51 protein-coding genes and 1 tRNA gene (2 of these 52 running past the window's edge) are annotated in these 56,511 nt (G+C 59.5%); 36 read left to right on the forward strand and 16 right to left on the reverse strand.

Translation table 11 applies throughout. The features are described from left to right. The 5 genes from FGA82_RS09390 to FGA82_RS09410 form a co-directional block, all read left to right on the forward strand. On the forward strand, window positions 1–420 hold the 3' portion of the coding sequence (locus tag FGA82_RS09390; protein ID WP_141126880.1) for a YbhB/YbcL family Raf kinase inhibitor-like protein. The gene continues 141 nt to the left of window position 1, outside the view; only the last 420 of its 561 coding nucleotides appear in the window; the start codon falls outside the window, past its left edge; it ends in the stop codon at window positions 418–420. Between the two features lie 87 nt (window positions 421–507). Beyond that, complete coding sequence (locus tag FGA82_RS09395; protein ID WP_141126881.1) at window positions 508–2,187, forward strand: vWA domain-containing protein; 1,680 nt, start codon at window positions 508–510, stop codon at window positions 2,185–2,187. 30 nt (window positions 2,188–2,217) lie between these two features. Then, the gene (locus FGA82_RS09400; protein ID WP_171057265.1) at window positions 2,218–2,799 is read left to right on the forward strand and encodes an RNA polymerase sigma factor; all 582 of its coding nucleotides are present in this window, start codon (window positions 2,218–2,220) and stop codon (window positions 2,797–2,799) included. Continuing rightward, window positions 2,796–3,392 (forward strand): hypothetical protein, encoded by a 597-nt coding sequence (locus FGA82_RS09405; RefSeq protein WP_141126883.1) that lies wholly within the window; start codon window positions 2,796–2,798, stop codon window positions 3,390–3,392. The genes FGA82_RS09400 and FGA82_RS09405 overlap by 4 nt, the downstream gene beginning before the upstream one ends. A gap of 20 nt (window positions 3,393–3,412) precedes the next feature. Then, window positions 3,413–3,679: a hypothetical protein gene (locus tag FGA82_RS09410; RefSeq protein ID WP_171057262.1), complete on the forward strand. Its 267-nt coding sequence runs from the start codon at window positions 3,413–3,415 to the stop codon at window positions 3,677–3,679. Window positions 3,680–3,756: 77 nt separating this feature from the next. On the opposite strand, the gene FGA82_RS09415 is transcribed toward FGA82_RS09410, so the two are convergent. Then, window positions 3,757–3,833 (reverse strand) — tRNA-Arg (locus FGA82_RS09415). Window positions 3,834–4,275: 442 nt separating this feature from the next. Here FGA82_RS09415 and gabD point away from each other — a divergent pair. From gabD to FGA82_RS09430, 3 genes are all read left to right on the forward strand, one after another. Next, on the forward strand, window positions 4,276–5,718 hold the full coding sequence (gabD, locus tag FGA82_RS09420) for an NADP-dependent succinate-semialdehyde dehydrogenase (RefSeq protein WP_093440380.1): 1,443 nt from the start codon (window positions 4,276–4,278) through the stop codon (window positions 5,716–5,718). Between the two features lie 185 nt (window positions 5,719–5,903). Then, the gene (gene gabT, locus FGA82_RS09425; protein ID WP_007917687.1) at window positions 5,904–7,181 is read left to right on the forward strand and encodes a 4-aminobutyrate--2-oxoglutarate transaminase; all 1,278 of its coding nucleotides are present in this window, start codon (window positions 5,904–5,906) and stop codon (window positions 7,179–7,181) included. Window positions 7,182–7,318: 137 nt separating this feature from the next. Further along, complete coding sequence (locus FGA82_RS09430; RefSeq protein ID WP_141126884.1) at window positions 7,319–8,530, forward strand: response regulator; 1,212 nt, start codon at window positions 7,319–7,321, stop codon at window positions 8,528–8,530. 138 nt (window positions 8,531–8,668) lie between these two features. Here the strand turns inward: FGA82_RS09430 and FGA82_RS09435 are convergent, their stop codons facing one another. Continuing rightward, window positions 8,669–9,658, reverse strand: coding sequence for a GGDEF domain-containing protein (locus FGA82_RS09435; RefSeq protein WP_141126885.1), 990 nt, complete (start codon window positions 9,656–9,658; stop codon window positions 8,669–8,671). 143 nt (window positions 9,659–9,801) lie between these two features. Continuing rightward, a complete protein-coding gene (gene desA / locus FGA82_RS09440) occupies window positions 9,802–10,986 on the reverse strand; it encodes a delta-9 fatty acid desaturase DesA (protein WP_141126886.1) in 1,185 nt (394 codons plus the stop codon). A gap of 146 nt (window positions 10,987–11,132) precedes the next feature. On the opposite strand from desA, the gene dibA reads away from it, so the two are divergent. From dibA to FGA82_RS09470, 6 genes are all read left to right on the forward strand, one after another. Further along, complete coding sequence (gene dibA / locus FGA82_RS09445) at window positions 11,133–13,052, forward strand: phosphodiesterase DibA (protein ID WP_141126887.1); 1,920 nt, start codon at window positions 11,133–11,135, stop codon at window positions 13,050–13,052. Window positions 13,053–13,289: 237 nt separating this feature from the next. Next, the gene (oscA, locus tag FGA82_RS09450) at window positions 13,290–13,472 is read left to right on the forward strand and encodes a sulfur starvation response protein OscA (RefSeq protein ID WP_007917682.1); all 183 of its coding nucleotides are present in this window, start codon (window positions 13,290–13,292) and stop codon (window positions 13,470–13,472) included. 147 nt (window positions 13,473–13,619) lie between these two features. Further along, window positions 13,620–14,633 carry a sulfate ABC transporter substrate-binding protein gene (locus FGA82_RS09455; RefSeq protein ID WP_007917681.1) on the forward strand — a complete coding sequence of 338 codons (1,014 nt, stop codon included), beginning with the start codon at window positions 13,620–13,622 and terminating at the stop codon, window positions 14,631–14,633. Window positions 14,634–14,806: 173 nt separating this feature from the next. Next, the gene (gene cysT / locus FGA82_RS09460; RefSeq protein ID WP_038367238.1) at window positions 14,807–15,625 is read left to right on the forward strand and encodes a sulfate ABC transporter permease subunit CysT; all 819 of its coding nucleotides are present in this window, start codon (window positions 14,807–14,809) and stop codon (window positions 15,623–15,625) included. A 13-nt stretch (window positions 15,626–15,638) separates the two neighbouring features. After that, window positions 15,639–16,511 carry a sulfate ABC transporter permease subunit CysW gene (gene cysW / locus FGA82_RS09465; protein WP_038367233.1) on the forward strand — a complete coding sequence of 291 codons (873 nt, stop codon included), beginning with the start codon at window positions 15,639–15,641 and terminating at the stop codon, window positions 16,509–16,511. Window positions 16,512–16,514: 3 nt separating this feature from the next. Then, window positions 16,515–17,504 (forward strand): sulfate/molybdate ABC transporter ATP-binding protein, encoded by a 990-nt coding sequence (locus tag FGA82_RS09470; RefSeq protein ID WP_003220514.1) that lies wholly within the window; start codon window positions 16,515–16,517, stop codon window positions 17,502–17,504. A 117-nt stretch (window positions 17,505–17,621) separates the two neighbouring features. Here FGA82_RS09470 and FGA82_RS09475 read toward each other — a convergent pair whose 3' ends face one another. Next, a complete protein-coding gene (locus tag FGA82_RS09475) occupies window positions 17,622–18,146 on the reverse strand; it encodes a DUF962 domain-containing protein (RefSeq protein ID WP_141126888.1) in 525 nt (174 codons plus the stop codon). Window positions 18,147–18,230: 84 nt separating this feature from the next. Here FGA82_RS09475 and FGA82_RS09480 point away from each other — a divergent pair, with 84 nt between their 5' ends. Further along, the gene (locus tag FGA82_RS09480; protein WP_141126889.1) at window positions 18,231–18,908 is read left to right on the forward strand and encodes a Crp/Fnr family transcriptional regulator; all 678 of its coding nucleotides are present in this window, start codon (window positions 18,231–18,233) and stop codon (window positions 18,906–18,908) included. A gap of 123 nt (window positions 18,909–19,031) precedes the next feature. Here FGA82_RS09480 and uraH read toward each other — a convergent pair whose 3' ends face one another. Continuing rightward, window positions 19,032–19,442, reverse strand: coding sequence for a hydroxyisourate hydrolase (gene uraH, locus FGA82_RS09485; protein ID WP_141126890.1), 411 nt, complete (start codon window positions 19,440–19,442; stop codon window positions 19,032–19,034). A gap of 11 nt (window positions 19,443–19,453) precedes the next feature. Continuing rightward, a complete protein-coding gene (locus FGA82_RS09490; protein WP_141126891.1) occupies window positions 19,454–19,939 on the reverse strand; it encodes a GlcG/HbpS family heme-binding protein in 486 nt (161 codons plus the stop codon). A 136-nt stretch (window positions 19,940–20,075) separates the two neighbouring features. Here FGA82_RS09490 and FGA82_RS09495 point away from each other — a divergent pair, with 136 nt between their 5' ends. After that, the gene (locus FGA82_RS09495) at window positions 20,076–20,756 is read left to right on the forward strand and encodes a heavy metal response regulator transcription factor (protein WP_038367211.1); all 681 of its coding nucleotides are present in this window, start codon (window positions 20,076–20,078) and stop codon (window positions 20,754–20,756) included. Further along, window positions 20,746–22,131 (forward strand): heavy metal sensor histidine kinase, encoded by a 1,386-nt coding sequence (locus FGA82_RS09500; protein ID WP_141126892.1) that lies wholly within the window; start codon window positions 20,746–20,748, stop codon window positions 22,129–22,131. Before FGA82_RS09495 ends, FGA82_RS09500 begins: the two co-directional genes overlap by 11 nt. Window positions 22,132–22,239: 108 nt before the next feature. Here FGA82_RS09500 and FGA82_RS09505 read toward each other — a convergent pair whose 3' ends face one another. Beyond that, window positions 22,240–23,244, reverse strand: a complete 1,005-nt coding sequence (locus tag FGA82_RS09505) for an AraC family transcriptional regulator (protein ID WP_141126893.1) — start codon at window positions 23,242–23,244, stop codon at window positions 22,240–22,242. A gap of 100 nt (window positions 23,245–23,344) precedes the next feature. Between FGA82_RS09505 and FGA82_RS09510 the strand changes: the two genes are divergently transcribed. Continuing rightward, on the forward strand, window positions 23,345–24,415 hold the full coding sequence (locus FGA82_RS09510) for a fatty acid desaturase (RefSeq protein WP_141126894.1): 1,071 nt from the start codon (window positions 23,345–23,347) through the stop codon (window positions 24,413–24,415). Window positions 24,416–24,616: 201 nt separating this feature from the next. On the opposite strand, the gene FGA82_RS09515 is transcribed toward FGA82_RS09510, so the two are convergent. Genes FGA82_RS09515 through FGA82_RS09525 form a run of 3 tightly spaced genes read right to left on the reverse strand, consistent with a single transcriptional unit; the run spans window position 24,617 to window position 28,652 of the window. Beyond that, a complete protein-coding gene (locus tag FGA82_RS09515) occupies window positions 24,617–26,227 on the reverse strand; it encodes an arylsulfatase (RefSeq protein ID WP_141126895.1) in 1,611 nt (536 codons plus the stop codon). 14 nt (window positions 26,228–26,241) lie between these two features. Continuing rightward, window positions 26,242–27,057, reverse strand: a complete 816-nt coding sequence (locus FGA82_RS09520) for an ABC transporter ATP-binding protein (protein WP_141126896.1) — start codon at window positions 27,055–27,057, stop codon at window positions 26,242–26,244. After that, window positions 27,054–28,652 (reverse strand): ABC transporter permease, encoded by a 1,599-nt coding sequence (locus tag FGA82_RS09525; RefSeq protein ID WP_141126897.1) that lies wholly within the window; start codon window positions 28,650–28,652, stop codon window positions 27,054–27,056. Before FGA82_RS09525 ends, FGA82_RS09520 begins: the two co-directional genes overlap by 4 nt. A gap of 395 nt (window positions 28,653–29,047) precedes the next feature. Between FGA82_RS09525 and FGA82_RS09530 the strand changes: the two genes are divergently transcribed. Then, the gene (locus tag FGA82_RS09530; RefSeq protein WP_108224235.1) at window positions 29,048–30,061 is read left to right on the forward strand and encodes an ABC transporter substrate-binding protein; all 1,014 of its coding nucleotides are present in this window, start codon (window positions 29,048–29,050) and stop codon (window positions 30,059–30,061) included. A gap of 117 nt (window positions 30,062–30,178) precedes the next feature. Here the strand turns inward: FGA82_RS09530 and FGA82_RS09535 are convergent, their stop codons facing one another. Further along, window positions 30,179–31,099 carry a LysR family transcriptional regulator gene (locus FGA82_RS09535; protein WP_064117472.1) on the reverse strand — a complete coding sequence of 307 codons (921 nt, stop codon included), beginning with the start codon at window positions 31,097–31,099 and terminating at the stop codon, window positions 30,179–30,181. Between the two features lie 181 nt (window positions 31,100–31,280). Here FGA82_RS09535 and FGA82_RS09540 point away from each other — a divergent pair, with 181 nt between their 5' ends. Further along, complete coding sequence (locus FGA82_RS09540) at window positions 31,281–32,189, forward strand: TauD/TfdA dioxygenase family protein (RefSeq protein ID WP_141126898.1); 909 nt, start codon at window positions 31,281–31,283, stop codon at window positions 32,187–32,189. Window positions 32,190–32,381: 192 nt separating this feature from the next. On the opposite strand, the gene FGA82_RS09545 is transcribed toward FGA82_RS09540, so the two are convergent. Continuing rightward, window positions 32,382–34,001 (reverse strand): alkaline phosphatase family protein, encoded by a 1,620-nt coding sequence (locus tag FGA82_RS09545; protein ID WP_141126899.1) that lies wholly within the window; start codon window positions 33,999–34,001, stop codon window positions 32,382–32,384. A 190-nt stretch (window positions 34,002–34,191) separates the two neighbouring features. Then, entirely contained in the window at window positions 34,192–35,136 is a 945-nt protein-coding gene (locus tag FGA82_RS09550; protein WP_141126900.1) for a LysR family transcriptional regulator, read from the reverse strand. A 165-nt stretch (window positions 35,137–35,301) separates the two neighbouring features. On the opposite strand from FGA82_RS09550, the gene FGA82_RS09555 reads away from it, so the two are divergent. The 13 genes from FGA82_RS09555 (at window position 35,302) to FGA82_RS09615 (ending at window position 48,365) form a co-directional block, all read left to right on the forward strand. Next, entirely contained in the window at window positions 35,302–37,662 is a 2,361-nt protein-coding gene (locus tag FGA82_RS09555; protein WP_141126901.1) for a TonB-dependent receptor, read from the forward strand. Window positions 37,663–37,685: 23 nt separating this feature from the next. Further along, window positions 37,686–39,029: an aryl-sulfate sulfotransferase gene (locus FGA82_RS09560; RefSeq protein WP_141126902.1), complete on the forward strand. Its 1,344-nt coding sequence runs from the start codon at window positions 37,686–37,688 to the stop codon at window positions 39,027–39,029. A gap of 189 nt (window positions 39,030–39,218) precedes the next feature. Beyond that, a complete protein-coding gene (locus FGA82_RS09565) occupies window positions 39,219–39,545 on the forward strand; it encodes a hypothetical protein (RefSeq protein WP_034151843.1) in 327 nt (108 codons plus the stop codon). Window positions 39,546–39,921: 376 nt separating this feature from the next. After that, window positions 39,922–40,731, forward strand: coding sequence for an energy transducer TonB (locus FGA82_RS09570; protein ID WP_007919146.1), 810 nt, complete (start codon window positions 39,922–39,924; stop codon window positions 40,729–40,731). 44 nt (window positions 40,732–40,775) lie between these two features. Further along, window positions 40,776–41,501: a MotA/TolQ/ExbB proton channel family protein gene (locus FGA82_RS09575; RefSeq protein WP_141126903.1), complete on the forward strand. Its 726-nt coding sequence runs from the start codon at window positions 40,776–40,778 to the stop codon at window positions 41,499–41,501. 1 nt (window position 41,502) lies between these two features. After that, on the forward strand, window positions 41,503–41,904 hold the full coding sequence (locus FGA82_RS09580; protein ID WP_003220570.1) for an ExbD/TolR family protein: 402 nt from the start codon (window positions 41,503–41,505) through the stop codon (window positions 41,902–41,904). A gap of 381 nt (window positions 41,905–42,285) precedes the next feature. Next, window positions 42,286–42,867 carry an alpha/beta hydrolase gene (locus FGA82_RS09585; protein ID WP_077570156.1) on the forward strand — a complete coding sequence of 194 codons (582 nt, stop codon included), beginning with the start codon at window positions 42,286–42,288 and terminating at the stop codon, window positions 42,865–42,867. Between the two features lie 53 nt (window positions 42,868–42,920). After that, complete coding sequence (locus FGA82_RS09590; RefSeq protein WP_141126904.1) at window positions 42,921–43,853, forward strand: sigma 54-interacting transcriptional regulator; 933 nt, start codon at window positions 42,921–42,923, stop codon at window positions 43,851–43,853. 166 nt (window positions 43,854–44,019) lie between these two features. Then, window positions 44,020–44,817, forward strand: a complete 798-nt coding sequence (locus FGA82_RS09595; RefSeq protein ID WP_016985636.1) for a MetQ/NlpA family ABC transporter substrate-binding protein — start codon at window positions 44,020–44,022, stop codon at window positions 44,815–44,817. Window positions 44,818–45,411: 594 nt separating this feature from the next. Beyond that, window positions 45,412–46,077 (forward strand): amino acid ABC transporter permease, encoded by a 666-nt coding sequence (locus FGA82_RS09600; protein WP_141126905.1) that lies wholly within the window; start codon window positions 45,412–45,414, stop codon window positions 46,075–46,077. Then, entirely contained in the window at window positions 46,058–46,717 is a 660-nt protein-coding gene (locus FGA82_RS09605) for an amino acid ABC transporter permease (RefSeq protein WP_007918714.1), read from the forward strand. Before FGA82_RS09600 ends, FGA82_RS09605 begins: the two co-directional genes overlap by 20 nt. Then, window positions 46,714–47,496, forward strand: coding sequence for an amino acid ABC transporter ATP-binding protein (locus FGA82_RS09610; protein WP_141126906.1), 783 nt, complete (start codon window positions 46,714–46,716; stop codon window positions 47,494–47,496). Before FGA82_RS09605 ends, FGA82_RS09610 begins: the two co-directional genes overlap by 4 nt. After that, on the forward strand, window positions 47,493–48,365 hold the full coding sequence (locus FGA82_RS09615) for a transporter substrate-binding domain-containing protein (protein WP_141126907.1): 873 nt from the start codon (window positions 47,493–47,495) through the stop codon (window positions 48,363–48,365). Before FGA82_RS09610 ends, FGA82_RS09615 begins: the two co-directional genes overlap by 4 nt. Window positions 48,366–48,586: 221 nt before the next feature. Here the strand turns inward: FGA82_RS09615 and FGA82_RS09620 are convergent, their stop codons facing one another. After that, complete coding sequence (locus tag FGA82_RS09620; RefSeq protein ID WP_141126908.1) at window positions 48,587–49,783, reverse strand: AAA family ATPase; 1,197 nt, start codon at window positions 49,781–49,783, stop codon at window positions 48,587–48,589. Window positions 49,784–49,984: 201 nt separating this feature from the next. Here FGA82_RS09620 and FGA82_RS09625 point away from each other — a divergent pair, with 201 nt between their 5' ends. From FGA82_RS09625 to FGA82_RS09635, 3 genes are read left to right on the forward strand one after another with little or no spacing between them, the layout of a single operon-like run. Further along, window positions 49,985–51,088, forward strand: a complete 1,104-nt coding sequence (locus tag FGA82_RS09625; RefSeq protein ID WP_141126909.1) for an efflux RND transporter periplasmic adaptor subunit — start codon at window positions 49,985–49,987, stop codon at window positions 51,086–51,088. Next, the gene (locus FGA82_RS09630) at window positions 51,085–52,149 is read left to right on the forward strand and encodes an efflux RND transporter periplasmic adaptor subunit (protein WP_141126910.1); all 1,065 of its coding nucleotides are present in this window, start codon (window positions 51,085–51,087) and stop codon (window positions 52,147–52,149) included. The genes FGA82_RS09625 and FGA82_RS09630 overlap by 4 nt, the downstream gene beginning before the upstream one ends. After that, window positions 52,146–55,199: an efflux RND transporter permease subunit gene (locus tag FGA82_RS09635; RefSeq protein ID WP_141126911.1), complete on the forward strand. Its 3,054-nt coding sequence runs from the start codon at window positions 52,146–52,148 to the stop codon at window positions 55,197–55,199. The genes FGA82_RS09630 and FGA82_RS09635 overlap by 4 nt, the downstream gene beginning before the upstream one ends. Before the next feature lie 45 nt (window positions 55,200–55,244). Here the strand turns inward: FGA82_RS09635 and FGA82_RS09640 are convergent, their stop codons facing one another. After that, complete coding sequence (locus tag FGA82_RS09640; RefSeq protein ID WP_141126912.1) at window positions 55,245–55,874, reverse strand: class I SAM-dependent methyltransferase; 630 nt, start codon at window positions 55,872–55,874, stop codon at window positions 55,245–55,247. Between the two features lie 172 nt (window positions 55,875–56,046). Further along, a protein-coding gene (locus FGA82_RS09645; protein WP_034151854.1) for a methionine ABC transporter permease crosses the window boundary here: on the reverse strand, window positions 56,047–56,511 show its 3' portion. The gene runs 180 nt beyond the window's last position; 465 of the gene's 645 nt are visible here — the last part of the coding sequence; its start codon lies off the right edge, out of view; its stop codon occupies window positions 56,047–56,049.

Consider the following 56,511-nt stretch of genomic DNA (forward strand, 5'->3'; position numbering starts at 1 on the left):
GCCAGCGATGCAGCCGGCTGCGGCGGCAAGAACCAGTCGCCGGCCCTGAGCTGGAACGCAGGACCTGCCGGCACCCTGAGCTACGCGATCGTCATGCATGACCCGGACGGCCAGAAAGGCCTGGGCGTCGATCACTGGATTCATTACGGCATCAAAGCCACCACGCACCAGATTGCCGCGGGCGTCGGTGCCAAATCCGCATTTGAAGGTGTTGGCGGCACCAACAGCAAGGGCAACACCCATTACATGGGGCCTTGCCCGCCAGTGGGCGACAGTGCGCACCACTACATCATCCAGATCTACGCACTGGATCTGGCCCCGGATGCTTTGCCGGCCGGTTTGACCCGCGCCGAACTGATGGAAAAAATCAAAGGCCATGTCCTGCGTAACAGCAGTGCGGTGCGGCGTTATCACCGCTGAAAATATTTTTAGCGGCGTTTAACCCGAACTGAAAGGGCTGCCCGTCTCAGTGGATGAATCATCAATTTCATCCCGAGGTCAGCCCCCATGTCACTTCCTCTCTTGCGTCCTGTTGCGGTTGCTGTGCTGCTGGTGCTCGCCGGTTGCGGTGCTTCGTCCACACCCGATTCTGCTGCTGTGCCAGCGCCGGCACAGCCTGAGGTGCTGGTTCAGCAGGAAGCCGTGATGGCTGACACCTCAATGGCCAAGCGCGCGCTGTACAAGATGCCCAATGCAGGCAACGCGCCGATGCCGTTGAGTGAAAGTTATCCACAGGGCTATCGCGACGAGCAGCGCGAGCAGTATCAGACGTTGGCCGATAACCCGATCCACAGCGTCGCCGAGACGCCGGTTTCTACCTTCAGTGCCGACGTCGACACGGGCGCTTATGCCAACGTCCGTCGCCTGCTCAATCAAGGCCGATTGCCGCCGGAAGGCGCGGTACGGCTGGAGGAAATGGTCAATTACTTCTCCTATGACTACGCGCTGCCCAGCGACGGCTCGCCGTTTGGCGTGACCACTGAACTGGCCGTATCTCCGTGGAACCCGCACACCCGCTTGCTGCGCATCGGCATCAAGGCGTCCGACCGTGCCGTGACGGAACTGGCCCCGGCCAATCTGGTGTTTTTGGTCGACGTGTCCGGCTCGATGGATCGTCGCGAAGGCCTGCCGATGGTGAAAAGCACGCTGAAATTGCTGGTCGATCAGTTGCGCGATCAGGATCGTGTGTCATTGGTGGTGTATGCCGGTGAATCGAGAGTGGTGCTGGAGCCTACTTCCGGACGGGATAAAGCGAAAATTCGTACAGCCATTGAGCAATTGACTGCGGGCGGTTCGACCGCTGGTGCTTCAGGCATCGAATTGGCCTACCAAAAGGCACAGCAAGCCTTCATCCCCAAAGGCATCAACCGCATTCTCTTGGCCACCGATGGCGACTTCAATGTCGGCGTCAGCGACTTCCACAGCCTCAAACAAATGGCTGTGGATGAACGCCAAAGCGGGATTTCGCTGACGACCCTGGGTTTTGGTGTGGATAACTACAATGAACACTTGATGGAACAACTGGCCGATGCCGGCGATGGCAACTACGCCTATATCGATAATCTGCGCGAGGCGCGCAAAGTGTTGGTGGATCAGTTGAGTTCGACGCTTGCCGTGGTGGCGGAAAACGTCAAATTGCAGGTGGAATTCAACCCGGCGCAGGTCAGCGAATATCGCCTGCTTGGCTATGAAAACCGCGCGTTGAAGCGTGAGGATTTCAGCAATGACAAAGTCGATGCCGGCGAAATCGGCGCAGGACACACGGTGACCGCGCTGTACGAAATTGTTCCGGCGGGCGAGAAGGGCTGGCTGGAGCCGCTGCGTTACGCTGAGTCGGAGTCGGTTGTTTCCGGGAAGAACGGAGAATTGGCAATGCTGCGTGTGCGTTATCAACGTCCTGACGGTGGGAAAAGTCTGCTGATCGAGCGGCCAATCGCCAATCAGGTCGCGCCTGCCAGCGAAGACCTGCGCTTTGCCGCTGCCGTTGCTGCATTCTCCCAGCAACTCAAGGACGGTCGTTATACCGGCGACTTCAGTCTGAAAGATACGGAAACACTGGCACGTGGCGCACGTGGCGATGACCGCTTCGGCCTGCGCAACGAGTTCGTGCAACTGGTTGAATTGGCGCAAAGTCTGCGCACATCGAGCGCTTCTAACGCGCTGGCCACTGAACGACGGATTGAATAAGTGAGTCGTCTGAAAGGCTTTATCAGCCAGCTGTTTGCCTCGGCAGACAGCTTAACCGCCAGCAGCGATGAATCGCTGCTGGCGCGTTATCGCGAGGGCGACGGCACCGCGTTCGAGATTTTGTACGCGCGCCATCGCCAAGGCCTGTACCGGTTTCTGCTCGGATTGAGCGGCAAACCGGAACTGGCCGACGAAGTATTTCAGGAGACCTGGCTGAGCCTGATCCGCAGTAGCAGTCAGCCACAAGGCCGGGCGACTTTTCGTACGTGGCTGTTCCAGATCGCGCGCAATCGCCTGATCGATCACTGGCGCAAACACGGCGCCTGGCAACCGCTGCACGACAGCTACGACGAGCAAAATCACGCTGTCAGCGATGAGGCGAACGATCCCGAACAACTGCTCAGCCTCAGTCGCGACAGCCAGCGCCTGGAAAGCGCCCTGCAAACCCTGCCCGCCGACCAGCGCGAAGTGTTCCTGCTGCGCGCCCACGGCGACCTCGACTTTGCACAAATCGCCAGCCTCACCGAAGCACCGCTGGAAACCGTCAAAAGCCGCTTGCGCTACGCCCAGCAAAAACTGCGTCGGCTGCTGGCCGAGGAGGTACTGACATGACTGACGCCCGCCAGACACCCGAAGATCCGCTGATCAAACATGTGCGCGAACAGCACAACGCCGAACCTCCAGCGTACCTTGATGCGTTCATCCTCAACGCTGCGCAGCGTCAAATCCCTGCGCCGAAACCAAGCCTGTGGCACCGCTGGCTGGACGCTTGCCGCAAACCACGCTGGCAAGTCGCGTTCGCCAGCCTCGTTGGTGTGGCATTGATGTTATCGCTGGTGCAGCGCGCCCCTGAACCGCTGCGTCAGTACGACTACGCCCCAGCCCCCAAGCTTGCTGTACCCATGACCGAAACAGACTCCGCGCAACTGCACCGATTGTCGGCCCCGGCCGGCGCCATGCCGGCACCTGTGCCGATGATGGAAATGGCCGCGCCGATGCAAGATCAAGCCATCAGCGCCGACGAGGCCAAATTCAGCAAGCGCGCCGCTGCCCCGGTCAATGGTCTCGACGCGCAACTGCGCGAAGTCCTGCGCCTGCGCGAATCCGGCCAATCGCAAGCCGCCGACAGCCTGTTCAACAACCTGCACAAACGCTACCCGAACGCCGATCTCGATGCCCGACTTGAGCAGTTGCGGAAAAAATGACCACTTGATCCACCAGCCATTTGGCATTGCCCCGCAAAAACGCGCACTATCGGGGCATTGCCGATGCGCTGGAGGACAACGTGGCAGCAAAAATTGACCGCATCGCCCAACTGCTCAACTGCCCGGAGAAGGGCGAAGAGATGCGGCGCGCGATTACCGAGACCCGTAAGGAGTTTCTGCTGAATCAGCCGGAAGAGGATGTCGTTGATGGGGACGAGGTTTTTGAGGAGGTTGAGGAGGAAGAGGACGACGATGATTACGACGAGTTCGACTGGACGACGGAGTGACGTCGTTCCAGTCCCTTTGCATCGCCCACAAAAAAGCCCCGGACCATCACAGTCCGGGGCTTTCTCGTTTAAATCAATGGCGCACCAGGCGGGATTCGAACCCACGACCCCTGCCTTCGGAGGGCAGTACTCTATCCAGCTGAGCTACTGGTGCAGCGGGCGACATCATACCTAGGTCGGCTCGGGGCGTCCATGCTGGGTTTGAGCGGGTATTGTCAGTGCGCGTGTCGGCGCAAATTGCTGCATTCCTTAAAGCTGTAACGTCCTGCAAAACCCTCGCTTGGCGCTTTGGCGGGGTTGATCTAAGGTTTTCCTGCGATGGGGGCTTTTGGCTCGTTGATCTGAAAAATTCCACAAACACGGCGTTTTTGTTCTTTTTTTCGAACGACCTATTGTCCTTTAACCCCTTTGATCCTACGATCCGTTTGAGATTTCAAACGCTCGTTGACGGGATGTTGAAGCGCAGGTGCTACCAATAGTGCACTGTCGATGCGCCACATCCGGTCACTGATTTCCCTGACGGCAGCCTTGCGAGGCGCCTTTCTACAATCATAATTTGCTCCGCGCAGGCCGCGGTGCTGTTAAGGAAAGCCGACATGCAGCTTAAAGACACCCTGTTGTTCCGCCAGCAAGCCTTCATTGATGGCGCTTGGGTCGATGCGGACAACGGTCAGACGATCAAGGTCAACAATCCGGCCACCGGTGAAATCCTCGGTACTGTGCCGAAAATGGGCGCCGCCGAAACCCGCCGTGCCATCGAAGCCGCTGACAAGGCGCTGCCGGCCTGGCGTGCACTGACCGCCAAAGAGCGTGCCGGCAAGCTGCGTCGCTGGTTCGAATTGATGATCGAGAACCAGGACGACCTCGCGCGCCTGATGACCCTCGAACAGGGCAAGCCGCTGGCCGAAGCCAAGGGCGAAATCGTTTACGCCGCGTCGTTCATCGAGTGGTTCGCAGAAGAAGCCAAGCGCATCTACGGTGACGTTATTCCGGGCCACCAGCCAGACAAGCGCCTGATCGTGATCAAGCAGCCAATCGGCGTGACCGCTGCGATCACTCCATGGAACTTCCCGGCGGCGATGATCACCCGCAAGGCCGGTCCAGCGCTGGCTGCCGGTTGCACCATGGTGCTCAAGCCTGCTTCGCAAACTCCGTTTTCCGCTTTCGCCCTGGCCGAACTGGCTCAGCGCGCGGGCATTCCTGCGGGCGTGTTCAGTGTCGTTTCCGGCAGCGCCGGCGACATCGGCAGCGAGCTGACCAGCAACCCGATCGTGCGCAAGCTGTCCTTCACCGGTTCGACCGAAATCGGCCGTCAACTGATGTCGGAATGCGCCAAGGACATCAAGAAAGTCTCGCTGGAATTGGGCGGCAACGCGCCGTTCATCGTGTTCGACGATGCGGATCTGGATAAGGCCGTCGAAGGCGCGATCATTTCCAAGTACCGCAACAACGGCCAGACCTGCGTCTGCGCCAACCGCCTGTACATTCAGGATTCGGTCTACGACGCGTTCGCCGAGAAGCTGAAAGTGGCTGTGGCCAAACTGAAGATCGGCAACGGTCTGGAAGATGGCACCACCACTGGCCCGCTGATCGACGAAAAAGCCGTGGCCAAGGTGCAAGAGCACATTGCTGACGCTGTAGCCAAAGGCGCGACCGTGCTGGCTGGCGGCAAGCCAATGGAAGGCAACTTCTTCGAGCCGACCATCCTGACCAACGTGCCGAAAAATGCCGCCGTGGCCAAGGAAGAAACTTTCGGTCCGCTGGCGCCGCTGTTCCGCTTCAAAGATGAAGCCGAAGTGATCGCGATGTCCAACGACACCGAGTTCGGTCTGGCTTCCTACTTCTATGCTCGCGACCTCGGTCGTGTGTTCCGTGTCGCTGAAGCGCTGGAATACGGCATGGTCGGCGTCAATACCGGGCTGATCTCCAACGAAGTCGCGCCGTTCGGCGGCATCAAGGCCTCGGGCCTGGGCCGTGAAGGCTCCAAGTACGGCATCGAAGATTACCTGGAAATCAAATACCTCTGCCTGGGCATCTAAGCCGGGAAAGGGATCGCTGCAAACGCAAAGGGCACGAGAGCGCTGTCCCTTTGCGTGGTTTCAAACCGGAAATTTCTCTGCGGCCGGGAACGCTGTGGCAGTCGATCATCGCATGCTGCCACCGTCGATTTCTCCCGCTTAATCCTTGAACCACGCCGCCCGATGAGCGGCGAATGAGGACTGTAATGAGCAAGACTAACGCTGAACTGATGGCCCGTCGTACCGCAGCTGTTCCACGTGGTGTTGGCCAGATTCACCCGATCTTCGCTGAGTCGGCAAAAAACGCTACCGTGACTGACGTTGAAGGTCGTGAGTTCATCGACTTCGCCGGCGGTATCGCTGTACTGAACACCGGCCACGTGCACCCGAAAATCATTGCTGCCGTGACCGAACAGCTGAACAAGCTGACCCACACTTGCTTCCAGGTGCTGGCGTACGAGCCGTACGTTGAGCTGTGCGAAAAAATCAACGCCAAGGTCCCAGGTGATTTCGCCAAGAAAACCCTGCTGGTGACCACCGGTTCCGAAGCCGTGGAAAACGCCGTGAAAATCGCTCGTGCCGCCACTGGCCGCGCTGGCGTGATCGCTTTCACCGGCGCTTACCACGGTCGCACCATGATGACCCTGGGCCTGACCGGTAAAGTCGTGCCTTACTCGGCCGGCATGGGCCTGATGCCAGGCGGCATCTTCCGCGCGCTGTACCCGAACGAACTGCACGGCGTGAGCATCGACGATTCGATCGCTTCCATCGAACGCATCTTCAAGAACGACGCCGAGCCGAAAGACATCGCCGCGATCATCATCGAGCCTGTGCAGGGTGAAGGTGGTTTCTACGTTGCGCCGAAAGAATTCATGAAGCGTCTGCGCGCCCTGTGCGATCAGCACGGCATCCTGCTGATCGCTGACGAAGTACAGACCGGCGCTGGCCGTACCGGTACGTTCTTCGCCATGGAACAGATGGGCGTTGCTGCCGACCTGACCACCTTCGCCAAATCCATCGCTGGCGGCTTCCCGCTGGCCGGCGTGTGCGGCAAGGCCGAATACATGGACGCCATTGCTCCAGGCGGCTTGGGCGGCACTTACGCCGGTAGCCCGATCGCTTGCGCCGCTGCATTGGCCGTAATGGAAGTGTTCGAAGAAGAACAACTGCTGGACCGCTGCAAGGCTGTCGGCGAGCGTCTGGTCACTGGCCTGAAAGCTATCCAGGCCAAGTACCCGGTGATCGGCGAAGTCCGTGCCCTGGGCGCGATGATCGCGGTCGAGCTGTTCGAAAACGGCGACAGCCACAAGCCGAACGCTGCTGCTGTAGCGTCGGTTGTGGCCAAGGCCCGCGACAAGGGTCTGATCCTGCTGTCCTGCGGCACCTACGGCAACGTTCTGCGCGTCCTGGTACCGCTGACCTCGCCGGACGAGCAACTGGACAAAGGTCTGGCGATCATCGAAGAGTGCTTCTCCGAGCTCTGATCACCCCGTGTGACCTGATCGACAAAAAACCCGCCTCGGCGGGTTTTTTTACGCCCTTTGAAACACATCGAGCGCTTTAGCGCTGTATCGAATGGCCAGCATTGGCTAAGGTTCAGGCATTGCAAGGGAGAGCGCGCATGACTGCCGTTGATTTACCCGCCGTACCGCGAGTACTGATTGCCGAGGCCGATCCGTGGTCTCGCGACCTGCTCAAACAAGTGCTGCTGAACGTGCGTTGCGATGCGCGGCTGGACCTGTGTGCCGATGGCCAGCAAGCCATGTCGATGCTCAGCGAAATTCCGTATGACCTGGCTATCGTCGATTGGGAGCTGCCCGGCGTCGATGGTTTGAATGTGCTGCGCAATGTCCGTCAGCGCAAGCGCAATCCGCCGCTGCCGTTCATTCTGATGAGCAGCCGCAACGACAGCGCCAGCGTGCGCGAAGCGATTCCGCTGGCGCCAACGGCGTATTTGACCAAGCCACTGAACATGGAAAGCCTGACTGAGCGTCTACAGGGTTTGCTGCTCAATGCCGGTGAAGAGGTGTTCTGTGAGGTGCCGGCATTGGCGCCGGGCATGACCTTGTCAGTGTTTCTTGAGCGTCGCCGGGAGCAGGCCGACGGTGCGCCACTGATGACCGATGTGCAGGTGGCGGTGAAGCGCAGTCTCAATCCAGGCGGGCTGGATTTGAAGCTGCTGGAAGACGAGATCAAAACCGATCCACAGATCACGGCGGTGTTGATCGCTGCGGCCAACAGCGCGGCGCAGCACCATGGCGCGCCGGTTCAGACATTGGCGCAAGCCCTGCATCGCCTGGGCACCGGACAGAGCATGAACCTGATTCTGGGGCTGGCGCTCAAGCGCAGCGCCAAGCTCAGTGATCCGTGTCTGGCGGATTATGCCGAGCGTTACTGGGGGCTGTCGCTGCACACCGCTGAATACGCGCGCACCCTGGCGCGGCTTCTCGATCTCGATCAGGAGCGCTGTTACTGCGCGGGCATGCTGCATCGCTTGGGTGATTTGGCGTTGCTGCGTTGTCTGCAGGAATGGCAGCAGGCGGGTGGTGAGCTGGATGAGCTGGAGGAAGTCGGCGAGGCGCTGGCTGAGTTTGGCGCCGCTTACGGTTCGGCTCTGCGCACTCGCTGGCGCCTGCCGCTGGAATTGCGGGAGCTTATTGCCTCGGTCTATCAGCTCGGCGGTGGCGTGTATTCCCGTGAGGCGCTGGTTATGAACATGGCGGCGCAGATGGCGCATCTGACCGAGCATGAGGGCGTTGAGGAGTTGGCGAAGAGCCGCACGGCGCGGTTGCTCAAGATCGGCTTGCCGGAATTGATGCGGATGCGCAAATAACCTGCATCAGCACTGACTCTGTGGGAGCGAGCTTGCTCGCGAAAGCGGTGTGTCATTCAGCGCTATGTTGACTGACAAGACGCCTTCGCGAGCAAGCTCGCTCCCACAGTAGTTATGTGTTGGGTTGAGGTGTTGGGCTCAGGCGGAAATGATGCGGTTCTTGCCCTGCCGTTTGGCCTCATACATGGCCGCATCCGCGCGGGCGAACAGGCTGTCGAGGCTTTCGTCTTCTCCGGTAAGGCTGGTCAGCCCCTGGCTGACGGTGATGCCGAACGTCTGCCCGTCATGGCTGAAGCTCAAACGTTGAATCTCCTGCTGCAGGCGTTCGGCCACTTGCATGGCCATGTCCGGTGCGCACCCTGGAAACACCGCCGCAAACTCTTCCCCGCCAATCCGTCCGAACAGGTCTCCTCGACGCAACGAGCCGCGTCCGCACTCGGCAATCCGTTGCAGCACGTTGTCGCCTTCCGGGTGGCCGTAGGTGTCGTTGATCATTTTGAAATCATCGATATCCAGCAGCAGAAAGGCCATTGGCGAACCTTGCACACGCGCCTCCTCAAATTCGCGGTTGGCGCATTCGAAGAAGTGTCGGCGATTGCTGCTTTGCGTCAGCACGTCGGTGGTCGCCAAACGATGCAGTTCGGTTTCCATCTGCTTTTTGTCGGTGATGTCCTCGGCGATGCCGACGATGATCACCGGTTGCCCCGGTTCGTCTTGACGGTTGATAAAGCATTTGTCGCTGAGCCAGCGCACCTGGCCGTCGGCGGCGATGATCCTGTATTCGCGATCTTCTACCGCACCTTTGTGCAGCACTTCGGCGAGGCTGCGTTCGGCGTATTCCAGGTCGTCGGGGTAGATGCTGTCACGCCATTGGTTGTAATCGGCGAGCAGGAGGCCGGCGGAGCGGCCGAAAATCCGTTCGTAGGCGGGGCTGACGTACAGCACCTGACGGGTTTCCCAGTTGAAAGCCCAGAGCACGGCGTTGACGCTGACCAGCAATGAGCTGAACAACTGCTCGCGTTCGCTTAGCCGAGCGACTTCGCCTTGGGCGTGCATCAACGCCATCAGGGTTTGCGCGGCCTCGGGCCACTGCGGGAAGGATGAGTCTTTTTGATTGTTGTTGACCATCGGCACAGATCTCAAAGGACGTGCCGCAATTCGACAACGGCCACAGTACAGCCCGCCGGGATGGCGAAGTGTCTTTGAGATAGGGGATTTTTAGCGAAGTTCCGAAGGGTGCACCCGGGAGCCGGGTGCACCGATCAACGGTCTCAGACCGCCGCAGGACGCAGCGAGTAGGTTTTCAGCTGGTCTGCGAATTCACGCAGGGACTGGATACCGCTGGCCTCAGCCTCGTGAATCCACTCTTTGATGGCGGCGAGCATGTCGTGGCCATTTGCGCTGGTCTTGACCCAGATCTGCTGCAGGGCCAGGCGTTTTTCGTAAATTACCTTCAGCGCCTGGCTGTGCTCGAGCATGGTCTGGATGCGCAAGTGATGACGGTCTTCCAGCAGGCTGGTTTCCCGCGACAGCAGGCGTTTGGCGCGGTGGAACTGGTGGCGTACCGAATGATCGACCTTGGCCAGCTCTTGCTTGACCAGCGGGCCGATGACCAATTTGCGGTACTGGGCCATGATCTGGAAGCGGTTGTTGAGGATGGCCATGGCGGTGTCCATGTCCAGATTGCCCTTGCCTTCAACGCGGTGGGCGATCGGCGCGACACGCTGGACCTTGGCCAGACGCAGGAAACTGAAGACTTTGATCCACGCCCAGCCGAGGTCGAACTCCCACTTCTTCACCGACAGCTTGGCCGAGTTAGGGTAGGTGTGATGGTTGTTGTGCAGTTCTTCGCCGCCGATCAGGATGCCCCACGGCACCAGATTGGTCGCCGCGTCGCGGCATTCGAAGTTGCGGTAGCCAACGGCATGGCCGAGACCGTTGATCACGCCGGCGGCCCACACCGGGATCCACATCATCTGGATCGCCCAGATGGTGATGCCGATGGTGCCGAACAGCAGCAGGTCGATAACGCCCATGATCGCCACGCCCATCAGCGGGTAGCGGCTGTAGACATTGCGTTCGATCCAGTCTTCGGGGCAGTTCTTGCCGTAGATGCGCAGGGTTTCCGGGTTCTGCGCCTCGGCACGGTACAGCTCGGCGCCGGTGCGCAATACGGTGGAAAGGCCTTTGATGACCGGGCTGTGCGGGTCGTCTTCGGTTTCGCACTTGGCGTGATGTTTACGGTGGATGGCGGTCCACTCGCGGGTGTTCTGCGCCGTGGTCAGCCACAGCCAGAAACGGAAAAAGTGCTTCAGGCCAGCATTCAGCTCCAGCGAGCGATGGGCCGAGTAGCGATGCAGATAGACCGTGACGGCGACAATTGTCACGTGGGTCATCAGCAGGGTGACTGCGACCAGAGACCAGGCCGACAAGCCAAGAAAACCTTCGTACCACATAGGCTATAGGGCCCTCGATAAAGATAAAAACAGCCGTTGCATTATCACCAAGCACACAGATAAAACCAGTCGCGCTTTCAGATAAGAGTCGCTGGATGTTTCTTGACCTATAATTCCAACCTTTTTGTAGGGACATGGACAGCCGAATGCCTGCCACTTACCGCGATGCATTGCGTGCAGCGCTGCTCTATCTCGTGCTTGCCGCTGCCTGGCTGCAAGGCACTGATCATTTATTAAACAATTTCTTCGATAACTCCGTCGATCTTGCGCGGTGGCAACTGATCAACGGTTACCTGTTTGCAGCCGTCAGCGCGGGGCTGATTTTCCTGGCGCGAGCGCGTTTGTGCACGTTTCTCGGGATCGGTGCACGGTTGCGCGAGCGCCACGTCGATCGCGAACGCCTGCGTCAGGCCGCGGCGGTATTCGATTGCACCCGCGAGGGCGTGTTGGTGACTAACCATCATGGCCTGATCGTTCACGTCAATCGCGCCTTCATGGAGATCACCGGTTATCAGCGTGAAGAAGTCATTGGGCAGCCGCCGAGCCTGTTCAAATCCGGCCACCATCCGCCAGGGTTCTATCAGGCAATGTTTGCCACGCTTGAGTCGCAAGGCGAATGGAGCGGTGAAATCTGGAACCGGCGAAAAAGCGGCGAGATTTATCCGCAGTGGCAGACCATCCGGGTCATTCACGATGATCTGGGCCGGATCAGCCATTACGTCGCGGTGTTTTCCGACATCAGCGCGATCAAGGATTCCGAACATGAGCTCAAACACCTTGCGCACCATGACCCGCTGACGGATCTGCCCAATCGTCTGCTGTTCAGCGATCGCGCCGAACAGGCGTTGGCCTCGGCGCAAAATCATAAGCGCGGCTGTGCATTGCTGATGCTTGATCTCGATCACTTCAAAATGATCAACGACAGCCTCGGCCATAACATCGGTGATCGCTTGCTCAAGGCTGTGGCGGCGCGTTTGCAGGCGCTGTTCGGCCCCGGCATTACTCTGGCGCGGCTCGGCGGCGATGAGTTCGCGGTTTTGGCGGAGAGTTGTCCACAGCTGGTGCAGGCAGCGGCGCTGGCGCAACGCATTCTCGATGCACTGAAGGAGCCGTTCTGCATCGATGGCCATGAACTGTTCATCAATGCCAGCATCGGCATCAGCCTGTTCCCCAGTGACGCGTTGAGCGCCGAGCAGCTGTTGCGCAATGCCGACGCGGCGCTGTTCAAAGCCAAGAGCAGCGGCCGCAACGGTTACGCCCTGTACACCGAAGAACTCACCGCCCACGCCCAGCAACGGGTCGAAATCGCTTTCGAGCTGCGCCGCGCGCTTGAGCAGCAGGAGCTGCGGGTTTACTACCAACCAGTGCATGACTTGAAAACCAGTCGCTTGATTGGCGTCGAAGCGTTGGTGCGCTGGCAGCATCCGGTGCGTGGTCTGGTGTCGCCGGCGGAGTTCATTCCGATTGCCGAGCGCACTGGGCTGATTGCCGAAATCGACGCGTGGGTGATGCAGCAGGCGTGCCGGCAGATGTGCCAGTGGCAGCAGGCCGGGATCGTGTTGTCATTTGTCGCGGTGAACGTGTCGTCGCGTTTGTTCGCCCGACGTGAGCTTTATCAACAGGTCGCGCAGGTCCTGCATGACACCGGGCTGGATCCGGCGTATCTGGAGCTGGAAGTGACGGAAAGCGCGGTGATGGACGATCCGGAAGTGGCGCTGGAGCAGATGCATCGTCTGCGTGAGCTTGGCATTCGCCTGGCCATCGATGATTTCGGCACCGGCTATTCGTCGTTGCTGCGGCTCAAGCGTTTGCCGGTGCAGAAACTGAAGATTGATCAGGGCTTCGTCGCCGGACTGCCATGGGATGAGGACGACGCGGCGATTGTCCGGGTGATTATCGCGCTGGCCCGAAGTATGGGCATGCAGGTGCATGCCGAGGGCATCGAGCAGGTTGAGCAGGCGGCGTTTTTGCTGGAGCAGGAATGTGATCTGGGGCAGGGGTATTGGTTTGGGCGGCCGAGTCCGGCAAAGGAGATTGACTGGGCAAGGGCGCCGTTGATTGGCTAAGGCAGGGGCAAACTTGTTCCTGCGCTCAGCAAAGGGGCGCTCTGCGTCGGCCCAAAATCGCGGCGCAGAGCGCCGCCGGCTGCATTCCCACGCGGAGCGTGGGAACGATCAGTTTTTCAGTTATATAAACATTCTTAAATAGTCTTTTTAAGAATATCCGCGCCTCTCTTATATTGCTCCTACGCCGAACGCAGTGCCGCCCACTGCCAGGCAAATCCCATTCAAAGGAGCAGCACCATGAGCGCATCCCTTCGCAGCGTTGACGGTCAGGACGAAAGCACCATCTTGCGTGAAATCCAGAGCGCCCTGCGCGATCTGCGTTTCGGCGCGGTGGAGATCACTGTGCATAACGCGCAAGTCGTGCAGATCGAACGCAAAGAGAAATTCCGTTTGCAGCAACCGGGCAAACAACCGGGCTGAGTTGAAGATCAAAAGATCGCAGCCTGCGGCAGCTCCTACAGGGGGCTGTGTGTAGGAGCTGCCGAAGGCTGCGATCTTTCGCCGGCACACCCGATTCCAGATATTCATAAGAAAAAGCCACCACCAAGAATTCCAGGAGCTTTCACCATGTCGTCGATTCGCCGTTACGCTTTGGCCGCCCTGGCCAGCGCTGTGTTTGCCGGTTCCGCGGTTGCCAAGGATTACGAACTGCTCAATGTGTCGTATGACCCGACGCGCGAGCTGTATCAGGACTACAACGCTGAGTTCATCAAGTTCTGGCAGAAAGATCACGCCGGCGACACAGTGAAAATCCAGCAATCCCACGGTGGTTCGGGCAAGCAGGGCCGCGCTGTGATCGACGGTCTGCGTGCCGACGTGGTGACCCTGGCCCTGGCTGGTGACATCGACGAAATCGCCAAACTCGGCAAGACCCTGCCCGCCGACTGGCAGAAGCGTCTGCCGGAAGCGAGCACGCCGTACACCTCGACCATTGTGTTCCTGGTGCGCAAGGGCAACCCGAAAGGCATCAAGGACTGGGGTGATCTGGTCAAGAACGACGTCTCGGTGATCACCCCGAACCCGAAAACCTCCGGCGGCGCCCGCTGGAACTTCCTCGCCGCATGGGCCTATGGCCTGAAAGCCAACGGTGGTGACGAAGCGAAAGCCAAAGAATACGTACAGACCCTGTTCAAGCACGTGCCCGTGCTGGACACCGGTGCACGCGGTTCGACCATTACTTTCGTCAACAACGGGCAGGGTGACGTGTTGCTGGCTTGGGAAAACGAAGCGTTCCTGGCGCTGAAAGAAGATGGCGGCGCTGACAAGTTCGACATCGTTGTGCCTTCGCTGTCGATCCTCGCCGAGCCACCCGTGGCCGTGGTCGACAAGAACGCCGAGAAGAAAGGCAACGAGCAGATCGCCGAAGCCTATCTGAAGCACCTGTACAGCCCGGCCGGTCAGGAAATCGCTGCGAAGAACTTCTACCGTCCGCGTGACAAGGACGTGGCCGCGAAGTACGCCCAGCAGTTCCCGAAACTGGACCTGGTGACCATCGACAAGGACTTCGGCGGCTGGAAAACCGCGCAACCGAAATTCTTCAACGACGGTGGCGTGTTCGACCAGATTTATCAGGCGCAGTAATCTGACTTCAGCCACACATCAAGCCTGAAGCCAGGCGCGAAAAATGTGGGAGCGAGCTTGCTCGCGAAAGCGGAGTGTCAGACGACGTAGAGTTGGCTGATACTCCCTCTTCGCGAGCAAGCGCGCTCCCACATTGGTGCGTTCAGCGGAATGCTTTTTAACCAAGGACTTTTATGTCGCGTCGTATCTCCCCCGTCATACCCGGCTTCGGGCTGACGCTGGGTTACACCTTGGTGTACCTCAGCCTGATTGTGCTTATCCCGCTGGCGGCGATGTTCGTCCACGCCGCCCAACTCACCTGGGATCAGTTCTGGACGATCATTTCCGCGCCACGGGTGTTGGCCGCGTTGAAGCTGAGCTTCGGCACCGCGCTGTGTGCCGCGATCATCAACGGCATCATCGGTACGCTACTGGCCTGGGTGCTGGTGCGCTACACGTTCCCGGGGCGCAAGGTGATCGACGCGATGATCGATCTGCCGTTCGCGCTGCCGACCGCCGTGGCCGGTATTGCGTTGACTGCGCTGTACGCGCCGGCGGGACTGGTCGGTCAGTTCGCCGCCGACCTCGGTTTCAAAATCGCCTACACCCCGCTGGGTATCACCCTGGCGCTGACCTTCGTCACCCTGCCGTTCGTGGTGCGCACGGTGCAACCGGTGCTGGCCGACATTCCCCGTGAAGTCGAAGAAGCTGCCGCGTGCCTCGGTGCGAAACCGTTGCAGGTGTTCCGCCACATCCTCGTACCCGCATTGCTGCCCGCCTGGCTGACCGGTTTTGCCCTGGCGTTCGCCCGTGGCGTTGGCGAGTACGGTTCGGTGATCTTCATCGCCGGCAACATGCCGATGAAAACCGAGATCCTGCCGCTGCTGATCATGGTCAAACTCGACCAATACGATTACACCGGCGCTACCGCCATCGGCGTGCTGATGCTGGTGGTTTCCTTCGTCCTGTTGCTGCTGATCAACTTGCTGCAGCGGCGCATCGAAACCCCATAAGGAGGCGCGAACCATGTCCCAATCGTCTATTGCGGCCGCCTCTTCGGCCAACGCTGCACGCCGTGGCAGTGCCACTTCGCGCAGAATCCTGATCGGCCTTGGCTGGCTGGTTTTTTTCCTGTTTCTGCTGCTGCCGTTGTTCATCGTGGTATCGCAGGGTTTGAAGAATGGCCTCGGTGCATTCTTCACCGCGATCTTTGAACCGGACGCACTGTCGGCACTGAAACTCACCGTGTTTGCCGTGCTGATTTCGGTGCCGCTGAACCTGGTGTTCGGCGTCAGCGCTGCCTGGTGCGTGAGCAAATACTCGTTCCGTGGCAAGAGCATGCTGGTGACCCTGATTGACCTGCCGTTCTCGGTTTCGCCGGTGATCGCCGGTCTGGTCTACGTGCTGATGTTTGGCGCGCAAGGCCTGTTCGGGCCTTGGTTGCAGGATCACGACATCCAGATCGTCTTCGCCCTGCCGGGCATCGTGCTGGCGACGATCTTCGTCACCGTGCCGTTCGTGGCCCGTGAGCTGATCCCGCTGATGCAGGAACAAGGCACACAGGAAGAGGAAGCCGCGCGCCTGCTCGGCGCCAATGGCTGGCAGATGTTCTGGCACGTGACCGTCCCCAACATCAAATGGGGCCTGATCTATGGCGTGGTGCTGTGTACCGCGCGGGCCATGGGTGAGTTCGGTGCGGTGTCGGTGGTCTCCGGGCACATTCGCGGGGTGACCAACACCTTGCCGCTGCACGTCGAGATCCTCTACAACGAATACAACCACGTGGCCGCGTTCGCTGTGGCGAGCCTGTTGCTGATCCTGGCGCTCTTCATCCTGCTGCTCAAGCAGTGGAGCGAAAACCGTATCAACCGCCTGCGCGCCAGCGCCGCGGAGGAATAATTCATGTCGATCGAAGTGCGTAACGTCAGCAAGAATTTCAATGCGTTCAAGGCGCTGGACAACATCAGCCTGGACATCCACAGCGGTGAACTGGTCGCGCTGCTCGGCCCGTCGGGCTGCGGCAAGACCACGCTGCTGCGGATTATCGCCGGTCTGGAAACCCCGGATCAGGGCAACATCGTTTTCCATGGCGAAGACGTTTCCGGCCACGACGTGCGTGATCGCAACGTCGGTTTCGTGTTTCAGCACTACGCCTTGTTCCGTCACATGACCGTGTTCGACAACGTCGCCTTCGGCCTGCGCATGAAACCGAAAAACCAGCGCCCGAGCGAAAGCCAGATCGCGACCAAGGTTCACGAACTGCTGAACATGGTGCAGCTGGATTGGCTGTCGGATCGTTACCCGGAGCAGTTGTCCGGTGGTCAGCGTCAGCGTATCGCTTTGGCCCGTGCCTTGGCGGTCGAGCCGAAGGTGTTGCTGCTGGATGAGCCGTTCGGCGCTCTCGATGCCAAGGTGCGTAAAGAGCTGCGTCGCTGGTTGGCGCGTCTGCACGAAGACATCAATCTGACCTCGGTGTTCGTGACCCACGACCAGGAAGAGGCGATGGAAGTTGCTGACCGCATTGTGGTGATGAACAAGGGCGTGATCGAACAGATCGGCTCACCGGGCGACGTCTACGAAAACCCGGCCAGCGATTTCGTTTACCACTTCCTCGGCGATTCGAACCGCTTGCTGTTGAGCGACGACAACCACGTGCTGTTCCGCCCGCACGAAGTGTCGTTGTCCAAGCATGAGCTGGAAGATCACCATGCGGCTGAGGTGCGTGATATTCGGCCGTTGGGCGCGACCACGCGGGTGACGTTGAAGGTAGAAGGGCAGACTGATCTGATCGAGGCCGAAGTGGTCAAGGATCACGACAGCCTGATCGGTCTGGCCAAGGGTGAAACGCTGTTCTTCAAACCCAAGGTCTGGCAGAAAGTCGCCAGCCTCTAACTGATCGTTCCCACGCTCTGCGTGGGAATGCATCCCGTGACGCTCTGCGTCACAGTGGACGCGAAGCGTCCATGGCGGCGTTCCCACGCAGAGCGTGGGAACGAGCAGGGTTGAAGTCTAGATTGCCGCACGATTCGGATTGACTCGCACCACCCCCGCCCGCGCCTCGATCTGCTCTTTCAACTCATGCCGCATCCCGAGCATGAACGCCAACTCGGCCACCACAAACAACGGCCCGACAATCAGCCCCGACACATCATCGACAAACGCCGGTTTGCGCCCTTCATAGTGATGCCCGACAAACTGGATTACCCAGCCAACGACAAACATCGCCAGCCCGCTGCTCAACCAGACCATCGTGCTCTGCTGCGCCAATACATGCCCGGCCCAGACTGACAGCCCCATCAGCACCGTCATCAACACCCCGAGCTTCACTTCCAGACGCAGATAAAACCACGACGAGGCCAGCGCCAACGCAACGGCTGGAGATATCCACAACCCGCCCAGCGACCATTCCGGGCGCGACAACAGAACTGCGACAGCCACCACAATCAGCGGAATGCCGATAAAGTGGCTGGCGATGTTGCGCGGGTCACGGTGGTAGGCGGCGTATTGACTGAGATGGTCGACGAGGCTTTTCATTGTTGTTCCTCCGGTAGGGTTGATCGCATCATCCCTCGGGATCAGGGTTCGCTCTGTCAGGCAGGCGACAATCCAGGAGTGTTTATGCAAATTCGTTCGCGGCTGATGAGTGGCCAGTGGTTCAGTCATCTGCCGGTGCCCTTTCAGGATAGCTTGCTGGCGGCAGCACGAGAGCGGCGGCTGACGGCGGGGCAGCGCTTGTTCCAGCGTGGTGATGCGCCGTGCGGCTTGTACGCGGTGCTCGATGGCGCCGTGCGCATCGGCGCGGTGAGCGAGCAGGGCAAGGAGGCGTTGTTGAGTCTGGTCGAGGCGCCGCACTGGTTCGGTGAAATCTGCCTGTTCGATGGCCAGCCGCGAACCCATGACGCTTATGCGGTCGGGCCGTGCACGTTGCTGAATATCCCGCAAGCGGTGCTGCTGAAACTGCTCGATGAGCACCCGGTGTACTGGCGGCATCTGGCCTTGCTGATGAGCCACAAACTACGCCTGACCTTTATCAACCTCGAACAACTGAGCCTGCTGCCAGCGCCGGCGCGTCTGGCTCATCGTTTGTTGATGATCGCCGAGGGCTACGGCGAACTCGACTCGCCGCGTCGTGTACTGCAACTGCCGCAGGAGCAGTTGGCATCGATGCTGTCGCTGTCGCGGCAGACCACCAATCAGATCCTCAAGGATTTGCAGGGGCAGGGGATTATCGGGCTCGGGTATGGCGAGATCGAAATCCTCGATGTCGTACGATTGCGCGCCCTCGCCACGATCTAGGATCCAACGCCGAACCATTGTAGGAGTGAGCCTGCTCGCGATAGCAATCTGTCAGTTGATCAATCTGTGACTGACAGATTGCTATCGCGAGCAGGCTCACTCCTACAGGGGATCTTTGTGGACTCAGGAACCGCGATAGGTCGAGAAACCATAAGGGCTGAGCAGCAGCGGGATGTGGTAATGCTGATCCGTCTTCTTCACTTCAAAAATCACCGGAATCTCCGGGAAGAAGGTGTCGTGCTTGACCTTCTTGAAGTACTCGCCGGTTTTGAACACCACGCGGTATTCACCCGCCTCAAAAGGCTGTTTGGCCGGGAACAGTTCGGCGATGCGCCCTTGTTCATTGGTCGTGCCTTGAGCAAGAGGCTGCCAGTTTTCGCCGACGTGTTTTTCCAGGGTCACGTTAATGCCCGGCGACGGCAGGCCGTTTTCCAGGTTAAGCACGTGCACGCTCAACGGATTACCGGCAGCCAGCGCCAGGCTTGAAAAAGCGCTCAGGCCGAGCGCGGCAAGGGTCATGCGCATAGTCGTCATGGATGCATCTCCTATTGGGAACGGGTAGTGGCCAGACCGGTTTTTTCGGCAGCCTTGATCGCACAGTTTTCGTCTTGCTCACCGCCGCCGGAACCGGCCACGCCCATGGCGCCCACCAGTTCGGTGCCGAGGAACAGCGGAATCCCGCCACCGAGCAGCAGCAATTCGTCGAGAGTGTTGAGGTTGGCGGTTTCCGGATTACCGCGGGCGCGTTCGGCAAACAGTCGGGTCGCGGTTTTGGTCGACAACGCGGTGTACGCCTTGCGTTGGCTGGCGGCGGTGTTGTGCGGGCCGACGCCGTCGCCGCGCAGGGTCACCAGCAGATTGCCGCCCCGATCGAGCACCGACGCCGTGCCGGTGCAGTTGGCCATTGCCGTGTCGGCGAGCAGGCGTGCAGTTTTAAGATCGAGGTCGGCGTGACGCGGCAGCTCAGGACTTGCGACAGCAACGCCACTGAGGCCGATCATCAGGCTTGCAACGAAGTATTTGACGGTCATGGACAGCCTCCAAAAGCGAAGGTCGCCACCTTAATCGCCGCTCTTCGTCAGAACCTCGTCAGTCTGATTACAAGTTTGTAATGGGCAACGCCGCCGAAGGCGCCTAGCCTGTGTACCTGATCAATCGAGGTGTGCCATGCGTTTGCTGGTCGTAGAAGATGAAGCCAAAACCGCGAACTTCCTCGCCAAAGGCCTGGGCGAGTCGGGTTTCGCCGTGGACGTGGCGCTCAACGGTCTCGATGGCCGTTACTTTATCGAGCAGCAGGAATATGACCTGATCATCCTCGACGTGATGCTCCCAGGGCTCAATGGCTGGCAATTGCTGCAGTTGATTCGTCAGCGCGGGGCGACACCGGTGCTGTTCCTGACCGCCAAGGACGCCATCGAAGACCGCGTGCGCGGGCTCGAACTGGGCGCCGACGACTACTTGCTCAAACCCTTCGCTTTCGCCGAACTGCTCGCACGGGTGCGCACCTTGCTGCGGCGCGGGCCTATGCGTGAAGCTGAGTCGTACACCATTGCCGATCTGGAAATCGATGTGCTGCGCCGCCGCGTCAGTCGCGGTGGCCAGCGCATTGCCCTGACCAACAAGGAGTTTGCCCTGCTGCAATTGCTCGCCAGTCGCCAGGGCGAAGTGCTGTCGCGCACGCTGATTGCCTCGCAGGTGTGGAACCTGAATTTCGACAGCGACACCAACATGGTCGAGGTTGCAGTGCGTCGTTTGCGCTCCAAAGTCGATGATCCGTACATGCCGAAACTGATCCACACCGTGCGCGGTGTCGGTTATCAACTGGAAGCCCCTGACGATGCGCTCTAGGTCGATCGCCTGGCGCCTGGCGCTGGCGTTCGCATTGGTCTGCGCCTTGGTGTTGAGTGCTATCGGCGTATTTCTCTATCGCTCGCTGGCCTCGGAAATCGCCTACCGCGACGACCTCGCATTGCTTGGACGACTGGAGCAAGTTCGCGCCTTGCTCGCCGACAGCGACAGCCTCGATGCCTTACAGGCACGGCCACGGCTGTATCAGAACATGCTCGGTAACCTCGACAGCCTGTTGCTGGTGCGCCGTGCCGACGGATCGAGTGTAATCGCGATCAATCCCCGTCAACGCGATTTGCCGGCGCTGAACGCCATCCCCCGCGAGCAAACGCCAAAGCGTCCCGATGTACTCACGTGGCAAGCGCCGGACGGTGCTGAACTGGCGCTGTTATCCGGCGAAGCGCGAGGGCCGAACGGCGAGCCGTTGACGGTCATCGCCGGCAAAGTGCTGAGCGAGCGCGAGCAGATGCTCGGCAGTTATCGCATGCGCTTGTACCTGTCGGTTGGACTGGGCGCGTTGCTCGCTTTTGCCTTGGGCTTGCTGTTACTCCGTCGGGGCCTGCAACCGTTGCGGCAGTTGAGCGAAGCAGTGCGCGGCATCGATCTGCGCAGCCTCGATCAGCGCTTGCCCACCAACGGCACGCCTGCCGAGCTGCTCGAACCGGTGCAGGCGCTCAACGGCATGCTGGCGCGGCTGGACGACAGCGTGCAGCGTCTCTCGCAATTCTCCGCTGACCTCGCCCACGAGATCCGTACGCCGCTGCACACCTTGTTGGCGAGCAACGGTCAGGCGCTGAATCATCCGCGCAGCACCGAGGAGTATCAGGACGTGCTGGCGTCGAACATGGAAGAATTCGAGCGGCTCAAGCGCATGGCGGAAAACCTGATGTTCCTCGCCCGTGCCGAACAGGCCGAGCGCGCGCTCAATCTGCAAGCGCTGGATTTGCAGGGTGTCGGCAGTGAGTTGTGTGATTACTTTGAAGCCTTAGCGGATGACCGTGATGTGCGACTCGACAATCAACTGCACGGTGAACTGCTTGCCGATCAGCAACTGTTGCAGCGGGCGCTCGGCAATCTGCTGGCCAATGCCGTGCGTCATGCCGATCAAGGATCGGTGATCAGTCTGCGTCGCCGCGACGAGTCGGGTGAGTGCTGGTTGCAAGTGCACAACCTTGGCCCGGGGGTTGCGCAGGAACATCTGAGCAAACTGTTCGACCGCTTCTACCGCGTCGATCCTTCACGGGCGGAGCCGGGGGATTCGGGTGGGTTGGGGCTAGCGATTGTGCAGTCGATCATGCAGTTGCATGGGGGACAGGTGCGGGTAAGCAGCGATGCTGACGGCACCGTTTTTGAGTTGGGTTTTGCGTTGAATTAAAGGGCCCCTTCGCGAGCAGGCTCGCTCCCACAGGGGAAACGCATTCCAAATGTGGGAGCGAGCCTGCTCGCGAAGGCGCCGGATCTGACGACCCAACGTTGCGATCAATCAGCGCAACCCATCGCGAAACTGCCCAGGCGTCATCCCCGTCCAGCGCTTGAACGCGCGGCTGAAGCTGCTGGTGTCGGCAAACCCGAGCAGATAACTGACCTCACTCAACGAGCACTGCGGATCGCGCAGATGCAGCAACGCCAGATTCTCGCGGCTCTCATTGAGCAACGTGTCGAAGCGACAACCCTCATCCGCCAAGTGCCTTTGCAGGCTGCGCAAACTCAGGTGCAACGCCTGGGCAATCCGTTCAGCACTTGGCTCACCTTCCGGCAATTGTTCTTCAATGGCATCGCGAACCTTGCGCTCCCAGGTCAGCGGCTTGAGCTGGGCCATCGTGCGTTTGAGCACCGCTTCGTTGTGTTCGGCGAGTTCCGGGTTGGCGTCGTCGAGGTGGCTGTCGAAGTCGGCGAGGGCGAACTCCAGGCGATCCTCGGCGCAGCCGAAATGCACCGGAGCGCGGAAGACTTTGTGCCATTGATGCGCATCGCTCGGCTCCGGGCGGCGCAGATAAACCGCCAGCGGTGCGTAATCACGGCCGAGGCGATTGCGGCAGGTGCGCACGTAGATCGCGGTGAAGGCATCGATGGCTTCGAAGGCCGGCGCGGGATTGCCTGACGGAATTTTCAGACGGAACTGGTAGCGGTCGTCGCCACGAATCAGCTCCAGTTCCAGCGCGTCGCTAACCACCGGGTGATAACGCACGATACGTTCGAACACCTCGCGCAGGCTGCCGCTGGCGACCAGCGCATAACCGAGGGCATGGAACGTCGTAGGGCTGACAAAGCGTGATACGCGCAAACCAATTGCCGGGTCGCCGCTGACCTGCACGGCAATTTCCCACAGGCGTGTAGTGCCGGACAGTGGATAGCGCGCGTTGGGGTCGTCCATCAAATTCGGGTCGAGCCCGGCCTGCTGGCACAGGGCAATGCTGTCCAGCCCCAACGCATCGAGTTGCTTGCGCAAGGCACGGGTCCAGCTGGCGAGGGAGGTCGGTTCCTTCATGCTGATTGGCGCTTCCGGTCAACAGGTTGGCGTTCTCGGCTACCGCAATTGAAGCCTTGGCGAGGCACGATGCGAACATCATAAACCCGAGGATGGAAGCATGGACGGTACTTCTGCAAGTCCCCAGCGACACAATGCGGCCCAGCGATCAGCGCATATTCGTGAAGTGGTGCTGGCCAAAGGCGTCGAGCTGCGTGAGCGCTACCCGATTCTCAAGCATCAGGATGCGCTGGGCGCGGGGATTCTGGCCTTTGCGCTGATCGGGATGATTGGTTCGGCGACGCTGTACATCAGCGGCCATATGGCGTGGTGGGTTTGTCTGTTGCTCAATGCGTTTTTCGCGTCGCTGACCCATGAGCTTGAGCACGATCTGATCCACAGCATGTACTTCCGCAAGCAGCGCGTGCCGCACAACCTGATGATGGGCCTGGTGTGGCTGGCGCGGCCGAGCACGATCAACCCGTGGATTCGTCGTCATCTGCACCTCAATCACCACAAGGTCTCCGGCACTGAAACCGACATGGAAGAGCGCGCGATCACCAACGGCGAACCGTGGGGTTTTGCGCGCTTGTTGATGGTTGGCGACAACATGATGTCGGCCTTCATCCGCTTGCTGCGGGCGCCGACCTGGGCGCACAAGTGGAGCATTCTGAAACGGGTTTTCAAAGTCTATGCACCGCTGGCGCTGGTGCATTGGGGCGCGTGGTACGTGTTTCTCGGTTTTCACGCTGCCAACGGCATCGCCTATCTGCTGGGCTCGCCGATTGAATGGTCAGCGACGACGTTGTCGGTGATGCAGGTAATTGATATCGCCGCTGTGGTGATTATCGGCCCGAATGTGTTGCGCACGTTTTGCCTGCACTTCATTAGCTCGAACATGCATTACTACGGCGATGTCGAACTGGGCAATGTGTTGCAGCAGTGTCAGGTGCTGAACCCGTGGTGGTTGTGGCCGTTGCAGGCATTCTGCTTCAACTTTGGCAGCAGTCACGGGATTCATCATTTTGTCGTGAAGGAGCCGTTTTACATTCGTCAGCTGACGGTGCCGGTGGCGCATAAGGTGATGCGTGAGATGGGGGTGCGGTTCAATGATTTCGGCACGTTCGGGCGGGCGAACCGGTTTGTTCGGCGGGATGAAATCGCGGTGTCTGGGGAGGCGGTGGAGGCCTGACAGAAAGCGCCCTCACCCTAGCCCTCTCCCGGAGGGAGAGGGGACCGATTGGGGGATATTGGGGAAGTACGCCGACCTGAATGTTCCTCAGTGAATCCATAATCGATCCGATTTTTTAGGTCGATGTATAGCGAAAGACACCTCGGTCGGCCCCCTCTCCCACCGGGAGAGGGCTGGGGTGAGGGGCTTTTGATCTTCGCCTCAATCCGGCTGAAACGGCGACTCACTGAGAATCACCCCAGTCTCCTCCACATACTGCTGCCAATGCCCGATCAACGCGCTGAGCTTCTGCGGCTGACTCAACGCCAGATCATGAATCTCCCCCGGATCACTACCCAAATCATACAGCTGCCACGTCGCCGGCCCAACAGGCCCGGGAATCCACACCGCTTTCCACGCCCCCTGCCGAATCGCCCGACGCCCGAACAACTCCCAACCCGTTACCGTGTGCTCGTCATGCACCTGCGCGGTTTCGCCGGATAAAAAGCCCAACCACGATTTACCACGCAGCGGCGCCACAGGTTTGCCGTGCCAGAGCTTGCCCGGATGACGCACGCCCGCCAGATCGAGAATCGTCGGGGTGATGTCCATTACCGTGCCGAAACCGTGGCTGATCTGCCCTTTAATCGCCAATTGCGGATAGTGCAGCAGCGCCGGCACGCGAATCCCGCCCTCGGTAGTGAACGCCTTGAACAGCCGCGATGGCGCGGTTGCCACTTGAGCCCAGTTCGGCCCGTACCAGACATAGGAATTGGCCCGACCAATGTTGTCGAGGCTGTTGTCGTAGTGCTGGCTGAGGTACGTCACCAGTTCCGGGCCGAACTTCGGGAACGCTTCAAGCAGCGCGCCTTCAGCCCCGTTGTCGGACATGAACAGGATGAAGGTGTTGTCGAGCTGCCCCTGCTGGCGCAGGTAATCGACGACCCGGCCGATGTTCCAGTCCATGCGCTCGACCATCGCCGCGTAGACCTCCATCGCCCGCGCGGAAATCTGTTTTTGCTCGTCGCTTAACGCGTCCCACTGTTTGGTCAGTTGAATCAGCGGATGCGGCTCGACGTCTGGCTCAATCAGGCCGAGGGCTTTGAGTTTTTCCAGACGCTCCAGGCGCAGCACTTCCGGGCCGGCGTCATAGCGGCCACGGTATTTCTCGACGATGTCGGCGGGCGCCTGCAACGGCCAGTGCGGCGCGGAGAACGGCAGGTAGGCGAAGAACGGCCGGGTCTGATCACGCTCCTTGAGGTATTGCAGCAATTTGTCGCCAAAGGCATCGGAGGAATAAAAGTCCTTCGGCAATTCATCAAGGAAAGTATCGTCCTCGATGTACAGCGCCGGCGTGGATTTCAGCAGGCCGGGGGTTTGCTCATCGTAGGTCGGCTCGAAACCATAGTGGTTGGCCGCGCCCGGCAGCAGCGAAAACGAACGCTCGAAACCCCGCGCATGGGGCGCCAGTTCAGCCTTCAAACCGAGGTGCCATTTGCCGCTCATCAAGGTTTGATAACCGGCCTCGCGCAGCAGCTCCGGCAGCGCCACCACGCGGTCGTTGAGATAGCCCTCATAACCCGGTTTACCGATCAGTTCAGGCGTGAGCGTTTCGGCCATGGTGCCGATGCCGGCGATGTGGTGATCGGTGCCGGTCAGCAACATCGAGCGGGTCGGCGAACAGGTTGGTGCGGTATGAAAATCGGTGAGGCGCAGGCCATTGTTGGCCAGGGCATCAAGGTGCGGCGTGGCGATTTCGCCGCCGAACGCACCGATGTCGGAGAAGCCTAGATCGTCGGCCAGAATCACCAGAAAATTGGGACGTTGCGGCATCGCAAAACTCCTGTTCAGCAGGCAATGAACGTCAGCGGCAGATCGCGGATCTGCACCGGTACGCTCGGTTGGTAATGGTCGTCGCTGGTCAGTTCGTGCAGCAGCTCTTCACGCAACTGATGGAAGTCGAAACTGCTGCGCTGACGCGGATGCGGCAGGGCGATGTCGACCACCTGTTTGATACGGCCTGGACGCGGCTCCATCACCACCACGCGGTCGGCGAGGAAGATTGCTTCTTCAACGTCATGGGTAACGAGGATGGTGGTGATTTTTGCGCGGTCACGGATCGCCAGCAGCTCGTCCTGCATCTGCTGGCGAGTCAGCGCGTCAAGGGCGCCGAAGGGCTCGTCGAGCAGCAGAATGCGCGGGCTGGCGACGAGGCCGCGAGCAATCGCCACACGCTGCGCCATGCCGCCGGAGAGCTGGTGCGGATAGGCGCGAGTGAAGTCGCGCAGGCCGACCAGATCGATGAAATCGTTGATGCGCTGTTGCTTCTGCGCAGCGCTCAGCGGCTCATTGACCAGGCCCAGACCGATGTTGTCGGCGACGGTCAGCCACGGAAACAAACGGTGCTCCTGAAAGACGATGCCGCGCTCGCCGCCGATGCCGCTGACGGCTTTGCCATCCACCGTTATCTGCCCGCGAAACTGCGTATCAAGGCCCACCAGCAAACGCAGCAAGGTAGATTTGCCGCAACCGCTGGAGCCGACAATGGCGACGAATTCGCCTTCGGCAATGTCCAGATTGAATTCGCGAATCGCCTCCAGCTCGAAACCGTCGACGTCGAAGGACTTGCCTACATGGGTAAAGCTGACAATCGGTGCGTTCATGCGTGTCTCCAGCGGGTCGCGCGAATTTCCAGGCGTTGGCCAATGAGGTTGAGCAGGGCGCCGGTGAGGCCGACGAAAAGCATGCAGGCCATGATCAGGTCCATGCGCAGCAGTTGTTGTGCACCGATCATCTGGCTGCCGATGCCGCCGTTGGACGGCATGAAATATTCCGCGCCGATGGTGCCGAGCCAGGCGTAGATCAGGCTCAATCTGAGGCCTGCGAAAATCCCCGGCGCAGCGCCCGGCAACACCAGTCGACGCAGGCGCTGGCCGAGGCTCAGGCGCAACACTTGTGCGGCTTCGTTGAGTTGTGGCGAGAGGTTGGCGACGCTGCGTTGCGTGGCGATAAACAGCGGAAAGAATGCAGCGAGGGCGACGAACACCCACTTGGCCAATTCGCCGAGACCGAACCAGGCAGTGAGCAGCGGCACCCAGGCGAAAATTGCAATTTGGCGGATAGCCGCGAGGGTCGGACCGAGCAGGCGTTCGCTGGTGCGGGACAGCCCGAGCAACAGACCGAGGGCGAAACCGAGTCCGCCGCCCAACAGCAAACCGCCGAGGGTGCGACCGAGGCTAAGCGCCATGCCGCTGATCAACGTGCCGTCAATCAGACCGTCCCATGCCGTACTCAAAACGGCCAGCGGGCTGACCAGAATGTTGGCATCGACCCACTGCAGTTCATTCGCCAGTTGCCACAGCGCCAATAAGCCCAGCGGCAGCAGCCATGGCTGCAGACGCTGCCAGCCGTCATAACGCGGGCCGCGACGAATTTCAGCGGTGGCCGGATGCGGCCAGTGCACCAGTTTCTTGTCCAGCAGACCGATGCCGCGATCCATCGCCACACCGATTACACCGATCACCACAATGCAGACGAAAACGATGTCGAGCATGAACAATTGCCGTGCCCAGACCATCAGGTAACCGATGCCTTCGCTGGAGGCCAACAGTTCGACGGCCAGCAACGAAGTCCATCCGGCGGCCAGCGCCAGACGCACGCCAGCCATAAACGCTGGGAGAGCGGCGGGCAACACCAAGCGTCGAATCAAAAGGTGCGGTGGCAAGCGTAAAACAGCGGCTGCTTCACGCAATTTCGGCTGTGCATCTCTTACGCCGACCAGCGTATGCAGGGCCACCGGCACCACCACCGCTTTGATCAGCACCACCAGTTTCAGCACCTCGCCGATGCCGAAAAACACCATGAACAACGGGATCCACGCCAGCGTCGGCACCTGCGACAGACCGGCGAAAGTCGGGAAAACCAAACGCTCCAGACGGCGACTGAAACCCAGCGCTGCACCGAGCACCGCTCCCGCTGAAATCCCCGCGAGCAAGCCCCAGAACAAACGTTGCAGGCTGATCCACAAATGGCTCCACAACTCGCCTTGCGACAACTCGACAGCACTGTTCCACACCAGCGACGGCGCGGGCAGGATCTGCTCGCTCATCCACTCATTACGCGCGGCCAGCCACCACAGCGCGAACAGGCTAAGGGGCAGCAGCCACGGCAACAGGCGTTGGTTCAGGCTTGGCCAGGTGCGGCGGCTTTTCAGCGGCGGCGCGGGCAGGGGGAGACTGAGCAAGGATTGGCGGGCCATGGGTGACCTCCGTTGTCGGGTTGGCTCAAGATCAAGATCAAAAGATCGCAGCCTTCGGCAGCTCCTACGGGGGAATGCGTCCTTGAATTGACCCCTGTAGGGCTGCCGAAGGCTGCGATCTCTAGCGGCATTAACTAAGAGCTAATGGTTATAAATAATCTTTAATAAGTTATTTTTAGAGATAAGCAGCGCCATTTAAGGCTTCCAGCCCACACGCATCCAATGCATTCGAAGAATATTTTCGATGCTGTTAATGCATACGCCGCTGCAGGCCCCGTTATTACTTGCTTAGAGTTAAAAGCTATAAAAATGTGAATTTATAGTATTTAAGCGAAGGTATTCATTCGGCCTACTTTCGGCTCCTCAACGCCCGTCGTGATCAAGGAGCTGCACCCATGAACCTCCCCTTCAAACGTGTTTTCAGTCTGTTTGCCGTTCCTGCTCTGGCGGGCCTGCTGGCGTTTACCGCGCATGCCGACGAACTCAAGGAAATCAGAATCGCCGTGCCCGACCTGAGCGCCGGCACCCAGCACAGCGGCGGCGGTGTGGTCGACGTTTTGCGTGATCAGCAGATCTTCGAAAAAGCCTTCGCCGATCAGGGCATCAAGATTCAGTGGAATTTTTTCAAAGGTGCCGGGCCGGTGATCAATGAGGCGTTTGCCAATGGTCAAGTCGATCTGGCGTATCTGGGCGATCTGGCGGCAATCATCGGCAAGTCCAATGGCCTCGATACTCGCTTGCTCAGCGCCAGTGCGCGTGGGGTGAAGCAGTATCTGGGCGTGGTGCCGGGGTCGGGGATCAAGACCCTGCAGGATTTGAAAGGCAAGCGCGTGGCGATCTTCCGCGGTACCGCAACGCAGCTGTCGTTTGATGCAGCACTGGCCAGCCAAGGCTTGAGCGAGAAGGATCTGAAAGTCATCAACCTCGACTTCACCGGCGCGACCGCTGCGTTGGCAGCGAAACAGATCGATGCGTCGTGGGGCAGTTCCGGATTGGCGGCGCTACAGACCAAGGGCCTGGCCGAGTTGCCGTTGAACACCAAGGATCTCGGTGGTGCGGGCAGTGTGCAGTCGGTATTGGTTGGCACGGGCAAGTTTGTCGATGCGCACCCGGAGGCGGTGGCGAAATTGCTCAAGGCGCAGCAGCAGGCGGTGGAGTGGCTGACCCAGGACAGCAACAAGGCTGCCTACGTGCAATTGGTCTCGGGGCTGGCGAGCTATCCGCCGGTAATCCTCACCGAGGATCTGAAGGATCAGAAATTGAGCGAAGTGTTCCCGTCGACGCTGGATCCGGTGTTCCTCGGCAGCTTGCAGGACAAAGTGGATCTGGCGGCGCAGCAGAAGCTGATTCGCAAGCCGTTCAAGGTCAATGATTGGGTGGCGCCTGAGTTGGCCGCGGCCAAGCTCTAACGTACGCCGATCGTTCCCACGCTCTGCGTGGGAACGCATCAATGGACGCTCTGCGTCCGCTTTGGGACGCGGAGCGTCCCGGGCTGCATTCCCACGCTGAGCGTGGGAGCGATCCTCTTAAACGGCGACGCTGACTTCCTGCCGATCCACCGCCACCAACGTCTCGATCAGCGCCCGCGCCGCCGGCGAAAGCCGAAACCCGGTGCGACTGACGATCCCGCAGCGCGCATTCATGCTCTCCAGGTTCTGCGGCAGATTACGCCAGTGCAGCAACACCAGCGAACCCTTGGCAATGTCCTCGACAAACGCCTCTTCCGTACCGACGCCAATCGCATTGGATTGCAGCACCACCTTCACCAGTGCCGGAAAGTGCTCGGTCTCGATGGTCGGTGAAAAATCGATGCGGCCACTGAGATTCGCCAGCAGTTTTCGAATGCCCGGCGGGATAAGCGTGGTCGCCAGCGGGTAGTCGAACATGTCGTTGGTCGACAGGCTCTCCTTGGCCAGCAACGGATGTCCCGGCCGGCAGAAAAACACCCCGCGTTTGGGCGTTAACGCCTGGGTCTGGAAGTTCGGATCGGATTCGAAATGACGGATGTCGGCGATGAAGAACTCGATCTCTTCACGGCTCAGGGCGCGACTGAGTTTTTCCCAGTTATCCACCTGAAAACAGGTGCGCACTTTCGGGTGCGCATTGATGAATTGCGCCACCGCATCCGGCACCAGTTTTACCGCCGGCGCCGGGCCGCAACCGAAGTGCACCTCGCCGGCGTCGAGCTTGGTCATCTGCGTCACTTCGGCGCTGAGCAACGCCGCGCCTTGCACCAGGCTCAGGGCATGTTGCAGTACCACCTGGCCTTCGGGCGTGGGGCGCAAATCCTTGTTGCCGCGATCCACCAGCACGCAGCCGAATTCCTGCTCCAGCCCTTGAATACTGCGGCTGAACGCCGGTTGAGTGATGCCCATCGCGTCCGCCGCACGGACAAAACTGCGGTGTTCGTTGAGGGCGATGAAGTAGCGCAACTGGCGAAGATCCATATGCTTTTCCGGCATCCTAAAAATAGCTCGAAGGCATTTGCGACGAGGGTTGCTAGAGGTTTTAAATGCAAGCTCTTATTCCGTCAACGAAGCATGTGAATATCTATTAGATGTAAATGGAATATAGATAGAGCGTTGTTTCGCTGCCGTCCAACCGTAAGCAGTCGATGAGGGTCTACCCATGAGCAATGCCGCACTCGCAGTAAAACCCGCTGTCCACGCGCTGGAAATTCATCCGGTGGCCGGTCGTATCGGCGCCGAGATTCGTGGCGTGCATTTGTCCGGTGAGCTGGACGCCGCCACCGTCGAAGCCATTCAACAGGCACTGGTTCAGTACAAAGTCGTGTTCTTCCGCGAACAGACCCAACTCGACGATCAGCGTCAGGAAGCCTTCGCCCATCTGCTCGGCGAGCCGGTGGCGCATCCGACCGTGCCGTCGCGTGAAGGCACGCGTTATCTGCTCGAGCTGGACGGCGCTGAAGGTCAGCGCGCCAACTCCTGGCACACCGACGTGACCTTCGTCGACGCCTACCCCAAAGCCTCGATCCTGCGCTCGGTGGTGGCCCCGGCATTCGGTGGCGACACCCTGTGGGCCAACACCGCGACGGCGTACAACGGCTTGCCGACCGAGCTGCGTGAACTGGCCGACAAACTGGTCGCCGTGCACAGCAACGAATACGACTACGCCAGCGCCAAGCCGGACGTCTCGGCGGAGAAGCTTGAGCGCTATCGCAAAGTCTTCACCTCCACCGTGTACGAGACCGAGCATCCGGTGGTGCGCGTGCACCCGATCAGCGGCGAAAAGAGCTTGCTGCTGGGGCATTTCGTCAAACGCATCAAGGGTTATTCGCAGGCGGATTCGGCGCATCTGTTCGGGCTGTTGCAGAGCCATGTGATCCGCCAGGAAAATACCGTGCGCTGGCGCTGGAAGGCCGGTGATGTGGCGATCTGGGATAACCGTTCGACGCAGCACTATGCGATTGATGATTACGGCACTCAGGATCGGGTGGTGCGTCGGGTGACGTTGAAAGGTGAGGTACCGGTTGGGGCTTCTGGGCAGCGTAGCCATACCATCAAAGGTCGCGATTGAAGATCAAGAGCCCCTCACCCCAGCCCTCTCCCAGAGGGAGAGGGAGCCGACCGAGTTGTCTCGCGTTATGCATCGACCTGAAAGATATTTATCGATTATGGATTCGGTGAAGCACGATCAGGTCGGTGTACCTCTGAAATATCCCCCATTCAGTCCCCTCTCCCTCCGGGAGAGGGTTAGGGGCTCTTCCCGCTACCAAACCCCAATCTGAACAACCTTCTCGCTCTCCGGCTCACCATAACGAAACCGCTGCCCACGCGAATCAATCTCCTGATGGCTGATGGTCGTGCGCCGCTTCAACCCGCGCACCCACTCAAACAAATACCCCGCATGCTCCTCGCGCACCGCCGCGAACGCCGGGTCATCCCCCAGATCACGCAACTCCTGCGGATCATTCAACAGATCAAACAACTGCGGCCGAAAGCCGTCGTACGCCAGGTATTTCCAACGCTCGCTGCGCACCATGGTCATCCGGCAACGATCAATCGGCTGGCCCAGACGCTCCCGCGCCGGCGCCTGGAAGGCGTAGTCGTATTCGCTGACTGCATAGCGGCGCCAGTCGGGATTTTTTTCACCGTGTAGAAGCGGGATCAACGAACGCCCTTCAAGCCGATGCTCCGCCCCCGGCAATCCCAATGCCTGAAGAAACGTCGGCAACGCGTCGATGGTTTCCGCCAGTCGATCATCCACCGTTCCGCGCGTGACATCCGCTGCCACCCGAGGATCACGCACGATCAACGGCACGCCCACCGCCTGCTCCAGCAAAAACTCCTTTTCCCCAAGCCAGTGATCACCGAGAAAGTCGCCGTGATCGCTGGTAAACACGATCAACGTGTCATCCCAGCGACCGTTGCTCTGCAGAAAATCGAACAGTCGTCCGAGTTGATCATCCACCTGCTTGATCAGACCCATGTACGTAGGGATTACAGTCAATCGTACTGAATCGCGGGAAAAGTTGAGGCTTTCCTCATGCTGGCGAAAGGCAGTGTATACGGGGTGATTGCTGGCTTCGGAGGGCGTCGCGCGGACCGCTTCGAGAATCGATTTCGTACTGTACAAGGCGTGGTACGGCGCTGGTACGATGTAGGGCCAGTGCGGTTTGATATAGGAAAGGTGTAAACACCACGATTTCTCGCCTTGCTCGGTGATGAAGTCGATGGCTCGATTTGTAGTGTAGACAGTCTCTGAGTGTTGCTCGGGAATTCGTGCTGGCAAATTCGCATGACGCATTTGCCAGCCACTGAGGATTTCGCCGTTCTCGCCTTCGGCGGCGTTGGCCCAGTCGTGCCAAGGGTTTTTGCCGTCGAAGCCGTGTTCGCGCAGGTAATGCGTATAGGGCGCGGATTCGCGTTTGTCGTCGAACAGCGGATCGTCGGGGAAGATGCCGTCGTGGCGCATATACGGCTCGAAACCGACTTCGTTCAGTGCTTCGGCTTGCTCGCTTTGCGGATTGATCGCCAGGCGTTGCAAGGCATCGATATTCGCCGTCGCGTGGGTCTTGCCGACCAGTGCAGTACGAATGCCGTGCGGGCGCAGGTAATCGCCGATGGTCAGTTCTTCCAGTGGCAACGGCACAGCGTTCCACGCCACTTGATGGCTGCTGACATAACGTCCGGTGTAGGCCGACATCCGCGACGGTCCGCAGATCGTGCCTTGGGTGTAGGCGCGGCTGAAACGCACGCCGGCGGCGGCCAGGCGATCGATGTTCGGCGTGTGCAAATGCGGATGACCGTAGCAGGACAGGTAATCGCGGCGCAGCTGATCGCACATGATGTACAGCACGTTGCGCACGGGGTTTGGCGGGGTGGACATGGGTTTCACCGGTCAGTGGGACAGGTGAGGGTTTTCGCTGTCGACGGGGGTGTTCGGCAAGTGCATTTGGGGAATGGGTTTTATGCAGGGAATGCATCGGTGCCTGCACTGACCCTTTCGCGAGCAGGCTCACTCCTACAGGGGAATGCATTTCAAATGTAGGAGTGAGCCTGCTCGCGATAGCGGTCGATCAGACGGCAAGTCTATCCAGTGAACAAACCTCCTCATCCACCGCATCAATCGCCTTGATCTGCTCAATCATCGCTTCCGCCAGCGGGGACAACCGATACCCCGCCCGGCTGACAATCCCGTAACGCGTATACAACTCCTCCAGATCATCCGCCAACCCTTCAATGCGCAAACACACCAACTCACCCTTGGCCTGGTGCAACGCATCCGAATACGCGCCGACAATCCCGATCGCCTCCGAACGCAGCACCACACTGAGCAAGCTCGAGCTGTTTTCACACTCCACATTCGGGGTGAAATCCGGGCGTCCGCTGAGGTCGACAATGACTTTGCGCAAGTTCGGTGGCCGGATGCTGACGGCCAGCGGATAGCTCATCAACTGCTCGGCCGTGACCCGATCAAACCCGGCGAGTGGATGCCCCGCACGGCAGCAAAAATGCCACTTGCGCGGCCGCAATCGATGCGTCTGGTAATCCGGGTCCGCCTCGAAATGCCGCGTGTCAGCAACGAAGAATTCAAACTCTTCGCTCAATAAGCGCTTGCTCAGACTCTGCCAATCCTCGACTTGAAACTGCACCCGCGCTTTCGGATAGCGCCCGATAAAGCTGCCGATCGCCCGCGGAATCAATCCCGCTGCCGGCGCCGGCCCACAACCGAAGCGTAATTCCCCGGCCTCCAGCCCGTTGAACTGGCTTATCTCGTTGGCCATCTGCTGCGCGCCGCTAACCAGGCGCCGCGCGTGTTCGAGCAGCACCTGGCCCTGTTTGGTCGGCGGTAATTCCTTGCGCCCGCGATCAACCAACTGGCAGCCAACGCTGTGCTCGAGTGCCTGAATGCTACGGCTGAACGCTGACTGCGACAGGTTCACCGCCTGCGCGCCGGCGACGAAGCTGCGTTGTTCAGCCAGGGCGATGAAGTGACGAAGTTGACGCAAGTCGATATGCATTTTTCACATAAAAAATATCCGGGAAATGCATTGGATATGCATTAGGTCGACTCCTTATAAAGGCAATCTCTTATGCAGTAAATATCTGTAAATACATAAATAAATAACTTAAAAGAATATGCAGTACTGAAGATGTCTGTGTGTTTTTTGACCAGGAGCCGCGCCATGAGTCCGTTGAACCTTGCGTCACCCTTAACGCCACGACGGCTCAAACGTCTGCCTCTGGCCCTGTTGCTGGCAGGGAGCGCGAGCTGGACTCACGGCTACGCCGCCGAAGCCGAAACCCCGGCGCCAGTGCCGGCCGGCAAGCCTGCCGCCAACAGTTCGCAACTGGAAACCGTGACCGTCACCACCCGCCGCCGCGAAGAAAGTTCGCAAGATGTACCAACGCCAATGAGCGTGGTCAGCGGTCAGAATCTGGAGACGCAGCGGGTCTACCGGATTCAGGATTTGCAGCAATTGGTGCCCAGCGTCAACGTCGCCTACATGCACGCACGCCAGTCCAGCGTGTCGATCCGTGGCCTCGGTAATAACCCGGCCAGCGATGGCCTGGAAGGCAGCGTTGGCCTGTACATCGACAACGTCTATCTGGGCCGACCAGGGATGGCGGTGTTTGACCTGATGGATATCGAACAGCTCGAAGTCTTGCGTGGGCCGCAGGGCACCCTGTTCGGCAAAAACACCACCGCCGGGGTGATCAACATCAGCACCCGCGCGCCAACCTTCACCCCTGAGCGCAGCATCGAAACCTCGGTCGGCGAGGACGGTTATTTCCAGACCAAGGGCACCATTTCCGGGCCGCTCAACGATCAACTGGCCGGACGGTTTTCGGCGTACCGCACGCGCAGTGACGGCGACATCAAAAACGAATACGACGGCCATGATTTGAATGGCGGCTCGCGCGAGGGCTTCCGCGCGCAGCTGCTGTTCAAGCCCAACGAAGATTTCAACCTGCGCTGGATCGGCGACTACAACGAAGAAGATTCCAGCGCCGGCACCCGCGTGTTGTACAACACCGGGCCGACCATCAACGGCGTCAACCTGTACCAGGCGCGCGCCAATGCCGCCGGCGCAACGCTGGTCAACGGCTCGCACCGCAAGGTTAATCTGGACAACGATCAGCATGTCACCGTGCATCAGGGCGGCACCTCGGTGGAAGCTAACTGGACGCTGCCGAGCGACTTCACGCTGACCTCGATCAGCTCCTATCGCTTCTGGAATTTCACCCCGCGCAACGACGACGGCCTCAACGTGCCGGCGAGCTACAACGCCGGGGTGTCGGTGGAAGATAAACAGTACTCGCAGGAATTTCGCCTGGCCTCGCCCAAGGGTGAGTTCTTCGATTACGTGGTCGGTGCCTATTACTTCGGCTCGGATCTGGACAACAAATCCTTCGCCTATTACGGCCCCCAGGCCGATATCTGGAATGGCACGCCGGCCGGCGCACTGGCCAACGTCACCAGCGTCGGCAACGGCCATATCAAGACCGACAGTTTTGCGCTGTTTGCCCAAGGCACCTGGCACCTCAGCGAGCGGCTGGATTTCACCGCCGGGGTGCGCGGCACTTATGAAGAGAAATCCGCCTGGGTCACGCGCGATGCCCCGGTGGGTGGTGCAACGGTGACGGGAGCTGCAGCCACGGCGCGACGCGGTCGTGCCGGCGCTTACGATTCCGGCGACTTGAATCAGTACAGCTCCAGTCCCTCCGGGCTGCTCAATCTCAGTTACCGCATCACCGACGATGTGCTCGGCTACGCCACGTTGTCCCACGGCGAGAAATCCGGTGGGGTTAACCTGGCCGTCGGTTCCGCGCCGGTGGCCGGCGCCGATTCGCTGCTGATCGGTACCGAGCGCGCCAACAACGCCGAACTCGGTTTCAAGAGCACGCTGTGGGACCACCGTCTGCAACTCAACGCCAACGTGTTCTGGACCCAAGTCAACGCTTACCAGACCAACGCCTACGACGCGGAAAATCGCGTGCAGTACCTGACCAACGCCGGTTCCGTGCGTTCGCGCGGCGTTGAGTTCGAAAGCACGGTGATCCCGCTGCGCGGGCTGACCCTGAACATCAACGGCTCCTACAACGATGTCAGCTACCTCTCCTACAAAGATGCTCCGTGCCCGCCGGAAGTCAGTCAAGCGCCGGGTGCTCCAGCCTCGTGCGACCTCAGTGGGCATCAAGTGGTCGGCGCTTCGAAGTGGATTGGTAACGCCAACGGCGAATACAAATGGAATCTGGATAACGGCTTCGAACCTTACGTCACCGCGAGCTACGCATTCCGCTCGAAAGCGGTCGGTACGGTCGAGGATTCCGACTACGGGCAGATCCCGAGTTATGCCGTGGTCAACTTTTCCACCGGCCTGCGCGGCGACTTCAACCAAGGTCAGTGGGACGTATCGCTGTGGCTGAAAAACGCCTTCGACAAAACCTACTACACGACCCTGTGGACGGGCGGCAACGGCGGCTATGAAGGCCTGCTCGGCACGCCGCGCACCCTCGGCGTCACCGGTCGCTACGACTTCTGATTGGTCATTCAAGGAGCTGCATCATGTTGCGTATCAAAACCGCTTTGCCGGTGTTGCTGTCCGGCGCAGTGCTCAGTGCCGGCGCCTTCGCCGCGCCGAGTGTCTACCCGACGGGTGTCACCCGTTATGATCCGAACAAGGCATTTAACCAGTACGTGATTTTCAGCGGTGCCGACAAACAGACGCATCTGATCGATATGAATGGCAATGAGGTGAAATCCTGGCCGCAGGCGGGTTTTCCCTCCGCGATCATCGATCCCAAACTGGTCGGTGGCGAGCGCGGCCATGTGCTGCTGCAACTGAGTGAAAAGGATCCCGGCAAACTCGGTTCAGCCGGCAACGGGCTGGGCAACCGGAGCGTCGGCGAACTGGACTGGAATGGCAAAGTCGTCTGGCAGTGGGGCGACAAGGCGCCCGGTGGCGCGGCGCAGCAGCATCACGATCAACGCCGGTTGAGTAACGGAAACACCGTGGTCCTGGCGAACAAGGTGCACAAGGTCAAAGGCTTTAAAGTCCCCGAGGTGATCGACGATGCGATCTATGAAGTCAGCCCCGACGGCGCGGTGAAATGGCAGTGGCTGGCCTCGGAGCATCTCAATGAATTCGGCTTCACCGCCGAGCAGTTGAAGCTGGTCCGTGCCAGTGAAAATCCGGACTACCTGCATATCAACAACCTCAGCCTGGTCGGGCCGAACAAGTGGTTTGATGCCGGTGACAAACGCTTCAATCCGGACAACCTGTTGATCGATTCACGCAACGCCAACTTTATCGCAATCATCGACAAGAGCAGCGGCAAAGTGGTCTGGCGTCTTGGTCCGAATCTGCCGCTGATCAACCCGAAGACTGCACAGAAACTACCGCGTCCGGTGGATCAGTTTGTCGGCCAGCATGATGCGCACATCATTCCGGCCGGATTGCCCGGTGCCGGTAACGTGCTGGTGTTCGATAACCAGGGTTCGGCGGGTTATCCGAACGTCACCCTTGGGCTGATTTCCGGTTCGCGGGTGTTGGAAATCGACCCGGTGAAAAACGAAATCGTCTGGCAGTACAGCGCGGCGAATTCGAAGCAGCCGGGGTGGGCGTTCTACAGCTCGTTTATCAGCAGTGCGCGGCGTTTGCCCAATGGCAACACGTTGATCGATGAAGGAATGAACGGGCGGTTTTTCCAGGTGACGGCCAATGGTGAAAACGTCTGGGAGTACGTCAGCCCGTATCTCGGCAAAGCGCCGGGCAGCGACGCGATCAGCAACTGGGTGTATCGGGCGTTGCCTGTAAGTTATGACTGGGTGCCAACGGGTACGCCGCGCTCCGAGACAGCGGTTAACGCACCGGTGGTCGGCGTGCAGCAAACCAATGCCAGTCGTTAGTTGAATTGGAATTAATGTTCGAATAAATGGCGATAAGTTATGAGTCGGATGAACAGTGCTTATTGCAAATTAGTTAGTAAGCCACATGGACAATAATTGAATGTCCAACCATCCTGACTGTCGTGAGTTCCCAGGAGGAAACTTGCTCTCATCGGAAGACACTTATCCAACGATAAAGGAAATCTCGTTATGTCGAGCATTAATGGCAATTATGTAAACGCTAACGCTGGCGCCAAACTGACGATTACCGATGGCAACGATTCCAACGGCACCTTCAGCGGCAAATTCAGCCAGAACGGCGTGAATTACGACATCGCTTACGGTCACTACCATTTCCAGAACAGCACCGGGCAGCCTACGATCATCACGTTCACGGCGTTGAATGATGGCACTGGCTATCAGTCCTGGACATTGTTCTCGCCGGATCACAATTACTCGAAAGTTCGTGCGGTTGGCTCGCGCACCAACTTTGATGGTGATGTTGTTGGCGTGGCAGGTGAGTTCGTCAAGCAATAAAAGATGATAAAAAAGGCCGGTGCACGAAAGTGTTCCGGCCTTTTTTGTTATTTCTGAAAAATAATAACCAACTATCTACTTGGTGTTAGTTGCCCCGCCAAACCGGGTAAGCCAAATTCGATGCGTTGAATGAATACTTTCAATGCCTGAAAAGCATGCGCTTTTTCACGCATCGCTGCAGCCCGCATGGTACGTGGCTTTGGCGGAATTGATCAATTTTCATATTCCATAAAGGCCTATGCATAACGTTAAAGATTACTTTCGGAGATAAGCGTCAAGCCCAATGATTCACCCATCGATCCGCCGTGGGGGATTCAACAAACGGTCGATCGGCAGTTTTTGTAGAGAACGCAAAAAGACCGCAGGGAGTGAATCAATGGGCAATGTCCAGACCGCCGCCAGCGCAGAGGAATTGCTGTGGCGTCAGACGCCGGGTGGCGAATTGGTCGATCTTGGCCGGCCGCATCGTGTGCCGTTGGGGCAGTTGCGTTTGCAGCGTGCGCCCAAAGGCATTCTGAGTCGGCGCGAAACAATTCTGCTCGGCGTGCTCGCGTTGGTGGTGCACGGCGCGGTGATCTACTGGATCAGCCAGAAACCGACGCCAGTGCTACCGATCGTGCCGCCGGAAATTCCGCCGATGACTATCGAGTTCTCGCGCCCGGCACCGCCAGCACCACCGGTTGTCGAGCCGCCACCACCTGCGCCAGTGGTTGAACCACCACCGCCAGTGGAAGACGAACTGGCGGTAAAACCACCGCCGCCCAAACCGGTTCCGAAACCCAAACCGGTGGTTAAACAGGCACCCAAACCAGCACCGAAAGCCGTCGAGCAGCCACCAGCGCCGCCACAACCGGCCGCCCCGGTTGCGGCGCCAGCGCCACCTGCGCCGCCCGCGCCGGCACCGGTAACCCCGGCATCAGCGAATGCCGCTTACCTGAAAAACCCGGCACCGGAATACCCGTCACTGGCTCAGCGTCGCGGTTGGGAAGGCACGGTGTTGCTGCGCGTGCATGTGTTGGCCAGCGGCAAACCGGGCGAGATCCAGATAGCAAAAAGCAGCGGCCGGCAGCAGCTCGACGACGCGGCGCTGAACGCCGTGAAGCGTTGGAGTTTCGTCCCGGCCAAGCAGGGTGATGTCGCCCAGGACGGCTGGGTCAGCGTGCCCATCGATTTCAAGATTCATTAAACCGAAACCAAATTCGCGCGAAACGTTTACACGAGGGAATCATCATGACGTTACTGGCATCTCCACTGGAATCCATCGAAAGCGCGGTGATCTGGCTGCTGGTGGTTTTTTCCGTCGCCACCTGGGGTCTGGCATTGCTCAAGGCTGTGCAGTTCGGACGCCTGAAGGCACAGGATCGGCGTTTTCATAAACGTTTCTGGGCGGCGTCGAGTCTCGACTCCGCCGCTGAATTGAGCGAAACCCAACCCGGCGCCGCAGCGCGGGTGGCCCAGGCCGGATACGCGGCGATTCAGGTGGGCGAGGCGCCTCAGGCAAATGATTTGAGCCAGGCGATCAACCATCAGGATCGACTCGAGCGCGCTTTGCGCCAGCAGATCGTCCGCGAACGGCGTTCGCTGGAAACCGGTCTGGCCGTGGTCGCGAGTATTGGCAGTACGTCGCCGTTCATTGGTTTGTTCGGCACAGTGTGGGGAATCATGGAAGCGTTGAAAGGCATCAGCGCGGCCGGTTCGGCGAGCCTGGAAACGGTGGCCGGTCCGATCGGTGCAGCGCTGGTTGCGACGGGTGTAGGTATCGCCGTCGCGGTGCCGGCGGTGCTGGTTTACAACTACTTTTTGCGTCGTCTGAAACTGACTGCGGCGGATCTGGATGACTTCGCCCACGACTTCTACAGCCTGGCGCAAAAGAGTGCGTTCCGCGTGTTGATCCACCCGACGGCGCACAAGGTTGCAGCCTCGGGCAATGCGGCAAAAGTGAAGGAGGCGTCCTGATATGGCCTTCTCCACGCAAGACAGTGACGAGGTACTCAGCGAGATCAACGTAACGCCGCTGGTGGACGTGATGCTGGTGCTGCTGGTGGTGTTTATCGTCACCGCGCCGCTGCTGACCAACGCGATCCCGATCAACCTGCCAAAGACCGAAGCGGTGGCGCCGGTCGAGCAGAAGGATCCGCTGGTGGTGAGCATCGATGGTGCCGGCAAACTGTTTATCAATAAGGACGAGATTCAGCCGGACTTGCTGGAATTCAACCTAAAGTCGGCCAAGGCCAAGGACCCGGAAGTGCGCGTGCAATTGCAGGCGGATGACGGGGTGAACTACGGCGAAGTGGCGCGGGCGATGGCTTCGATTGAACGGGCGGGGATTACCAAGTTGTCGGTGATTACTGCGCGGTAACAGGATTTACGTTTTTCCGGGGCCGTCTCCTTGGCAGGGTGCGGCCCTTTTTTTATTTCTGGCATTAAAAGCAGAACCCTCACCCTAGCCCTCCCGAAACGTCGGACCGCCCATAGGGAGAGGGGACTGACCGAGGTGATTGTTCGAGGTACGCAGACCTGAGATTTCGAGCCGAACTCAAGATTTGAACAGCATGAAGATCGGCTCCCTTCCCCCTCGCCCCCTTGGGGGAGAGGGCTGGGGTGAGGGGGAAAGGATCTAAAGTCATACACAATACTCATATTCAATTCAGGTCTTAATAAATAGCTTCTTATTCCTTAACGAATATAAATCCCCTCCCTATACTCGTTCAGGAACAGACACGACGCAGGAGAGCTCCCCATGCGCAACGAATCAATCCGCTACCTGATTGTGCCGGGCTGGCAAGGATCGCCAGAAGATCATTGGCAAAGCCATTGGCAGAACAGCCTGCCGAACAGTGCGCGGGTCGAACAGGCCGATTGGCTGACGCCGCGTCGTGAAGACTGGGTCGCGGCATTGGCCGAGGCGATTGCTGCCGACAGCACGCCCGTTATCCTTATTGCCCATAGCCTCGGCTGTGTCACGGTTGCCCATTGGGCGGCCACGGCGCCGCTGCAATACCTGCGTCAGGTTCGCGGTGCCTTGCTGGTCGCGCCGGCGGATGTCGAGCGCCCGGCCTGCGCGCCGGCGCTGCGTAACTTCGCACCGATTCCTACCGATCTGCTGCCATTTCCAAGCCAGGTGGTCAGCTCCGATAACGACGCTGCCGTCAGTGCGCCGCGCGCGCTGGAGCTGGCGCGCAACTGGGGCGCCGAGGCTGGGATTCTCGCCGGTGCCGGGCACATCAACGTCAAGTCCGGGCATCAGCGTTGGGAGCAGGGTTTTGCTTATCTCTATCGCCTGCAAAACCGCATGGAACACCACGCTCGCCGTCGCGCCTGATTTTTTATCTTTCAACGCCCCCGTCTCCCGGCGGTTTTGGGCGGGAGTCTGCCATGAGTTTCGAAACATTCGGTCAGCCGTTGCTGACCTTTCCCGACGCTGAAAAAAGCCCCCTGAGCATTCGCGCTAAAGCGCTGGTGTTTGTCGACCCGCGCTCGCGTCAGTTGCGCGAAGAACTGGAGCAATTGGCGCCGCGTTCGACCTCGGTATTGATCCGTGGCGAGACCGGCACGGGTAAAGAATTGCTCGCCCGGCACATCCATCGCGCCAGTGACCGCAGCGGGCTGTTCGTTTCGGTCAATTGCGGCGCGATCAGTCCGACTTACGCCGATGCCGAACTGTTCGGCTACGCCGCCGGCAGTTACAGCGGCTCGGCCAGCAGCCGTGCAGGCTGGTTCGGTTCGGCCAATGGCGGCACCTTGTATCTGGATGAAATCGGCGACTTGCCGCTGCCGATCCAGATCAAATTGCTTGCCGCGTTGGAGAACCACGAAGTCACCCGTGTCGGTGCGCATCAGCCGAGTCCGGTGGATGTGCGCCTGGTGGCCGCGACCAGCATCGATCTGGCGCAAGCAGTAGACGCCGGAAAATTCCACGAGCGGCTTTATCACTACCTCAGCGAAGGTCATCTCGAGTTGCCGGCGTTGCGCGCGCGTATCGGCGATATCCTCTCGCTGGCCGAGTACTTCCTTGGCATCTATAGCCAGCGCCTCGACCTGCCCGTGCCGCTGATCAGCGAAGCAGCGCAACACGTGCTTGAACAACACAGTTGGCCAGGCAACACCCGCGAGCTGGAAAACGTCATTCACTTTGCCTTGCTGGTGAGTACTGGCGACGAGATTCTGCCGGAGCACCTGAACTTGCCCGAGGTGTCTGCGCCGCAGCTTCAGATCGAACGGCTGGTTGCACAAATCAACATCGGCGGTAGCGTTGATGAGCGTAAGGCATTGAAAGATTTGCTGATTCGTTTGGGTGAGGCGTTGTAACCGTTTCGTTCAACATGAACAAAATGGAATATGAAGCTGAATAAACGTTATTGTCCGGGAATAAAAAATCCCGGTATTGTCCGACCCACGCCAGCGATATCACTTCACTGGCACACGTATTAATGCCGTCGTCGATGACGACCGTGATTTTCGATAAGGACACTGCATGAAAAAGGTTCTGTTGTTTACCGCATTGGCGGCTGCTCTGACTGCTTCCCTGGCCAATGCTGGCGAAAAACTGGTGGTTGCCGCGACGCCGGTACCGCACGCTGAAATCCTTGAGCTGATCAAACCGACCCTGGCCAAAGAAGGCGTGGATCTGGAAATCAAAGTCTTCACCGACTACGTGCAGCCGAACGTACAGGTTGGCGAGAAGCGTCTGGACGCCAACTACTTCCAGACCCTGCCGTACCTGAACAGCTTCAACCAGGGCAAATACAAGGACGACAAGTCCAAATACCTGGTGACTGTGCAAGGCGTGCACGTTGAACCGTTCGGTGGTTACTCGAGCAAATACAAAACCCTGGCTGAACTGCCGGACGGCGCGACCATCGCCATCCCGAACGAAGGCAGCAACAGCGGCCGTGCCCTGATCCTGCTGCAGAAGGCTGGCCTGATCGAACTGAAAGATCCGAAAAACGCTCTGGCAACGCCGAAAGACATCGCCAAGAACCCGCACAACTTCAAGTTCAAGGAACTGGAATCGGCGCTGCTGCCACGCGTTCTGAAGGAAGTTGATCTGGACATGATCAACACCAACTACGCGCTGGAAGCCAAGTTGAATCCGACCAAGGATGCGCTGGTGATCGAAGGCGCTGACTCGCCGTACGTGAACTTCCTGGTGGCCCGTGAGGACAACAAGAACAGCGACGCGATCCAGAAACTGGCCAAAGCCCTGACCAGCCCGGAAGTCAAAGCGTTCATCGAGAAGAAGTACAACGGCGCGGTACTGCCGGCGTTCTGATCTGACGCTTGAACCACCCCCTTCAAGGTGTGAAAACGCCGATGGCCAGTGATGGGCATCGGCGTTTTTGTATGTACGCAATTTTCGGCCGGTGATTTTGATCGTTCCCACGCTCTGCGTGGGAATGCCTCAATGGACGCTCCGCGTCCGCTTTTGGCAGGGACGCGGAGCGTCCCGGGCTGCGTGCCCACGCGGAGCGTGGGAACGATCGGTACAGGCCTCAGGCCACCTGGGCCTTCAACGCCCGCCTCAACGCCACCAACAATTTCACAATTTCCTGCGGATCCAGTCGCTGCGGCACTTTTACGTCCATGTTTTCTTCCTTGTTATGGGTTTGGCCGGGGGAGTCTGGCCAAAAGCTGTTCGTCCTTGGAGGGCTTTCGTGAAAAAAAGATCCTTCCTACAGCGCAAAGGAAAATAGCCTTCTTATTCCTTCCCGGCAAACTCACAGGATAGTTTTTTGGGTGATATCAATATGCTTTAACGGTATTTAAATTCTTGTTTTTATACCTATAAAGTCGATGCTTGCCGGACAGCCACCCGTTGTCCATGGACTGCATCACCGTCGCTTACCGAGCGGCGTCAGGACGCTTCATGACTTTCGATTACGCATTTATCCTCAGTACCCTGCCGGCATTTCTCAAAGCCGTGGGCGTGACGCTGCAGGTCGGATTTATTGCCATTGGCACCTCATTGCTGGTGGCACTGCTCAACGCGACGATTCTGGTGTTTCGCACGCCTTACCTGCGAAAACTGGTGGGCCTGTATGTGGAACTGGCGCGCAACACACCGCTGTTGATCCAGTTGTTTTTCGTCTACTTCGCCTTGCCGGCAGTGGGGATCCAGGTTTCCGGTTTCACCGCCGCGATCATCACCATGACCTTCCTCGGCGGCGCCTACCTCACCGAAGTGCTGCGCGCGGGCGTCGATGCGGTGCCGCAGGCGCAACTGGAGTCGGGGCGTTCGATCGGCCTGTCCCACGGCCAATTGCTGCGCTACGTGATACTGCCGCAAGCGGGGATCCTCAGTCTGCCGTCGCTGTTCGCCAATTTCATCTTCCTGCTCAAGGAAACCACCGTGGTCTCGGCGGTGGCGGTGCCGGAAATCCTCTACACCACCAAAAGCTATATCGCGCTCTATTACAAAACCTACGAAATGCTCGCCGTGCTGACGCTGATCTGCGTGCTGCTGTTCTTGCCGCTGTCGCTGTTGCTCAGCCGTCTGGAAAGGAGGCTCCAGCATGGCCAGTTCGGGTCTTGAGTTGCTCTGGGTGTCGTTGCCGCAATTGGCCAAAGGCGCCGGACAAACCCTGTCGATCTCGTTTCTGAGCATTGCCATCAGTACTGTCGGCGGCGTGCTTTACGGCGTGTTGCGCACGCTCAATGTGACGTGGCTCAACGCGATTTTGCGGGTGTACCTGGAACTGTTCCGGGCGATCCCGGTGCTGGTCTGGTTGTACCTGTTGTTCTTCGGCTTGCCGATTTTCTTTGGTCTGAGCATTCCGAGCTTCTGGTGCGCGGTACTGGTGCTGTCGTTGTGGGGTGCCAGCGAGGTGGGTGAAGTGGCGCGGGGCGCGCTGCATTCGTTGCCGCGCGGGCAGCGCGAAGCGGGGCTGTCGATTGGTCTGAACGCCGCGCAACTCTACGGCTACGTGTTGCTGCCGCAAGCGCTGAAGCGCATGACGCCGCCAACCATCAACGTCTACACGCGAATCATCAAGACCAGTTCCCTGGCGGTGCTGATCGGCGTGGTCGATGTGATCAAGGTCGGCCAGCAGATCATCGAGCGCACTTACGAATCGGTGCTGATCTACGGCGCACTGTTCCTGTTTTTCTTTTTCATCTGCTACCCGCTCTCGGCCGCTTCGCGCGTGCTGGAGCGGCGCTGGACGCAAGCATGAGCGCATTGATCGAGTTTCACGGCTTCAACAAATTCTACGGCGAGCAGCAGGTGCTCAACGGCATCGACCTGCAGGTGCAGAGTGGCGAAGTGATCGTCATCCTCGGCCCCAGCGGTTGCGGCAAAAGTACCTTATTGCGTTGCCTCAATGGCCTGGAAGAGGCGCACAGCGGCAGCCTGAAATTTGTCGGCCGCGAGCTGCTGGACAAGACCACCGACTGGCGTGAAATCCGTCAGCAGATCGGCATGGTATTCCAGAGTTATCACCTGTTCCCGCACATGAGCGTGCTCGACAATTTGCTGCTCGGCCCGCTCAAGGTGCAGAAGCGCCAGCGCCGCGAAGCGCAGCAGCAAGCCGAAGCACTGCTCGAACGCGTGGGGCTGGCGGACAAGCGCGACGCCTTCCCGCGTCAGCTCTCCGGCGGCCAGCAGCAACGCATCGCCATCGTCCGCTCGTTGTGCATGAACCCGCGCGTGATGCTTTTCGACGAAGTCACCGCCGCGCTTGACCCGGAGATGGTCAAGGAAGTTTTGCAGGTCATCCAGGGCCTCGCTCGCGAAGGCATGACCCTGTTGATCGTCACCCATGAAATGGCCTTCGCCCGCGCCGTGGCCGACCGCATCGTGTTCATGGATGCCGGGCGCATCCTTGAACAGACCCCGCCCGAGATTTTCTTTACGAACCCGCAAACCGCACGCGCGCAGCAGTTTCTGGAGAAGTTCTCCTTCGTTGCAACACTGCCAAAAACGAATCCGACAAAGGAACTGGAACTGTTATGAAAACTGCCGCTTTTTTACTGCCCTTGCTCAGCCTCGCCTTGCTTGCCGGTTGCAGCAAAACCGAAGAACCGCCGAAGCCAAAGGTCGCCAGCGAGAGCGCTGCGCCGGCCGGTTACCTGGACAAGATCAAAGCCCGCGACAAACTGATCGTTGGCGTGTTTACCGATAAACCGCCGTTCGGTTTTGTCGATGAAGCAGGGCGCTACGTTGGTTTCGATACCGACATCGGCCGTCGTTTCGCCAAGGATCTGCTCGGCGATGAAAACAAGGTCGAATTCGTCGCCGTCGAACCGGCGAGCCGCATTCCGTTTCTGCAAAGCGACAAGGTCGACCTGATCCTCGCCAACATGACTGTCACGCCTGAGCGCAAGGAAGCAGTGGAGTTCACCAACCCGAATCTTAAGGTCGCGGTGCAGGCGCTGGTGCCGCAAAGCAGCGCGGTGAAAAACCTCGATGATCTGGCGACCCGCACTACCATCGTCACTACGGGCACGACTGCTGATATCTGGCTGACCAAGAATCACCCGGACTGGAAACTGCTGAAGTTCGAGAAAAACTCCGAATCGCTGCAAGCCTTGGCCAATGGCCGTGGCGATGCTTATGCACAGGACAACCTGGTGCTGTTCAGCTGGGCCAAACAGAATCCTGGCTATCGCGTGCTCGATGAAAAGCTGGGGGCTGAAGCGCCGATTGCGCCGGCGGTGAAGAAGGGCAATATCGAGTTGCGTGACTGGGTGAATACCGAGCTGACCAAGCTGGGCGAGGAGAAGTATCTGCTCAAGCTGTATGACCAATATGTGCGTAAAGAGCTGAGCGATGACACCAAGCCTGAGAGCGTGATTGTCGAGGGTGGCAAGTGGCAGGGGTGATTGCCTGTCAGGTCGGTGGTGAGGCCCGCCCCTCACCCCAGCCCTCTCCCGAAGGAGAGGGAGCCGACCGAGGTGTCTTGCATCGGATATCGACCTGACAACCCGAGTCGATTATGGATTCACAGAGTCATTTTCAGGTCGGCGTAATTCAACAGCATCCCCCAATCAGTCCCCTCTCCCTCTGGGAGAGGGTTAGGGTGGGGGGCTTTTGGCTGGAACGCTCAATCCGGCCAGTTCCACGCCGGCTCATCCAGCACCCGCTGCCCGACAATCCCGGTCTGCCCCAGGGTTTTCTCCAACACAATGCAATTGCACTCGGGATCTTCCTGCAACGCCGAAATCAACCGCCGCGCATGCGACACCACCCACACCTGACACTGCTCCGAGGCACGGATAATCAACCGCGCCAGTGCCGGTAGCAGATCAGGGTGCAGACTGGTTTCCGGTTCGTTCAGCACCATCAGCGACGGCGGTCTCGGCGTCAGCAGCGCTGCGACCAGCAGCAAATACCGCAACGTCCCGTCCGACAGCTCCGCCGCCGACAATGGGCGCAGCAAACCTTCCTGATAAAACTCGATGGCAAATCTTCCACCGGCCTGCGCTTCGATATGCACCCGTGCGCCCGGAAACGCATCGGTAATCGCCGCACGCATCGCATCGCCATCACCAATCTCGATGATGGTCTGCAACGCCGCCGCCAGATCGCGGCCATCGTGATGCAGTACCGGCGTGCGCGTGCCCAGTTGCGGCTGACGCACAGGCGCGTCGGCATCGCTGCGAAAGTGATCGTAAAAGCGCCAGCGGCGAATGAACTCGCGCATCTGAAACACTTCCGGCGAGCTGCGCAGGCTACCGACCTGATCAAACAAACTGTCGAAATTCGGTGTGTGCTGCGCCAGCACATCCCATTGGCGCTCGTTGCGTGCGCGGATCATTGGGCCGTCACGATCCACCAGCAGGCTGGCGGGACGATAAAGCGCGCCGGCCCAGATGCATTCGCGCTTGATCTGCGGGTCGAGGCTGAAGCGCGAAGGGATCGGCCGTGAATGTTCGGGCAACATGAAGTGCCCGTTGGAATCGGGCAACCCGAGGCTGATCGAATAACTGAAATCTTCCCCGGCGAACCCCAGGCGCAGTCGCTTCACGCCTTGGCGCACCGTCGACTGGATCGGCACTTCGCCGTTGCGCATGCGCCGGCTGATGGTTTCCGGCCCGGCCCAGAAGGTCGACTCCAGCCCGCCTTCACGGGCCAGCGCATTGACCACCCCGCCCTGAGCGGTTTCCGCCAGCAGGCGCAAGGCCCGGTAGAGGTTGGACTTGCCGCTACCGTTGGGGCCGGTGATCAAGTTCAGCCGGCCGAGCGGAATTACCAATTTATTGATCGAGCGATAGTTGGCCACCGCGAGAGTGTTGAGCATGGAATTTCTTCTCTTGAGACGCCTATTGTAGGAGCTGCCGCAGGCTGCGATCTTTTGATGTTGTTTTTAAAAGATCAAAAGATCGCAGCCTGCGGCAGCTCCTACAGGAAAACATGGGGGACGAACGGGCGAACGTTGAACCCTGTTCTAAGCTCACAGTCGTATCGTCACTTGCACGTTCGTACACAGGAAGGAGTCTGCATGGCGAGTCCCGGTTTGAAAACAGCGGTCATGCTGAGTCTGCTCACCTTGGTGACCGCTTGCGGCGAGAAAAAAGCCCCTGAGGAATACCTGCCACGGGTTTTTGTACAAGAAGTCAAACCCACGGATTACGCGGCTGCGGTGACATTGACGGGGGACGTGCAGGCGCGCGTGCAGACTGAATTGTCGTTCCGTGTCGGCGGCAAGATCATCCAGCGTATGGTTGATGTCGGCGACCGGGTCACGGCCAAACAGGTGTTGGCCAAACTCGACCCCAAGGATTTGCAGACCAACGTCGATTCGGCCCAAGCCCAGGTCGTCGCTGAACAAGCCCGAGTGAAACAGAGCGCTGCGGCGTTCGTGCGTCAGCAAAAGCTCCTGCCCAAGGGCTACACCAGCCAGAGCGAATACGACTCCGCCCAAGCGGCGTTGCGCAGCAGCCAGAGCGCCTTGAGCGCGGCGCAGGCGCAATTGGCTAATGCGAAGGACCAACTCAGCTACACCGCGTTGATTGCCGATGCTCCGGGCGTGATCACCGAGCGTCAGGCCGAGGTCGGCCAGGTCGTGCAGGCCACTGCGCCGATTTTTTCGTTGGCCCGCGACGGCGACCGTGACGCGGTATTCAACGTCTACGAATCGCTGCTGGCCGAGCGTCCTGCGGATCCCTCGATCGTCGTCAGCCTGCTCGATAACCCTGCCATCAAAACCACCGGCACGGTGCGTGAAATCACCCCGGCGGTGTCGGCGCAGTCCGGCACGGTGCAAGTCAAAGTCAGCCTCGACCGCCTGCCACAAGGGATGCAGCTGGGCTCGGTGGTCAGCGCCACGGCCAAGGGCAGCGGCAAGTCGGCAGTCGAATTGCCATGGTCGGCGCTGACGAAAAACATCAGTGATCCGGCGGTGTGGATGGTTGACGATAAAGGTGAGGCGCAGTTGCACAACGTGACCGTCGGCCGCTACCTGATCGGCAAGGTCATCATCAGCGAAGGCCTCAAGGGCGGAGAGAAAGTCATTGTCGCCGGTGGGCAGTTGTTGCATCCCGGCATGAAAGTCGAAATCGCTGAAAACACCTACAAGGATCTGCAACCGGGAGCACAGCCATGAAGCGTCTGGGGCTGTTGTCCGTGGGTGTGTTGCTGGCGGCCTGCTCGAAAAGCGAGCCACCTCCGGAGCCGGTACGTCCGGTGTTATCGGTCAAGGTTCAAGCGTTGAGCGAGGAAAGCCTGGGGCGTTTCGCCGGCAGCATCCAGGCGCGTTATGAAAGCAACACCGGTTTCCGCGTCGGTGGCCGCATCGCGAGCCGCAACGTCGATGTCGGAACCGAAGTGCAAAAGGGCACGCTGCTCGCCACCCTCGATCCATCTGATCAGCAGAACCAATTGCGTTCGGCCCAAGGCGACCTGGCCAGGGTTCAGGCGCAACTGATCAATGCCCAGGCCAATGCCCGCCGTCAGCAGGCGCTGTTCGATCGTGGCGTAGGGGCGCAGGCACAACTGGACATCGCTACCACAGACCTGAAAACCACCCAGGCCTCGCTGGACCAGGCACGGGCGGCGGTCAATCAAAGCAAAGACCAGCTCGGCTACACCGAACTGCGTTCCGACCATAAAGCCGTGGTCACCGCGTGGAACGCCGAAGCCGGGCAAGTGGTGACGGCGGGCCAGCAGGTCGTGACCCTGGCGCAACCGGACATCAAGGAAGCGGTGATTGATCTGCCGGACACCCTGGTCGATCAGATTCCCTCCGACGTGGTGTTTCTGGTGGCCGGGCAACTCGACCCGAGCATCAACACCACGGCAACCCTTCGCGAGATCGAACCGCAGGCGCAAAGCGCCACGCGCACTCGTCGCGCACGCCTGACGCTGGCCGAGACACCGGACGGTTTCCGCCTCGGCACGGCGATCAGCGTGACCCTCAGTTCGGCGATCAAACCGCGCATCGAATTGCCGGCTACCGCTTTGCAGGAGGTCGACGGCAAACCACGGATCTGGGTCATCGACACCCAGAGCAAAACCGTCAGCCCTCGCGACGTCAGCGTGATCAGCCGCAGCGACAGCAGCGTGGTGCTCGCGGGCGGCGTGAAGAATGGCGAGCGCGTGGTCAGCGCCGGCGTCAACAGCCTCAAACCCGGACAATCGGTAAAACTTGACGAGGACAGTCAATGAAAGGCTCTTTCAACCTCTCCGAATGGGCCCTCAAGCATCAGTCATTCGTCTGGTACCTGATGTTCGTCGCGTTGCTGATGGGCGTGTTCTCGTACTTCAATCTGGGCCGCGAAGAAGACCCGTCGTTCACCATCAAAACCATGGTGATCCAGACCAAATGGCCAGGCGCGACCCAGGAAGAAACCCTCGCGCAGGTCACCGACCGCATCGAGAAAAAACTCGAAGAACTCGACTCCCTCGACTACGTGAAAAGTTACACGCGCCCCGGCGAATCGACGGTGTACGTGTACCTGCGCGATACCACCAGCGCCAAGGACATCCCGGAAATCTGGTACCAGGTGCGCAAGAAGATCGACGACATTCGCGGGCAGTTCCCCAAAGGTATTCAGGGGCCCGGGTTCAACGACGAATTCGGTGATGTGTTCGGCTCGGTCTACGCCTTCACCGCCGACGGCCTGAGCATGCGCCAATTGCGCGATTACGTAGAACAGGCGCGGGCCGAGATCCGCAATGTGCCGGGGCTGGGCAAGATCGAAATGATCGGCCAGCAGGACGAAGTGATTTATCTGAACTTCTCTACCCGCAAACTGGCGGCGTTGGGTATCGATCAGCGTCAGGTTGTGCAGAGCCTGCAATCGCAGAACGCCGTGACCCCGGCCGGTGTGATCGAGGCCGGCCCTGAGCGGATTTCCGTGCGCACTTCGGGGCAGTTCGCCTCGGAAAAAGATCTGGCCGAGGTCAATCTCAAGCTCAACGACCGCTTCTATCGTTTGGCTGACATCGCCGACATCACTCGCGGTTACACCGATCCGGCTACCCCGGAATTCCGCTTCGACGGCAAACCGGCCATCGGTCTGGCGATCGCCATGCAGAAGGGCGGCAACGTTCAGGCGTTCGGCAAGGCGTTGCACCAGCGCATCGATGAACTGACCGCAGACTTGCCGGTTGGCGTGGGTGTGCACACCGTGTCCGATCAGGCGGTGGTGGTGGAAGAAGCCGTGGGTGGCTTTACCAGTGCCCTGTTCGAGGCGGTGATCATCGTGCTGGTGGTCAGCTTCATCAGCCTCGGCGTGCGCGCCGGCCTGGTGGTGGCGTGCTCGATTCCACTGGTGCTGGCGATGGTGTTTGTGTTCATGGAATACAGTGGCATCACCATGCAGCGGATTTCTCTCGGCGCACTGATTATTGCCCTCGGCCTGCTGGTGGACGATGCGATGATCACCGTGGAGATGATGGTCACGCGCCTGGAGATGGGCGAGACCAAGGAGCAGGCGGCGACGTTTGCCTACACCTCGACGGCGTTCCCGATGCTCACCGGGACGCTGGTGACGGTCGCCGGTTTCGTGCCGATCGGCCTCAACGCCAGTTCCGCCGGTGAGTACACCTACACGCTGTTTGCGGTGATTGCCGTGGCCATGATTGTGTCGTGGATTGTCGCGGTGTTCTTCGCTCCGGTGATCGGCGTGCACATTCTCAGCGCCAACGTGAAACCCCATGAAGCCGAGCCGGGCCGCGTCGGGCGTGCGTTCAATGGCGGTCTGTTGTGGGCGATGCGCAATCGCTGGTGGGCGATCGGTATCACCGTGCTGCTGTTTGCCCTGTCGATTTTTTGCATGCGCTTTGTGCAGAACCAGTTCTTCCCGGCATCGGACCGTCCGGAAATTCTCGTCGACCTGAACCTGCCACAAAATGCCTCCATCGACGAAACACGCAAGGCCGTCGACAAGCTGGAAGAAACCCTCAAAGGCGACCCGGACATTGTGCGCTGGAGCACCTACATCGGTCAGGGCGCGATCCGCTTCTACCTGCCCCTCGACCAGCAATTGCAAAACCCGTACTACGCACAACTGGTGATCGTCAGCAAAGACTTCGAGGCCCGTGAGGCACTGAGTCAGCGTCTGCGCGAGCGCTTGCACAAGGACTTCGTCGGCATCGGCAGTTACGTCCAGGCGCTGGAAATGGGCCCGCCGGTCGGGCGTCCGATCCAGTACCGGGTCAGCGGCAAGGACATCGATCAAGTGCGCAAACACGCCATCGACCTCGCGACCGAGCTGGACAAGAACCCGCACATCGGCGAGATCATTTACGACTGGAACGAGCCGGGCAAAGTCCTGCGCATCGACATCGCCCAGGACAAGGCGCGGCAGCTCGGGTTGTCCTCCGAAGACGTTGCGAACCTGATGAACAGTATCGTCAGCGGCGCGCCTCTGACCCAGGTCAACGACGACATCTACCTGATCAATGTGGTCGGCCGGGCGGTGAATTCGGAGCGTGGTACGCCGGAAACCCTGCAGAATCTGCAGATCGTTACGCCCAACGGCACATCGATACCGTTATTGGCGTTCGCCACTGTGCGCTATGAGCTGGAACAGCCGCTGGTGTGGCGTCGCGACCGCTTGCCGACTATCACCATCAAGGCCTCGGTGCGCGACGAGATCCAGCCGACCGATCTGGTGAAAATCCTCAAGCCATCGATTGATGCTTTCGCCGAGAAACTGCCGGTCGGCTACAAAGTCGCCACTGGCGGTACGGTCGAGGAAAGTGGCAAGGCGCAGGGGCCGATTGCCAAGGTCTTGCCGTTGATGCTGTTTTTGATGGCAACCTTCCTGATGATCCAGTTGCACAGCGTGCAGAAGATGTTCCTCGTCGCGAGTGTCGCGCCGCTGGGGCTGATCGGCGTGGTGCTGGCGCTGGTGCCGACCGGCACGCCGATGGGCTTTGTGGCGATTCTGGGGATTCTCGCGCTGATCGGCATCATCATCCGTAACTCGGTGATTCTGGTGACGCAGATCGATGAGTTCGAGAAGAAAGGCTATGCGCCGTGGGATGCGGTGGTCGAGGCGACCGAGCATCGACGTCGGCCGATCCTGCTGACCGCTGCGGCGGCCAGTATGGGCATGATCCCCATCGCCCGCGAAGTGTTCTGGGGCCCGATGGCGTACGCGATGATTGGCGGGATCGTGGTGGCGACGTTGCTGACGCTGCTGTTCCTGCCGGCGCTGTATGTGGCCTGGTACAAGATTCGCGAACCGCAAAAGGATGCCGCTTAAAAGCGAATGCTGCGCACTCTATTCGCGAGCAGGCGTCAGAACTGGCTATGCAGATTTACGCCAGACACTCGCCAACCAGGGCTGCTGCTCTCGCGGCAGCCCTGCCGGGCGGTAGTAATGCTCCAACTCGACAAACCCCGCCTCCGTCAACAACTCTTGCCACGCCGCCAGATCGTGATACGAGCCATAGCGCGGCCCGTTCCAGCCCTCACGGTTATCCCCGCGCGGATTCGAGCTGAAGAGCACACCACCGGGCTTCAGCGCGCCATGTAATTGCTTGAGCACCCGCGGCAACTCCTGCAACGGCACATGAAACAACACCGCATTGGCGAAGATGCCGTCGAAGCGTTCAGCCGGCAGATCCAGCTTCAGAAAGTCCTGCTGCAGCACCTCGCAACCACTGTCCTCACGGGCCATTCGCGCAAACTCTGGCGAACCGTCGAGGCCGACGGCGATGTGACCCATGCGCGTAAACGTCTGCAAATCCCGGCCCGGGCCGCAGCCGAAATCCAGAATCGTGAGGGGCGCTGAACCGTGAATATGCCGCAGCAAGGCATCGATGTTCTGGCTGACATCGTGGTCGCGAGTGCCTTCACGGAAGTCTTCAGCCACCGAGTTGTAGTGGCCGAGGGTGGTGGCGGTGATCTGTTCGAGGTCGGTGGGGGTTTGCTTCATGGTCGAGGGCTGCGCGGGCAAAGGAGATTTGCCGAATATACGCCATCGGGTTTGGGGCTGCTGCGCAGCCATTCGCGAGCAGGCTCGCTCCCACAGAGGATCGCGTTCCAAATGTGGGAGCGAGCCTGCTCGCGAAAGCGTCTTCGAAGACGCTGCATGACTTCGTCCAGACTCAGCGCTTGTTCAACCCCCGCGCCAACCGATCCCCACCCAACTGAATTACCGCCACCAACGCCACCAGCAGCACAATCACCGTCAGCATGATCTGGCTGTCAAACCGCTGATAGCCGTAGCGATAAGCGATGTCGCCCAACCCGCCAGCGCCAATGGCTCCAGCCATGGCCGACGAGTTGATCATCGTCACCAGCGTGATGGTGAAACCACCGACAATTCCGGGCAGCGCTTCTGGCAACAGCACATGCCAGACGATGTGCCAGCGTCGGCAACCCATCGCTTGCGCGGCCTCGATCAGACCATGATCAACCTCACGCAGACTCACTTCGGCAATCCGCGCAAAGAACGGTGTTGCCGCAATCGTCAGCGGCACAACCGCAGCCCAGACACCGTAGGTGGTGCCGACAATCAACCGGGTAAACGGAATCAGCGCGACCATCAGAATCAGAAACGGGATCGATCG

This window comes from Pseudomonas fluorescens (assembly GCF_005938625.1).
GTDB classification, from domain to species: Bacteria; Pseudomonadota; Gammaproteobacteria; order Pseudomonadales; family Pseudomonadaceae; genus Aquipseudomonas; species Aquipseudomonas fluorescens_BD.

Coding starts and splice junctions, on each gene's coding strand:
- FGA82_RS09520 (WP_141126896.1), bottom strand. CDS start 27,057: ATGAACGCACCGATTGTCAGCTTTACCCATGTAGGCAAGTCCTTCGAC.
- FGA82_RS09555 (WP_141126901.1), top strand. CDS start 35,302: ATGAGTCCGTTGAACCTTGCGTCACCCTTAACGCCACGACGGCTCAAA.
- FGA82_RS09640 (WP_141126912.1), bottom strand. CDS start 55,874: ATGAAGCAAACCCCCACCGACCTCGAACAGATCACCGCCACCACCCTC.
- FGA82_RS09620 (WP_141126908.1), bottom strand. CDS start 49,783: ATGCTCAACACTCTCGCGGTGGCCAACTATCGCTCGATCAATAAATTG.
- FGA82_RS09435 (WP_141126885.1), bottom strand. CDS start 9,658: ATGGTCAACAACAATCAAAAAGACTCATCCTTCCCGCAGTGGCCCGAG.
- FGA82_RS09615 (WP_141126907.1), top strand. CDS start 47,493: ATGAAAACTGCCGCTTTTTTACTGCCCTTGCTCAGCCTCGCCTTGCTT.
- FGA82_RS09540 (WP_141126898.1), top strand. CDS start 31,281: ATGAGCAATGCCGCACTCGCAGTAAAACCCGCTGTCCACGCGCTGGAA.
- cysW (WP_038367233.1), top strand. CDS start 15,639: ATGTCCCAATCGTCTATTGCGGCCGCCTCTTCGGCCAACGCTGCACGC.
- uraH (WP_141126890.1), bottom strand. CDS start 19,442: ATGACGACTATGCGCATGACCCTTGCCGCGCTCGGCCTGAGCGCTTTT.
- FGA82_RS09430 (WP_141126884.1), top strand. CDS start 7,319: ATGACTGCCGTTGATTTACCCGCCGTACCGCGAGTACTGATTGCCGAG.
- FGA82_RS09545 (WP_141126899.1), bottom strand. CDS start 34,001: ATGTCCACCCCGCCAAACCCCGTGCGCAACGTGCTGTACATCATGTGC.
- FGA82_RS09515 (WP_141126895.1), bottom strand. CDS start 26,227: ATGCCGCAACGTCCCAATTTTCTGGTGATTCTGGCCGACGATCTAGGC.
- FGA82_RS09505 (WP_141126893.1), bottom strand. CDS start 23,244: ATGAAGGAACCGACCTCCCTCGCCAGCTGGACCCGTGCCTTGCGCAAG.
- FGA82_RS09475 (WP_141126888.1), bottom strand. CDS start 18,146: ATGAAAAGCCTCGTCGACCATCTCAGTCAATACGCCGCCTACCACCGT.
- FGA82_RS09500 (WP_141126892.1), top strand. CDS start 20,746: ATGCGCTCTAGGTCGATCGCCTGGCGCCTGGCGCTGGCGTTCGCATTG.
- FGA82_RS09510 (WP_141126894.1), top strand. CDS start 23,345: ATGGACGGTACTTCTGCAAGTCCCCAGCGACACAATGCGGCCCAGCGA.
- oscA (WP_007917682.1), top strand. CDS start 13,290: ATGAGCGCATCCCTTCGCAGCGTTGACGGTCAGGACGAAAGCACCATC.
- FGA82_RS09550 (WP_141126900.1), bottom strand. CDS start 35,136: ATGCATATCGACTTGCGTCAACTTCGTCACTTCATCGCCCTGGCTGAA.
- FGA82_RS09610 (WP_141126906.1), top strand. CDS start 46,714: ATGAGCGCATTGATCGAGTTTCACGGCTTCAACAAATTCTACGGCGAG.
- FGA82_RS09455 (WP_007917681.1), top strand. CDS start 13,620: ATGTCGTCGATTCGCCGTTACGCTTTGGCCGCCCTGGCCAGCGCTGTG.
- gabT (WP_007917687.1), top strand. CDS start 5,904: ATGAGCAAGACTAACGCTGAACTGATGGCCCGTCGTACCGCAGCTGTT.
- FGA82_RS09470 (WP_003220514.1), top strand. CDS start 16,515: ATGTCGATCGAAGTGCGTAACGTCAGCAAGAATTTCAATGCGTTCAAG.
- FGA82_RS09405 (WP_141126883.1), top strand. CDS start 2,796: ATGACTGACGCCCGCCAGACACCCGAAGATCCGCTGATCAAACATGTG.
- FGA82_RS09495 (WP_038367211.1), top strand. CDS start 20,076: ATGCGTTTGCTGGTCGTAGAAGATGAAGCCAAAACCGCGAACTTCCTC.
- FGA82_RS09595 (WP_016985636.1), top strand. CDS start 44,020: ATGAAAAAGGTTCTGTTGTTTACCGCATTGGCGGCTGCTCTGACTGCT.
- FGA82_RS09535 (WP_064117472.1), bottom strand. CDS start 31,099: ATGGATCTTCGCCAGTTGCGCTACTTCATCGCCCTCAACGAACACCGC.
- FGA82_RS09590 (WP_141126904.1), top strand. CDS start 42,921: ATGAGTTTCGAAACATTCGGTCAGCCGTTGCTGACCTTTCCCGACGCT.
- FGA82_RS09395 (WP_141126881.1), top strand. CDS start 508: ATGTCACTTCCTCTCTTGCGTCCTGTTGCGGTTGCTGTGCTGCTGGTG.
- FGA82_RS09570 (WP_007919146.1), top strand. CDS start 39,922: ATGGGCAATGTCCAGACCGCCGCCAGCGCAGAGGAATTGCTGTGGCGT.
- FGA82_RS09575 (WP_141126903.1), top strand. CDS start 40,776: ATGACGTTACTGGCATCTCCACTGGAATCCATCGAAAGCGCGGTGATC.
- FGA82_RS09625 (WP_141126909.1), top strand. CDS start 49,985: ATGGCGAGTCCCGGTTTGAAAACAGCGGTCATGCTGAGTCTGCTCACC.
- FGA82_RS09530 (WP_108224235.1), top strand. CDS start 29,048: ATGAACCTCCCCTTCAAACGTGTTTTCAGTCTGTTTGCCGTTCCTGCT.
- FGA82_RS09600 (WP_141126905.1), top strand. CDS start 45,412: ATGACTTTCGATTACGCATTTATCCTCAGTACCCTGCCGGCATTTCTC.
- FGA82_RS09560 (WP_141126902.1), top strand. CDS start 37,686: ATGTTGCGTATCAAAACCGCTTTGCCGGTGTTGCTGTCCGGCGCAGTG.
- FGA82_RS09630 (WP_141126910.1), top strand. CDS start 51,085: ATGAAGCGTCTGGGGCTGTTGTCCGTGGGTGTGTTGCTGGCGGCCTGC.
- FGA82_RS09490 (WP_141126891.1), bottom strand. CDS start 19,939: ATGACCGTCAAATACTTCGTTGCAAGCCTGATGATCGGCCTCAGTGGC.
- FGA82_RS09480 (WP_141126889.1), top strand. CDS start 18,231: ATGCAAATTCGTTCGCGGCTGATGAGTGGCCAGTGGTTCAGTCATCTG.
- dibA (WP_141126887.1), top strand. CDS start 11,133: ATGCCTGCCACTTACCGCGATGCATTGCGTGCAGCGCTGCTCTATCTC.
- FGA82_RS09580 (WP_003220570.1), top strand. CDS start 41,503: ATGGCCTTCTCCACGCAAGACAGTGACGAGGTACTCAGCGAGATCAAC.
- gabD (WP_093440380.1), top strand. CDS start 4,276: ATGCAGCTTAAAGACACCCTGTTGTTCCGCCAGCAAGCCTTCATTGAT.
- FGA82_RS09605 (WP_007918714.1), top strand. CDS start 46,058: ATGGCCAGTTCGGGTCTTGAGTTGCTCTGGGTGTCGTTGCCGCAATTG.
- cysT (WP_038367238.1), top strand. CDS start 14,807: ATGTCGCGTCGTATCTCCCCCGTCATACCCGGCTTCGGGCTGACGCTG.
- FGA82_RS09635 (WP_141126911.1), top strand. CDS start 52,146: ATGAAAGGCTCTTTCAACCTCTCCGAATGGGCCCTCAAGCATCAGTCA.
- desA (WP_141126886.1), bottom strand. CDS start 10,986: ATGTGGTACGAAGGTTTTCTTGGCTTGTCGGCCTGGTCTCTGGTCGCA.
- FGA82_RS09565 (WP_034151843.1), top strand. CDS start 39,219: ATGTCGAGCATTAATGGCAATTATGTAAACGCTAACGCTGGCGCCAAA.
- FGA82_RS09585 (WP_077570156.1), top strand. CDS start 42,286: ATGCGCAACGAATCAATCCGCTACCTGATTGTGCCGGGCTGGCAAGGA.
- FGA82_RS09525 (WP_141126897.1), bottom strand. CDS start 28,652: ATGGCCCGCCAATCCTTGCTCAGTCTCCCCCTGCCCGCGCCGCCGCTG.